The organism is Paenibacillus sp. BT-177 (assembly GCF_025846815.2).
Lineage (GTDB): Bacteria > Bacillota > Bacilli > Paenibacillales > Paenibacillaceae > Paenibacillus > Paenibacillus polymyxa_C.
The window spans coordinates 1-57,671 of record NZ_JAOYTP010000012.1 but is presented as its reverse complement, the minus strand read 5'-3'; the positions used below and the strand labels follow the sequence as shown (position 1 = coordinate 57,671).

The window sequence follows — 57,671 nt, the reverse complement described above, 5'->3', positions numbered from 1 at the left end:
TTCAGGTGCTCTCCGTTTATCTGTATGAATTTTCTCATTAATAGAAATAATCTTTTTGTTAATCCGATCCATGACTGTTGTTTGCTTTCACTAAGAACTGTGATTTCATTTTCAATACCTTCGATTTCACTAGCAAACTTTCTCATCTATAAAGAAAGCCCTCTGTCTTACACGTATTTTCCAAGCCTCGTACTGCACCTCTTGTAATAAAAAAGTAACTCCTAATGTGAGAGCTACGATTCAATAGTCGTTTTTTCTACGAAGCTTCCATTCTCTTTAATAATCATCTTTGCCAACCTTCGTCCCGCTCTCTTAAAGAAAAATTCATCTGCATAGTTATCTGAAACTATCGGAGCAATTTGATTTATGACCACATTTTTTTTGTCATATTCTATTTTCCCCATTATCTCTTCACTTGGTCCATAATTATATACAACTCTTTCTTCATCTTCATATTCTTTTAGCATGAATATATATACGGCCATTATTCTCACTCCTTCAAACCTCGATTCAAAAAGCTCATGATGTAGTAATTGTACATCAGAATCCACGTATTTTTGGCAATGGCTTCTACGTCTTGATTTCCTAAATTCCTAAAATTTTTCATATAACTCCTCTGCAATAGCTTCTTCTCTAAAAAATTGCTCTGAAGGAATATTACGAGCACCAGTTTCAGCATAATTAAAATCGTTTGATTTTATATTAGAAGAGCGCTGTTCGCTTTCTTTTAAAATATTGGCTTTACTAAGAGTTGATTCATACTTAACTGAACCCTCCAAAATATTCTTGGGCTTGATTAGCGCTTTGGTCGACGTAAAACCTATCATCAATCCTGCTGTACCAAACAAATTTGCCATATGTTCCTTTGACCATGCATTGGTAGGATTGAATGCACCCTGAATCATGCCCGTTACTCCAAATGTACCGAAATTGAGCATGTCATTCCATGAATCGTTTTGTTTGGCTGCTCGTTCCATGTACCCTTGATACATTCCTTTGGGTATACCGTACGTCATGTAATCCATGAAGCTCCAAAAAGAATCAAATTATAAGACCTAATCCCTATGACCTCTGACTTATATTTATAAATGCTTCTCTTATACTGTCCACTCCTAAAATACATCTTACTTAAGTTATATGATTCACCTTATAAAAATAAGCCGATACATTGAAAGCTCGATCTCCTAGTTTCGATAGTTTATCCCATCAATTATTTCAATTATCGTCAAAGCCCCTGCTTTTGTACCCTGAAATATAATCTGAGGCAGATAATATAGAAATCAGTACATCATTTAAATCGGATAGTTCTTCAATTAATTCGTAATCTTGTTCCGACAATCTTGCTTTTAATGCTTTTATAGAAGCGGATATTTTCTGATGGACTAGCTCAAGCTCAGGGTTTTTAGGCTTGGTCCGTTGGCTTGGGTACCATTTTCCATAGTATAAATCCTCCAAGATACTCATATATTCATCTTCTTCTCCCTTTTAAATAAGATTTTGTGTAAATTTCAGAATCGTAGATGCATTTTGTTCCCTGAAAATAGAATATCCCATTGTAATGTCACTAATGATTTTTTAGCGAATATTTCACTAAGAATCATTAAAAAACTAATAATCAATTAAGCACAGACTTTTTATTAAATAGAAAAAAACCAAAAAAAGCCCTATCCCGTAGGATAGAGCTCTACATTTCTAATGACAACTTTGAAAAGTTGCATTTTCTACTCTAATTTATCTGATCTAATTGTTCGCTGATTAGACTAATTTGGCATCGAAGTGTGTTTTGAAATTGAATCTATAATTAAATCCCAGTCGTCATAGTGAATCTCATGTCCGGCACCTTCCAATGCGAGTAAAAACGCACCCGGAATTTCGTTAGCAAGATGTATTCCATGTTCATAAGGGATAATCGGATCTTCAGTACCGTGTATAACCAGTGTAGGAACGTTTATTTCCCCTGTCCTGGCCAAATAGGATTCTCCACCTGACAGCATTGCGTGATTATTCATACTAGCCATATTATTGCTTCTTTTCCATTCTTCTTTTGCCAGTTGATATACCTTATTCTCATCGAAGGAATGCTTTGAACCTACTAGAATTCTTGATCTACCTACCACAAAATCAATCACCGATTGTTCGTTCGTCCAATCTATTGCTTCCATATTCGAGAAATAGTCCATAACCTTTTCCTCCATCGGTGGAAGATCGGGAGCAAAATTGGACGTGGCTAAAAGAGTCACCGTTAATACTCTGTCTGGATGTCGTAGAGCTATCATCTGAGTCAGCATTCCGCCCATAGACATCCCTACGATATGCGCTTGTTCAATCTTATAAGCATCCAAAACTCGAATCGCATCATCTGCCATGTCTTCAAAAGTATAATCTGGTTGACCCGGTTCATAAGTTGTAGAACGTCCGACATCTCGGTTATCATAACGAACGACAAAACGACCTGTATCAGCTAAACGCCGGCAAAATTCTTCCTCCCACCAGATCAGTGAGGATTGAGCGCCCATAATCAGTAATATTGCTGGGTGAACTCGCTCGCCGAAACTCTCACTACAGATTTCTATTCCATCGCTTTTTATAAGTAGTTCATTCATGTAGAATTCCTCCCTTCAAAGATATATAACAAAAAAACACCGAATATTACCTTCATCACTTATCCTCATTAAGTACTTCCAGTGCCTCTGCCTTGGACAGACAGGAATTACCGATCTACTCGGTCGCTAGTTTAAGATATTTTGTTGCAAGAAATTTAGAAAATCTCTTTGCATAGAGCCAAGAGTAAGAATTTTTCTGATTATCCTGAACCTACTGTGCTGGCCTTTGATTTTAAATGACCATACTGCAGAAGACAGGTGTCCAGAATGATATTTTTGTTCTTGTAAATCAGCTATTTCATATTCAACTTTTTGTACTACTTTTGTGGAAAATAGATTGAGGAAAAGGATAATAATCCGATCATTATTTAAGAGTAATATGGCTCGACTTGTATAAGCCGAAAAGCTCTGTGGAGTTGAATAGCAGATGAGCATGTCAGATTCTCTATGAGGTTCTGCTAGCTTGTCGATCAATTTTTTTGTAATGAATAGCATGATCAAATCCCTCTCTATCTGGATGTTTAAATGAATTGACAGTAAAGAATATCCGTCAAAAATATTATACTACACAAGTAAACTATTCCAAAAAGGATAGTCATCTGTAGCCTGTTTGAATAATTGGATGAATTGAAATTTGGATAAATTAAGCTCTTTACATAGTATTATTGCAGTTATTGTATCCTCCACCGTTAAAGATGTTATTAATCTTAACGACAATGAACACAACATGGATTATTGTGGTATTATTTCGGATTATTGTTAATACTACGAATCTGAGGAGGGTAACAATGAAGTTACATACCAAATTTTCAAGACAATTATGCCGGAATATCGAGCTCATTTGTGACTTCATGGGTAATAGTTCGGATTTTGTTGTTCGTGAAATCACAGCTGGTCATAAACACGCCGCTCTTTTTTATTTGGACGGAATGACTGACATGCAAAAGGTACAGGACAATGTGATCCGTCCGTTGCATGATCGTGTCTCCTCTGACGAGACCACTTTACCGTTATTGAAAAACGCAATTTTGGACATTGGTGAAGCAAGCTTCACTCAAAACTTTGAAGATGCCTTGGATCAGATTCTCTCAGGTGGTCTTCTCCTCCTACTGGACGATACGGATGAAGGATTGGTCATTTCTTTGCCTGGATGGGAAGAACGCAGCATTTCGGACTCGAAGACGCAGCCAGTGGTCAGAGGTCCGCAAGAAGCGTTTACAGAAACTTTACGTACGAATACGACTATGGTTCGCCGAAGGGTGAAGGATACAAGAGTACGTCTAACTAGCATGAAAGTTGGCGAAAAAACTAAGACCGATATATCCGTCATGTATTTACATGGGGTCGCTGACCCCAAAAAGGTGCAGGACATGATATCCAAGTTAAAGAACATGCATGTAGAAGGCGTGCTTGAAAGCGAATATTTGGAAGAATGTCTCCATGATAAACAACTCACGATATTTCCGCTCTTTTACAATTCAGATCGCCCAGACTCCATTGCAGCAGGAATTATGGAGGGGAAAATAGCGATATTTGTGGATGGATCTCCCTTCGCCATTCTTGCACCTGCGGTGTTTGCAGATTTCCTTCAATCCGCAGAAGATTATTATCAATCCTTTGTTTACAGTAGTATCATTCGAATATTAAGGTACATCTGCCTGGCAATCTGTATGTTGGCTCCGGCCATTTATGTCGCATTAACGACATTCCATCAGGATATGATTCCAACCGTTTTGTTATTAAGCTTATCCGCGCAACGTGAAGGAGTACCGTTTCCCGCATTTGTTGAGGCGATGATCATGGAAGTGGTTTTTGAAATTCTGAGGGAGGCAGGTCTTCGTATGCCACGGACGGTTGGTCAAGCCGTTTCTATTGTCGGGTCAATCGTGATCGGCCAGGCAGCTGTAGAAGCAAACATCGTTTCGGCTGTTATGGTCATTGTTGTTGCAATAACGGCCATTTCGAGCTTTGTCATTCCCTCGTACACCTTTGCTATTCCAATTCGGATATTACGTTTCGCTTTCATAGGCATAGCCGCTATGTTTGGTGTGTACGGATTGACTGTTGGTATTCTCATGCTCTTTGTGCATCTGAACGGGCTTCATTCATTCGGTGTACCGTATTTGAGCCCCTTTGCCAATTACAAATCGTCGGAGCAGAGGGACGCCATATTGCGTTTTCCATATAGAACTAAAAAACATCGCAAAAACTAAAGGAGTAGACCATCATGAACTCGTATCGATCCACCATTTTATTACTGTTTATGTGCATCTGGCTAATGGTGTTTCTTACGGGTTGCTGGAACAGTAAGGAATTGAGCGCAATTTCCGTCGTGATGGCTCTGGGCATTGATGCAGTTGATGACCAATATGAAGTCAGTTTACAAGTGGTTGACCCATCGAAAATGTCTCAGAATTCCCCCACGGAACGGACGCCAACGATCGTATTTTCCAAACGCGCCGATACCATATTTGAAGCTATTCGAAAATTAACAACGGAATCGTCCCGCAAAATGTATATGTCTCACTTAAAGTTTGTCATTTTTGATGAGAAAACGGCAAAAAAAGGAATCAAGGAGCCGCTGGACTTTCTATTCCGTGATCATGAAGTTCGGCCTGATTTCTATTTGGCCGTTGTCAGAGAAAACTCGGCAAAGGAGGCCGTTACTTTTGTAGCTCCAACCGAGGTTTTGCCTGCAATGGATATGTATAAAGCATTAAAGATTTCTGAAAAAGCATGGGCTCCAACTTCTGCGGTCAATGTAAAAGATCTTTTGCAGAAATTTACGGAGGATGGCATTGAACCAGTTCTCACCGGTATTCGACTGACAAACGTAGAAAAAGGTCTGACTATTGATAATGTGACAAAGTCGCCTCAACATGTTAAATATTTTTTCACTGGAATTGGTGTTTTCAAGGGCGATCGACTTATCGATTGGATGGATGATTCACAAAGTAAAGCATTTACCTATATATCCAACCGTGTTTCCAGTACCGTAGCTTCCATCGATTGTCCGAATTCCAAAGGAAAATTTGTTGTTGAAGTAATCCGTTCCAAAGTAAAAATACATCCAGAAATAATAGACCATGAGCCGCGCATTTCTCTTATTGTGGATACAGAATCCAATATCGGAACAATCTCGTGCAATGCCAACCCTAAGAATGAAGAGACATTTAGAGATCTTCAAGAATCAGCTAAAGAGCATCTGCAACAGTCTTTGAAGAAAGGCATTTCGCACGCACAACAAATCGGTTCCGATATATTCGGGTTTGGAGAAGCTTTTCACCGCAAATTCCCGCGTGAATGGCATAGATGGAAAGAGGATTGGCCACAAAAATTCCAAACACTTAAAGTGGATATTCAGCTCAATTATCGTTTAGTTCGGTTCGGAGACATCACTAGTCCAATTGATATGGGAATACACAATCAGGAGTGAATGCATATGCTTTATGTGATTCTCGTAACTTCCATTTTAACATCGTTGTATGAGTTTAAAAAATTTAAAGAGAAACAATATGTACGTGAAATTGTATTCAGCTCAATATTGTTGATTATAGGCGTTATATTGATTATCCTACGGATCGTCAGCATTAAACTGCCGACTCCACTAACGGGCATTCAAATCCTATTTCAACCGATAAGCCGTTTACTTACAGAAATGTTATCTTAAGGAGGTATTAGGGTGAATTCCAACTTGACCGTTCGGCAAGCTATTATGTGGTTTGCATTATATCAAATAGGAAGCGCATATCTGGTACTCCCAGCGGCAATTACAGCTGCCGCTAAACAAGATGCCTGGCTCTCCATCCCAGTCTCCTTGGGGTTTCATCTGTTATTGATACCTTTATATACCTCCATCGCTAGGCAAATACAGGGGAAATCTTTCGTAGAGCATCTCCGTTGCCTCTTCGGTCCCTTGGGCGGAACGATCAGTATCGTTTTCATTTTTTTCTTTCCCTTTCTTGTGTTCATCATGACGCTTCGAAATCTAGGCGACTTTATCACGATAGCTATTATGCCTGAAACTCCCCCCGACGCCATATATTTCATCATGCTTATAGTCATTTATTTCGCCGTTCGATCAGGCCCAGCTGTAATTGGCCGTTGTGCGGAAATCCTGTTTTTTTTCCTTCTTGTTCTGTATCTTTTAGTCAGGATTACCCTTCTTCCTGAGAGCAAAATAGATAATGTGCTCCCTATTTTTGAGTATGGTTTGAACCCTATCGTTCTCGCTTCGTTCAATTTGTTTGCCTTTCCCTATCTTGAGGCATTTCTGTATCTTTTTTTTGCACAGTACATCCCTGATCCAAAAAAGTGGAGAAAGACAGTGATAACATCTGCTTTGATTAGCGGCGGCATGTATTTTCTCATGGTTCTACAAATAATCGCCGTGATGAGTGAAGGTGTTGTATCTAATTTGACATTTCCTACTTTTTTTATTAACCGAACAATCAGTAGCGGAGAGTTTCTTCAACGGTTTGAAATTTTCGTTGCAGTGTTCTGGTTTGTCACTATTTTTTTCCGACTCGCACTGCTTTTATATGTTTCAGCACAAGGGCTTGCAGATGCTTTTCGCCTTCGAAACGCTAACTCTCTCTTAGTTCCTTTGATCCTAATCGCTATAGCAATGGTTCATTCTATTTGGCCAAACATGCAATTTATAAACAAGTTTTTTTCAGTATGGCCTTTTTACGCCATGATTTTCGGTATTGTGTTTCCTATTGTGCTATGGCTGGTGGGTAAATTAGGCGGCTCGTTGAAATTACGTAAAAAGTATCACTAAGTTGCGTTGGCTGTATGAACATATTGCCTTCAAATAAACTTTTGTTGTACTCATTATTGCAATTTAGCGAGAAGTAGCTCCAGTTCCTCCTTCTCAAGATGTCTCCATTGCCCACGCTCCAGATGATCCAATGTAATATTCATAATTCGAACACGCTCCAGCTTGAGCACCCTGTAGCCCAAAGCCTTGCACATTCTACGAATTTGCAGGTTTAGACCCTGTGTCAAAATAATACGGAACTCGTATTCGCTTATACGATCAACCTTGCACGGTTTGGTAATGACGTTCAATATTTCAACGCCACGAGACATGGTCTGTGTAAATTCATCTGTAACAGGTTTGTCTACAGTCACCGCATATTCCTTCTCATGACCATGCTCGGAACGCATCATTTGATTGACAATGCTTCCATCGTTCGTTAATAAAATGAGCCCTTCTGACGCCTTATCCAGCCTGCCAATGGCAAAAATACGTGAAGGATAATTGACATAACGAATAATGTTGCCCTCCACTTGCTCTGCTGCCGTACATACAATGCCGATAGGCTTATTTAATGCCAAATATACGGGTTCACTATGATTAATCGGAATAGGCTTCCCATCGATCAACACGATATCCAGTGGCTCTACTTCCGCGCCCGCTTCGCATACGCTGCCATTAATTGTAATTCGCCCTGCTGCAATCAGCCTGTTCGTTTCCCGACGTGAGCAGAATCCTGTCTCACTAATGTACTTGTTAATTCGCATGATTCACCTATTTTACGTTGTAGTATAAGAAATATGGATCAATACAGGCGGTACGTCTTTAATCCACTAAAAAAACATCTGATTATGCGTACGTAATCAGATGTTAGCCTTTTAAAAACAACCCTATACATGCTCGGCCTACTTACTCCTGCCGCCTCTGTTACCAATTGGCTTGGCAGCGCCGCCTTTTGCAGCTCCTGCCGCTGTATTTCCTGGTGAACCGGTAGCAGCGCTTTTTCTCTTTACAGGCTTTGCCGTTTTGTTCCAGCGTGTCCAGCCTTTACTTCCCGTACCTCTGCCGGTTCCGCCACCCTTACTTTTTCCACCCATATAATCACTCCATGACTAGTCGTTCAGATTTAACTAAGCTATCATACCATTACTTTGATCATAATGCCCATTTGTTTTAAAAATTGAACATGTTAAGCCGCAAATACTTTTGTAAAATGGATCTTATTGTATTTTTGTTTGTTTGCAGGTAAATAATGAAATGAGATTGTATAGTATGGAAAAATAATGATCCTTAAAGGAGTGAAACACATGTCAGTTGATGTTTATCTTAATTTTAATGGAAACTGTCGCGAGGCAGCAGAATTTTACGCAGAGGCATTTGGGACTGAGAAACCAAAGATCATGACGTTCGGTGAAGCACCGCCCAACCCCGATTATCCTCTACCAGAAGAAGCCAAAAATTTGGTCATGCATACGCGGCTTCAAATTGATGGTAGTAATGTGATGTTTTCAGACGCTTTTCCTGGTATGCCTTTTGTTGCGGGAAACAACATCAGCCTCGCCATCGTCAATAAGGACGAAGAGAAAATTCGATCGTACTTTCATAAGTTAAAAGAAGGCGGGACCGTAAACATGGAACTTCAAGAAACATTCTGGAGCAAATGTTACGGCAGCCTCAAGGATAGGTTCGGAATTGAATGGCAATTAAGTTATGACAACGGAATGACCGACAGTTAGCCTTTTATATTGTCTTACGGACAGTTAAGCCCTCACAAGCTATCTGATTGAATGCTTTATGAGGGCTTAATATCAGTCGCAGCCTTGGAATTCTTCTAAAACCTTGAATTTGTCTCCATGGATCTTATCCAGGTGATCCTCTCCCCAATAGCATAAATGATCTAGCGCGGGTTTTAATCCCCAGCCGTAGTGCGTTAACTCATACTCCACTTTAGGTGGGATTTCATTAAAAACCTTTCGTGTAACAATCCCATCCTTTTCCAGACTTCTGAGCTGAGTGGTCAGCATTTTTTGAGTAATACCGGGCATTAACCTACGAAACTCAGATGATCGTTTCCGTCCTGTCATCAGATGGTAGATAATTAAAGGCTTCCATTTTCCTCCCATTACCTCCAAAGCTGCTTCCACTCCAACTTGATACTTCTTTTGAACCCTATTTTTGGTCGGTTCATTCATTCCTTAATCCTCCTTTAGAAGGCTGCGTTTGCTCAGAACAACCCATCACTTCAATTCGTGACCCAGGTCAGTTTAGGTAATCTACCTAGGGCACTTCCATGTTCCTATGGCACCTGTATCATCCTATAGAACGTAAAAGTGCGTACTTCCAGATTATTTTCCTACTGTTTATAATAGCAGCAAGCATTGAGCATGCCTAGAAGTTAGCCTATTAAGAAAGGTAGTGAAAACATGAAAGTACTTGTCGTTGTTTCACATCCCAGAAAAGATTCCTTGACCTTTAAGGTTGCCGGTCGTTTCGTACAAGGTCTTGCCGATGTGGGCCACGATTATGAGATATTGGATTTGCATGGGATCGGTTTTGATCCTGTTTTAAAAGGAGTAGATGAACCAGACTGGTCCGTTGAGGAACAGTCCTTTTCCCCTGAAGTAGAAATGGAAATAAAGCGGATGAAGGAGCATGACGCGTTGGCATTTATTTTTCCACTTTGGTGGTGGCATTTGCCAGCTATGCTGAAGGGTTATATTGATCGTGTTTGGAACAATGGGTTTGCGTACGGTTCGAATAACCTTCATCATCAGCATATCTTATGGATTGGCTTGGCCGGCGTTTCGAAAGAACAGCTGAAAAAGCGCAACTATGATGAAATGATTACTCATTTGCTGAATGTGGGTATTGCAGATTATTGCGGTGTTTCCAATTCCAAGGTTGAATTCTTAGATGAGACACTGGATTCAAATTCCGGTCATTATGAAATACTGCTGGACCAAGCTTATCGCTTGGGTTTAAATTATGCCAAAGATTAGGTTTAATTACAAGACGCTAACCCAGCCATATTTTCCATGGACATGGGTTAGGGTCTTTCATTGATCTACATTTAATTGGCCTTTGACAACAAATAGAGGAAATAAGGGGTAACCAGGATAGTAATTATGATTCCGGTTGGAATATCAGCACCAAAACTGATTGTCCGTGTAAGTGTGTCAGCAATTAATATGACCAGTGCACCAACCAATGCAGTGGTAGGTAATAGTAGCTTATGATTGGGACCTACCAGCCTGCGAGCCAGATGGGGACTAACCATCCCCACAAAAAAGAAATTTCCACCAAGTGCCACGCTACCAGAAGCCAGAGCTACTGCTGCGATCGTCAAGCCGATAAATTCCCTTTTAATGGCTACGCCGAGCCCCGATGCTGTCTGATTTCCCAAATTCAGCGTATTGAGTGTGTTAGACCTGTAAAAAACGTAAAGGCTGATGATCAGCACCCAGGGGAGCAGCACCATAATATAGCTCCAATCATCTCCCCACAGGTCTCCAGCCTGCCAACGCAGAGCAAAATCATACTGTTGTTTGTCTAGTCGGAGCGTCAGTAGCAGCGACAATGCACTGTAGCCACTCCCCATAGCAACACCCGTTAAAATTAGGCCTGTAGGTGAAATGTCTCTTCCCCGCCTAAAAGCAAACATAAAAATCAAAAATGCTGCTGTGAGCCCGCCTGCAAAGGCCAGCCCCGGAAGAATAATAGGCGACAATAACCCCTCACTAGCGAACAGCGTAATATATAAAAGCACGAATAACCCCGAGCCCGAGCTGATGCCCAGTGTCCCCGGACTGGCCATGTCGTTTTTGAGCAAGCTTTGCATAATACAACCCGATATGCCCATGCCAATACCCACTAATACGGAAAGCACAATACGTGGCAGTCGAAATTCAAATACGATCAAGTTCTGCTTGTTTGTTCCTTCGCCGATGATGACCTTGAAAACTTCGAGTGGGGACAAGTTCATTTTCCCAACATTCATGCTGAGTACAGCAACCAGCAGTGTCAACATGGTTAACAGTAAAATAATGCTTATACCCCTGCTATTGCGGGACAGATTCAACTAAACTCCCTCCTTTGCTTGCGCACAAGGTAGAGAAAATAGGGTACGCCAACCAAAGCAAAAATAATGCCTAGCGGTGTTTCATGAGGGCGATTAATCATTCGACCCAGCAAATCTGCTGCCAATAGAAACACTGCTCCATACAACGCTGAGGAGGGAATAATATATCGATAATCTGTACCAACCAAATAGCGCATAATATGTGGCACGATCAAACCCACGAAGCCAACAGGACCGACAACAATAACCGATATCCCCGTTAAAATCAACACGATTAGGGTTGAAAATAGCTTAATTCTATTGGCTCGGATTCCCAAGCCTGATGCCACTTCCTCTCCAAAGCTCAAGATCGTAATGGAGGGAGAAAGAGCGATAGCACAGACCAAGCCCACTACAAATAGTGGTGAAATGAAAGCCAGTTCACTCCACTTGGCACTGGCTGTACCACCAGCAGACCAATAATCAAGGGCTTGCCCAATCTCATACTTAATAGCGAGAAAAGTACTAAACGCACCGAAAAGCATAGATATTGACATTCCTGCTAGCACTAAGCGCTGAGGCGTCATTCCCCGCTTGCCTATAGATGCAATATAGTACGTAATTCCTGTCGTGATTGCTGCACCCAAACAAGAATACAGCATAGTTTCGCCGTAGGTGCGCCCAGGTAAAAAGGCCATACATAGCGCAATAGCAAATGTCGAGCCAGAGCTTATACCGATGAGTCCCGAGTCGGCCAATGGATTGCGAGTGGTTCCCTGCATAATCGCCCCGCACACAGCTAAGCTACACCCAACAATGATGTCCGCCACAGTACGTGGAAAACGCAAAGTGTGAATAATTTGGTGTTCCGTAATATTGGGATCAAATTGAAATATGGCCCCCCATGCCAGCTTCAAGCTCATTTCCGCAGCACCAAAGGTGATGGATGCTGCGGAAACTACCAAGAGCAGGAACACGCCCACGATCATGTAGCTTACAAAATGAAATATTCCTTTTTTATTTCGTTCTTTGTGAGTAGACATCGATTACACCCTTAGTTGGTCAATTATGCATCGTTACTTCGTCTGTTCCAGTAATTTACCAATAATATAATCTAGCTGTCCTGTCATACTAGCAACGTCTGAATAATAGAAAAGTCCTGCATATTTCGCTGGAATTTCGATAATGTGCCCATTTTTGACGGCTGGAATACTGCTCCAGATTTTGGTCTTCGCATATTCGGATTCTTTGCCTTCCTGCTTAAACCACAGTACATAATCCCCAAAGTATTCAGCAGCTACCTCATAGGATAAAGAGCCTCGACTCTCTCCGGAATTTTTAATCAATGTATTGAGCTTTTCCGGTTTGTGAAGTCCTAGAAAATCGTAAAGCAACGTTCCTCCCCGTGAGCCTGTTTCATAATATATTCCGTAGGATCCACTGCCCCAGTCCTCGAAAATGCTAAATGTTTTGTCCTTGAATATATCGGAATTAAGTTTTTCTTTGGCCTCACTCAGCTTGCTTTCAAACTGAGAAATCACTTTATCCGCTTCTGCTTCATGTCCTGTGGCCTGACCAAGGAATTTCAACCGTTCCACAGATGTCATTTTACCCTCAGGTATTACAAGAACAGGCGCAATTTTGGACAACTTATCATAATCCTTTGTGTCATATGTAATGATGAGATCAGGATCGTATTTCATAATTTCCTCGGTCTCCCACTTTTCAATAACAGGAATCCCATTAAACTTATCGTAAAAAGGCATAGTTTCTTGTTTCCAACCAAATACCGCAGCCGGCTTGATTCCCAGCGTGAATACATCGCCAATATACCAGTTGACCACTACTCGTTGGGGATTAGCGGGCACCTTTACATCTCCTTTTATCGTAGAGACTGTACGTGTACCAGACTCACCGCCTGCCTCTTCTTTCGTGGAAGAGGCAGGTTGAGCAGATGAATCTGAGGAACTACCAGCATTTCCACATCCTGGAATAACGAAGATCATTACGAATAATGCACATAAAATCATGTAAGATTTCTTGCTCATCATATGATGCATGTTATAAATTCTCCTTTGAAATATAGTAATTGCAAAGCATACTTAAAATTAGTGATATTGATAATCATTATCACTAATATAAAATTGTAAATTTCTGCTTCATGATTGTCAACTGTTTCTTTAAGTTTTATTTACTTTAATGGGTTTTCCAACGTTGCCCTTCTATTCGCTTCATGCCATTCCTGATAGATTCCTCCAATTTCATAAAATGCGTTATTCATTGCTGTTGTCAGCTCCTTCATGATCTCCTTGGTATATTTTAGATGAGTATTTTGGTTATCTACTTTATATTTGCGAAGCAGATTTAGATGAGCAATGATGTGAATTGTATCTTCGATGATCCAATACATCACATCCTCTACATCTTGAGTAAGCTTATTCAGCATCTGTACGCCTCTTTCATACATCTGTAGCGTATACCCCTGTTTGCCAACTTTCACATACGGACTCAGATCATCATAAAAATCCGTACGAAAAGGTCGTCTTACATATTGCTCATACTGTTCTTCGTACATCGAAGTTTGTTCGAGCAGCTTAATGGTCATATCTATGATTTCTTGTTCTCTGTATATTTTTTTCATCAGATTTCCCCATCCTTTTCTCTACTAAAATTCAGGTCATAATCATATTAGGTCATAAGTGATGCAATAAAATACTAAACTATTTTTTTACCAACCATTAACAATTCTTTTGGCTGCAATCGATAAATAGAATAGAGGAGATTCTCCTCAATATTTCAAACTGGCCGTTTGGGAATTCACCTATAAGATTAAGAAACAATCATAAAACACTATAAATAGACCGTCACTCTCAGGAGCGGCGGTCTTCACATTTTACTACTCAGGTGAACGAGGTAGATACCATTTTGGTATAACCGTTTGAAAGTAATCATACCCCTCCAAAACCTCTTCAGCTCGTTGCACCATATCGTCTACCTCTTCTTTGCCAAATGGAATGGCCCAGTGAATCGATGAAATCTGATTACTTGCAATATACAGTGCCATTAACCTAAAAAATAAATCCGGCACATCGTTATTGAAATAACCGTGAATACGACCAGAAGCAAATAATGGGCTTAATCCCGCACACCAGGTGATACGATTGAATTCCTCCCAGGGATCGCCATAATCCAGTCTATTAAAATCAATGATACCCAGTTCACCAGATGAGGTAATCACCATATTGCCCACATGATAATCCCCGTGCTGAAATGTCTGGGGGCGATTTTCTAATAGATGACGGTTTTGCTCAATAAAACTTATCGTTTGATCTGCTCCTTTTAAAGCAATACCGCATGACTTATAGTTTCTGATATATCTGTTGATTTTGGCATTATAATGTTCAGCCCATGGGACGCGATCTTGCTCCGCGTAAATCTTATGCAACTTAGCCAATACCTTTCCAGCTTGAACTCCAAGTTGATACTGCTGTTCTGCATTTAATGTGGGTATAATTCCTTCAGCATCCTCCCCGTTGACCCAGGTAAATAAAGAGTATACCGACTGTCCGTTGTTGCACAACCCAAAACCAAGCGGACGAGACATTAGAACATTATCTATATGATCCAGCTTTTTTACGGATTCAAATTCTCGCTGTTTCTTGTCATATTGGGTGATATTCGAAATTCTCAGCAGCAAATCTCTACCGTCAGTGGTTTGAATAAAATATTTGCTGTCACTGGACCAGCCATTATGAATTTCTTGCACGTTCCTCCATGCGCTGGCACCTGGAATTTCACTCAAAAATTGACTCACGCTCGCATCCCCCCACGCTAATAATAGCCTTGTTATACCTTCCATAGTTTACCTTTAAAATGACAAAGGAATCAATCTTCTTGCCAGCATAAATCCAAATTAAAAAGGCTGAAAAGACAGACGTCTCTTCAACCTGAATATAAAGTGAGTTGTTGGTCATAAATACCTATCACCTATACCCTCAATTTAGTAAGAATAGGAGAACTCATTTTTAAATTCGTCTACCCGTTGAATGGTTTTCAGAATATTCCGACCTTCACGGGTGCCATCAATAATACGACGCGCTTGTTTGCTGTCTCCGATATTTACAACTTCTACCTGATGCTCTTTTCCATATTGAAGCAAGCTATCCATCAGTGGAGTGTATGAACGCATACCCAAACATACGAACCCTAGATCAAAAGGAATCTCAAACTCCTGTTCTCCATGCTTTACTTTGAAGCGGTCGCTGCACACTTCTGTCAAAGCCGTCTCTGTATGGACATTTACTCCCCTTTCCTCCACCATTTTCATCATTGAAATGCGGGTAATCATATCCAGATCCTTGCCCAATAAAGGCATCATCTCAATGATAGAAACTTTTTGAGCCCCGCGTTCCGCATAATATTCTACAACATCCAGTCCCACGGCTCCGCCACCCACTACAGCAATACGTTTGCCTTCAAACTCTTGAAAGTTCTCCATGTTGTTCAACAGGTCAAAGATGGAAAATACTTTTGTACCCGGTTCGCCTAGTTGATCGTGCAGACCTGCAATGGGTGGAAGCAGTGGCTTGGCCCCAGTTGCATTGACAATAATATCAGGATTCAGAGCACTAATCATCGACATATCTGCTCTTGTACCCGTGACAATGTTCAGATTGGTTAACTGCTTGGTGCGCTGAATCAGATAATCTGGGAAATCATTGATGCGCGTTTTGTCTGGTAAGCGAGCAATATCACGCGCGAGGCCACCCAGTTCTGGCTTTTCTTCGAAGAGAGTTACTTTGCAGCCTACCTCAGCCGCTGTACAGGCCGCTTCCATCCCCGCCGTGCCCCCACCGATCACAACGACTTGAACACTGTTTCTAACTCGTTGTTTCCTGTATTCAGCTTCCTTGAACAGATCCGGATTAACCGTACAGCAAATTGGTTTACTTTTGGAGATACGGTGATCGGCACAACCAATGTTGCAGGAGATGCATTTTCTAAGCAAATGCTCGTAGCCGTTTTGCACTTTAAGCACCCAGTTCGGTTCTGCGATCAAACCTCTGCCCATTGCCAGAAGATCAGCGTCACCTCTTGCCAAAATATCCTGAGCAGCCTGTGGGCTCCGTATATTACCCGAGGTCATCGTGATCTTTCCGAATTTTTCTTTTACCGCTTTGGCCATATATGAGCGCCAACCATCAGGCAGGTTCATCCCGTCAATCTGGAACTGGATGGAATCATTTAGAGCTGCGGAAACGTTCAAAATATCTACCTCATCATTGAGATACTCCAGTAACTCCAGTGTATCTTCCAAGGTGTTCCCACCTTCTGTGAACTCCTCCGCACTAAAACGTAAGCAAATGGGGAAAAATGGACCCACCACTGAACGAATTTCATCAATGACTAATCTGGCAAAACGGGTACGGTTTTCTGCATTGCCGCCAAATTCATCCGTACGTTTATTATACACCGGCGAAAGAAACTGGCTCAGCAAGTAGGAATGTCCTGCGTGAATTTCAACACAATCAAATCCTGCGCGTTGCGCTCTTCCCGCTGCTTCTCCGTATTTACGAACAATGGCATAAATTTCTTCTTTTTGTAGAGGTCTTGGGATCGCTCCACCCTTTTTAGAAGGAATATTCGAAGAAGATACGGGCTGAACTCCGTTCAGTCGTCCCGCATAAGCCGAAGCACCCGCATGGTTAATTTGTACAGAAACACATGCCCCATAAGAGTGCAGGGCTTCTGTTAATCTAAACAGTCCAGGAATAAACTGATCATTATCCATCCGTAGCTGAGTTGTACCGTTCGTTCCCATGGGGAAATCCAGACAAACATTTTCTACTGTGATCAGGCCAGTCCCCCCTTTAGCCCGTTGCACGTAATAGTCAATATGATCCTGAACAAAGCTTCCATCCATGGCAGCAAAGTTGGTTCCCATTGGGGGCATTACAATCCGATTCTTCAAGGCCATGCGTCGTATGGTCAAAGGTTCAAATATCGCAGGATAGTGGTTCATAGTTCTTCCTCCTTGCAGGTTCGCAAATTTCATTTTTCAAGTTTCATTAAATAACTCATACATGTGATTTTTTTCACTTTAAAGGATATCGAAGTTTTATTGAGTACGATCATTCCTTATGACTTGATTTTATATCATCCAATCTATAAATTCTAATGCTATTTTATGTACTGAGTCATAGTTTCAGTCTATAGGTAAAATATAGTCTTACACCAAAAAAAGGAACAATCCTTTGAGAAATGTTCCTTTTGACTCAAACCAAAATCATACTTTTATTCATTATTCACCTACGCATTCGTTCTTTTGAAGCCGAAGGGTCTACGCTCCAATTTCCCTTCCCTGACATATCTGTCCAGTAGTTCACACATTGTAGCATATCCATTGTTTCTGAATGAAGTTGCGTAGGCAGTGGCTTTAGGAGAAGTGTTCAAATATTGAAGGAAAAATCCTTCGTCTATCACCTGCGTATCATAAATATAAGCTTCAATCGATGTATGCCATTCTGGATGATGCTCCCCAATATTCACAAACAGACAATGATCACCATGTAAATCAGCTGACCATATTCCATCAATAATCAAGTCTGTTTCTCCTTGTTCCAGCCATTCAAACTGAGTTGGGAACGTCTCGTACTCAGAAGGTCTGATTTGACGGGTTACGGTAGCCATTCGTTCACATAAACGCTGCGCAGATAGCGTGTACTCGTCCCACAAGCCCAAAATAGCCATATCTCTTGCACGCGAGTCTCCCCACTCTTGATCTTCTTCGGCCGAAGTTTGTAAGTGTGTGAACGTTTGGTCTATCCGCTTATGCCTCATTGCTATTCTCCTTCCTCCTATTTATCACAAGATGTATTCCATTTAGAAACCAAAAATCCCTTGCTCGAAAAGCCGTGTGACTTCAGAAAAGAAACATCACGGCTCGACGGCAAGGGAAATATACCTATCTGTATACAGATTATACTTTTAGATCACCATCATAGGTAGCAATCATTTTGTATAGTTCGGGACGCCGGTCACGGAAAATGCCCCATTCGATCCGCCCTACTTCCAACTCGTCCAGATCAAATTCAGCAGTAAGCACTTCTTCATCAGTACGACTCGCTTCTGTGATTTTGTTCCCCTGAGGTCCGGCGATAAATGATGAACCGTAGAAATTGATACTGGATTCTTCATCTGTTTCCATTCCGATGCGGTTGGAAGCAATGACTGGAATCAGATTGGAAGCTGCATGACCTAGCATGCAGGTCTGCCAGTGGTCCTTGGAGTCAATGGAAGAATCCTGTGGCTCAGAACCAATCGCTGTCGGATAGAACAAAATCTCTGCGCCCATAAGCGCCATACAGCGGGCCGCCTCGGGATACCATTGATCCCAGCATACGCCTACCCCAATTTTGGCATAACGTGTATTCCACACTTTAAACCCAGTATCGCCCGGATTAAAATAAAACTTTTCCTCATACCCAGGACCATCCGGAATGTGGCTTTTACGGTATTTACCCAACACCTCACCGTCTGCATCAATGACAGCAAGACTGTTGTAACGAGCATAGTTCTTCTTCTCGTAAAAGCTGATTGGCAGCACAACCTGCAATTCTTTGGCAATCTTCTTGAAATGATTAACCGCTTTGTTGTGCTCCAGCTCAGTTGCATATACATAATAATCAGACTTTTCCTTCTGGCAGAAGTACGGAGTTTCGAACAATTCCTGCAGCAAAATAATTTGCGCGCCTTGGGCTGCCGCTTCACGTACCAGTTTCTCTGCTTTGCTGATATTTTCTTCAATATTGGTAGAACAGCTCATTTGAGTTGCTGCCACTTTTACTTTTCTCACCTTAGTCCTCCTTATGAATGTTGTATCGTTTAACGCTTTACAGCAGGCATCTGCTGGGTTGTACAGTGTACGTTACCGCCTTCACGGATAACTGCCATACCATCTACAGTGCGGATCTTGCGATTCGGAAATACTTTTGCTAGTACTTGCTGGGCTGCAAGATCGCTCTCAGCGGCAGTTCCGCCAAACACTGGCAAAATAATGCCGCCATTCACAAAGTAGAAGTTAATATAGCTCAGTGTCAGCCGGCTGTCTTCATAATCCACACGCGGAGGTTGGCCGATCTGAATCACTTCCAGCTTACGACCTTTGGCATCCGTCGCTTGCTCTAAAATGCGCAGATTTTCCTGCGTGATTTCGTAATTTTCATCCTCAGGATCATCACATACTTGCATAATGACCTTGCCCGGAGCAGCAAAGCAAGCAATATTGTCCACATGACCATCCGTTTCGTCGCCACTGAGTCCACGTTTTAGCCATATAATTTTCTCGGCACCTGTATATTCGCATACGTACCGTTCAATGTCTTCTCTGCTTAGTTCCGGATTGCGATTGGGATTAAGCAAGCACTCTTCGGTTGTAATTAGGGTGCCTTCGCCGTCTACGTGCAGTGAACCGCCTTCCATTACTAGCGGTGCATCTAACCGTGGAACTCCAAGTTGGTCCAGAATTTGCGGCGCAACCTGGTCATCCAGATCCCATGGGGCATATTTGCCGCCCCAGGCATTAAACTTCCAGTTTACACCTGCCAACTGACCATGTTCGTCTGTCAGAAAAGTTGGACCGTTATCACGTAGCCATGCATCGCTATGCTCTATCGGCAGCAGTTCTACCCGTTCCCCAAGTTCAAGCGCTTTAACGCTCTCCAGATCATCTGGATTTACGACTACGGTAACTGGTTCAAATTCCGCCATGGCACTTATAATTTCGGCATAACCCTTACATACCTCGGCATGCATCTCCGGGTAAACCATTGAAGATTGTACAGGCCAGGAAATATACGTACGTTCATGTGGCGCCCATTCAGGCGGCATCTTATAATGTGAATCCTTAATTTGCATGTATTAAAGCTCTCTTTCTTTTCAAAATGTAGACTCCGCTCCTATCATACAATAATATGATCTTTGTCTCAATCGAAGCGGAAAAGTTTTAATAATTCACATTGTAATTTAAAGAAAATTACTTTGAAAAGGTGATTGTTTTTACTGTACTGCCATCAAAATCCTTCACAGTAAATTGTGCTCCCTCCAGCACACCATAAGAGGATGGGTAGTTTTCTTTTGGCAATGCGATCGAACCAGGGTTCAGTACAAAGACCCCATTTTCCACATCTGCTACCGGAATATGAGTGTGTCCCTGGATGAACACATCCCCTGCTTCCAGTGGCGGCAAATTTCCGATACTAAAACCATGTCCGTGCGTGACAAAGATTCGCCGTCCTTCATGGTACAGCAAAGCATAATCACCCATCATTGGAAACTCCAGCAACATCTGATCCACTTCTGCATCGCAATTCCCGCGCACCGACACTGCAATGTGGGATTTGTATTGGTTCAGCATAGCAGCCACTTCCGCCGGGTTATATCCTTCCGGTAACGGATTACGCGGTCCATGGTACATATAATCTCCAAGCAAAACAATACGATCAGCTTTCTCCTCCTTGAATTTTTCTAGTGCTAATTGCAACCAGTACAGCGAACCGTGAATATCTGATATAAACATTAATTTCATAGTTTTTCCTTCCTTTCTGAATAGACCATTGTAATTTAGAAATGTTCCTCTTACGTTCATTATTACACTATTCCCTGAACAAATCTGTGCAAAAATGTTTCTTTACGTTTGGTAGTTCTATGTAAAGACGCAAAACTACAGTTCCAAATGAACTGTAGTTTTATGGTTAATTTCTTTTATACTTGTGCTTGTCATCTTCGGTAATTTTACGGATGACCTTGCAAGGGTTTCCTGCGGCAATCACACCAGAGGGAATATCTTTGGTAACAACGCTTCCTGCACCAATAATTGAATCATCCCCTATCGTGACGCCCGCCAGAACGCAAACATTACCACCTATCCAAACATTATTGCCCACAGTAATTGGAAATACAATTTCCAACCCTTCATTACGTTGTTCCACATCAAGAGGATGACCCGCAGTATAAAATCCGCAGTTAGGAGCAACAAATACATTATCACCGAACACTATTTTTGCCCCATCAAGCATGATCGTATTGTGGTTACTATAAAAGTTTTCACCGATTTCGATATTATACCCATAGTCACACACAAAAGGCTGCTCAATCAAGAATCTATCCGTTGTCTTTGTCTTTCCTAGTAAAGTTTTGATGAGTGTTTCTCGTTCTTCCATATTTCTAGGATGGAGCTGATTATATTCGTAGCAGAGACCTTTGGCGTATAGACGTTCCTCAATCAATTCTTCATCATAATTAGCATTATATAGGAGTCCTAGTTGTGATTTTTCTTTTTCTGTCATAGCCATTTTCGCTTCGCTTATTTAGATACAGAATTCAGATTTCTTTTAAAGCTTCATTGTAGGATTCCACATGCTCACTCTTCAGAACTGGAAAGCTACTCACATTGAAATTTCCACCAAATTACCTTCTGGATCTTTAATTACGCTTTCATAATATCCGTCACCTGTCAATCTTGGCTGACCCACAACTTCATATCCTGCATGCATGAGCTGCTCTGTCTTTTCATTCACCAGTGCTTTACTTCCAACGGAAAATGCCACATGAGCCCAGCCCGTAATATTTATCTGTGGTAAATGATCTACTCCCGTTTTACGCATAACCTCTAACCTTGCTCCATCCTCAAAGGTGATAAAATAGGACTCAAATCCTTTTGTAGCGTTATAATATTTATCGTTAGATTTTCCATCAAAATATTGCTCGTAAAAGCTTTTCATCTTTTCTAAGTCTCTCACCCAGATCGCTACATGCTCAATCTTCATTATTTCCTCCTTCTGCAGCCCTCATCATTAAAAAATCATTAATTTATACTGGACTCAATTTTTTAGCATAGTTATTATTAACCTTTTAATAAGTGTAAATATATCTCAGTAATTAATTTTTGTCCAATCTATTTATCATCAATAATAATAAATAACGCTTACGAATCATTCATGAAAGCTCTTTTGTCCTCAGCTTGTAATTCGGTTGCTAATACCCCTAAAAAATTAGCGACCGCTTCTTCTAAATGAGCAGAAGCGATCGCTACGTAAAACCTTCATTATAGAATTAAAACTTAATCACTTTTTAATAAATTAACGTTTCAAGCTTCCACCGTTTGTGGCAATAACCTCTTTGTACCAGTGGAACGATTTTTTCCGGTATCTTTCAAGTGTACCGCTGCCATCATCATGACGGTCAACATAAATGTAACCATAACGTTTTTTAAGCTGAGCAGTCGACGCGCTGACAAGGTCGATACAGCCCCAAGATGTATAGCCCAGAACCTCTACTCCATCTTCAATCGCTTCCCCAACTTGAACCAAATGATCATTCAGATAGTTGATCCGGTAGTCATCTTCAACCGTTTTTTCACCTTTTTCATTGGTGATAAGCTCGTCCACAGCGCCCAGACCATTTTCAACGATGAACAGTGGCTTTTGGAAGCGATCATAAAATGTATTCAGCACATAGCGCAGACCTTGCGGATCAATTTGCCAGCCCCACTCACTTGCCTCGAGATGCGGATTGCTAACCCCACCGAGGATGTTACCTTCACCTTTGACTTTTTTAGCTTCGTCAGCCGTCTCACAAGTACTCATATAATAACTGAACGAGATAAAATCAACCGTATGCTTCAGATCTTCAGCATCACCTGGCTCAAAATGAATAGAGATTCCGTTTTCTTTGAAGAAACGTTTCATGTAACCTGGATACTGACCTCTTGCATGAATATCGGCAAATGCCATGTTTCTGTGATCAAATTCCATTGCTGCAATCACATCGTCTGGATTAGGTGTCAGCGGATAAGTAGGCATACTCAGTACCATACAACCAATTTTGAAATCAGGGTTAATCTGATGACCGATTTTTACTGCTCTTGCACTCGCTACCAGCTCATGGTGAATAGCTTGATAAAGGTCTTGTTCACTAAGTTGATTCTTTGGTGTGCTAATCCCGCCACTCATGAATGGTGCTTCAAGAATGGAGTTGATTTCATTGAACGTCAACCAGTATTTAACTTTATCTTTGTAGCGATTAAATACAGTTGTTGCATAGCGCTCATAGAAATCAACAAGCTTACGGTTCACCCAACCATCGTATTCTCTGGACAAATGTAAAGGTGTTTCATAGTGAGATAATGTAACGAGTGGCTCAATACCATATTTATGAAGTTCATCAAACAAATCATCATAAAATTGCAGTCCTTTTTCATTAGGCTCCAATTCGTCACCTTTAGGGAAAATACGTGACCAAGCAATGGAAGTACGGAACACTTTAAAGCCCATTTCCGCAAAAAGTTTGATATCTTCTTTATAATGATGGTAAAAATCAATACCGATCAATTTCATATTATCTTCAGTTGGTACATCCGTAACCGGCCCCCAACCACCACGAGGAGTTACATCCTGAATGGACCAGCCTTTTCCGTCTTCTTGATAAGCACCTTCGAGCTGATTAGCAGCAACTGCTCCACCCCACAGGAAATCTTTTGGAAACTGTGTACTCATATTTTCTCCGCCTTTGCTGATGTTTTTTCATTAACTAGGACATAAACACGTTACCTCTACGCTAATGTTTATAAAGTACTTCTAATTGAATCTTAAGGTTTGTAACGCGTTTCATGTCAAGTATTATTTTAAAAACTTGCAGAGTCTATAATCGTATTATCTCCAATACTTACTTCCCTATTTATAACAACGTCCCCACCCATCCATACGTTAATTACCAATTGTAACTTGGGTGAGCCCTTCTTCTATAAAATGGTCTCTATTTTCTTTTTTCCACCAATTGCAAATTGTAGGTCAGGCTTTCAAGGGTAACTGAAATCAACCCATACATGTATTCATCGTGCGTATCGTTTTTTACAAAAATCTCAGGCATATGTTCTTTGGGTACATCTTTAAGACAGCCGTTATAAATATCATCCAGCAATGCTGGCTTAGATAACTCTCCTGTCAAAGCGATCGATACAGGGTCTATAATCGCAATAATGGATGTTATCGTTTTGATCGCCAAAAAAACAAATTCCTGTGTGCTATTTAACTGTTTAAGCTGTTCCTCTCTCGTTATGCCAAAGGGTAAAAAGGAAACTTCCCCGGCAAATTTGGTATTTCCTTTTAACAAATGTCCATCGACAATAAACCCCGCTCCCGGATAATTATCCTTGGGAAACGTAACAATAGCGAAGGTTTTGTCCTCATCATAATTTTGCATGTTATAAAATCCATAGACGGTCAGATGCATATCATTTTCAATGGTGACTTCTACCCCGTATTTATCTTGAAGGCGTGGTCCTACAGGGACTCCTATCAGCAGATCAAGATCGCAGACATCAATAACCCCTTGATGAACAACCCCCGGGATGCCAATACCAATCGCTTTAACGTTTTCGTAGTTGTTAATCAGCTCTTCAATTTGGTGATCTATTACTTCATAATCAATATGAGGCACAACGGATGTGTTCTCTGCAATAATATCTCCAAGCATATTGGCAACAGCATAAGTAAGAGAATCTACTCCGCCTTCCGTTTTCACAGTTAAACAAATAATATAGGAATAATCAGCGTTATATTTGTAACGTCTAGCCGGACGCCCACCGTTCGATTCTTCCAATTCCATCTCTAATACTTCTCCGGTTTGAAGAAGCTCATTTAGAATATTTCCGCAGGTTGCCACACTAAGTCCTGTAATACTGGCTATAGACGACTTGGTTGCATATTCCTTGGATTTCAGTGTGTTTTTAACTAGCTCTACATTAATGTGTTTGACCCGAATGGTATTATTGGAAACTGGTTGTATTTGAATACACTCCTTTTGAAGTGATTATAAAAAGCTTAATAATAAGCTGTAATATAACGCTCGGTCTGCAATAAGTCAATTTGCACTACCCGTACGCAAAGAATATGATTCTCAATTCGATTAGTCAATCATCATGATATACTATGTTTAAGAGACAAAAATTCAGTGATAAAACTAACAAGAAAAGGGAGATTCTATTGGGAACTAGTGAATATGTAGCAATCATTACATTGATCCTCTCCGTCATACTTTTGTTCAAGGTTTATCGCCTTCAATCTCGGCTTAATGACTTAAAATCCGATGTGGAGCGTCTTGAGAATCGTTCAGGACTAACGGGAACCTCGATGTCAAATACAATCGCTCCTCCTGCTCCATATATCCAACACGCAGAAGCTTCCGAAGAAATCAATGAAAGGCTGCTTCTACTACTCAGGGAAGGAAATAAGATTAAAGCCATAAAAGAGTTAAGAACCGCTAAGAATCTTTCACTTAAGGATGCAAAAGATTATGTAGATTACTTGGAAAAACGCTAAGAAAGGAAGAATTAAAATGAGTGTGGGTAAAACAAACGCTATGCGTATATTGGACGGGCAACACATCTACTACAATATTTTGAGTTATGACCACCAAGACGGAAAAATAGACGGTATGAACGTAGCCGAAAAGATTCAAAGAGCACCGGAATCTGTTTTTAAAACTTTGGTTGCACATAGCAAACAAAATCTGTTTGTTTTTGTCATTCCTGTACATAAAGAGCTCGATCTCAAAAAGGCTGCCAAATCTGCGGGAGAGAAGAAAATTGAAATGCTTCCAGTTAAGGATCTGCAAAAGCATACGGGATATATTCGCGGCGGCTGCTCTCCCATAGGGATGAAAAAGATCTATCCCACTTATATCGACCAGCCTGCAGTTGAGCTGGAAACGATCGTCGTAAGCGCTGGGAAAATTGGAACCCAAGTGGAGCTGAGTCCGCATGATTTAGCCCAAATCATTCAAGCACAGTTTACAGATCTAACGCACACGGCATAAAACTCATCACGTCCTCATAAAATCTTTATGCGTATTTTCTCTTAATCCTATGCTTCATCATGCTTCAACTTGGAGAGGAAGATCAAATAATGCATAATGATTGCTCGAAAAAAGTCGGAATCCCCCAGCCCATAAGAAGTGATGGCGCAGGGGGGATTGACAAGGGTCCACGTGATGTGATGAGGGATTTACAAAATCCAGATATGCTGGTTCCTCCCGTAACGGACAATGGTCTCATACCGAATATGAGGTTTTCTTTTTCAGACGCCCATATGCAGCTTAATCAGGGTGGATGGTCAAGAGAAGTTACAGTAAGGGAATTACCCATTGCCACAACTCTTGCCGGCGTGAATATGAGTTTGACACCGGGCGGTGTCCGCGAGCTTCACTGGCATCAGCAGGCAGAATGGTCTTATATGCTGTTAGGTAGTGCTCGCATTACGGCAGTTGACCAAGATGGACGTAATTTTATTGCTGATGTAGGCCCTGGCGATCTCTGGTATTTTCCACCTGGCATCCCGCATTCTATACAGGGCCTTGAAGAAGGCTGTGAATTTTTGCTGGTTTTCGACGATGGCAGTTTCTCCGATCTGAACACCTTATCCATCTCGGATTGGTTCGCACACACACCTAAAGAGGTGCTCTCTGCAAATTTCGGGATTCCAGAAGCCGATTTTGCAGCGATTCCTCAAGATCAAGTGTACATCTATCAGGACTCCGTTCCCGGTTTAATTCAAAGTCAAGCGGTTCCTTCTCCCTACGGGACGTTGCCCCAATCCTTTAAGCATGAGTTACTAGCTCAGCCCCCGATCAAAACACCAGGCGGAAGCGTACGGATCGTTGACTCCTCCAATTTTCCGATTTCCAAAACCATTGCAGCTGCCCTTGTTGAGATTGAGCCTGGAGCCATGCGAGAAATGCATTGGCACCCCAATAATGACGAATGGCAATACTATCTTGCAGGGCAAGGACGGATGACAGTCTTTGGCGGTAATGGTGCAGCTCGTACATTTGATTTCAGAGCCGGGGATGTTGGATATGTGCCCTTTGCTTACGGTCATTACATTCAAAATACAGGTTCTAGCACACTATGGTTTCTTGAGATGTTTAAAAGTGACCGTTTTGCAGATGTGTCCTTAAATCAATGGATGGCTCTTACGCCTAAAGAACTGATTCAAAGTAATTTACACGTTGGCGCTGATGTGATCTCTAATTTACGTAAGGTCAAATGGCCTGTCGTCAAGTATCCTGGTTACTCTTATGATCCTAAAAAGAAATAACGGGAATCACTTTATCATGATGACTTCCAGCTGTTTACATGACTCAGGACAAACTGCTCAAATGAGACCGGACAACGCCCAGTGACAAGCTTAACGGTATCGGTCACTTGGTCTTCACTTCCATTTTCACGTATCCTTCTATCCAATCCTGCCAGCATGTCTGCATATTCCTCAGGCATTCCAGCGTGAACCATGCCCGCTTTCAACTCTTCATCAGACAACGAGATATGCTGGATCGGTTGGACTGTTGATTTCCCGATCAGTTCAGCCACTTCGTCATATGTTAGTGATTGAGGTCCAGTGATGACATGAGCCGTGTTGTGTGGTTTATCGTCAATAAGAGCCCTCACTCCCACTTCTGCAATGTCATCTGCACTTACGAAGCCTATTCTCCCGTTTCGGGTTGCACTATAAATGGCCTTGTTGTTTTTAATCGTGCCCACATGCTGGCCTTCTGTGAAATTCTCCATAAAGTAGGATGGCTGCAGTACTGCCCACTCTGGAGCTAATCTACGAAGTACTTGATGCACAGGTCCAAATACTGATCCGTCCTCAGGCACAGATGCGCTCCCTAACAGCACAAATCTTTGCACTCCGGCACTCAAGGCTTTTTCAATAAAAGGAATCATCACTTTGGCGGGATTGACGTCCAGCACAGGTACTACCAAATAAATTTTACCTACATTCATCAGCGCCTGTGCATGTGTTGATTCATCATACCAATCAAAAAATACATAATCCGCCCCTTCCGAATTGCCAGGTTTAGTACGCCCTGCCAAACGTACCGGATACTGAAGTTGCATAAGTCTGGCAGCTACACGGCTGCCTGTTTTGCCGTTTGCTCCTGTAATCAACGCTATATTTCTGTCTTTCATGAAATTCAACTCCTATTTTTAATTTTTTATTTTCGCCTAGATCTCTATATCCCTATGAGAATTGACTTTTTCATTCACGATTCTAGAGCTTCTAGAGCTACCAAAGGGTTCCAATAATCTTTGTAGTGAGTAATTTTTCCGTTCTTCAGCTTAATAACAGAAATGTAGGTTTGATTATACGGTTTACCTGTGCTCACAGCCTGCGCCTCAGAGGCGAATTCGGCCACGAATAAACTCGGGTCCGTTGTCGTATGGATAGTTGGTGAAGAGAAATGCTGAATCCGAAGTATACTAGGAAACTCCTTAATATACTCGTAAATTGCTGCCTTACCCTGAAGCACTTGTACAAAATGTTTAGGTGCATAAGGGAACTCGAAAACAGCGTTATCATCAAATAATGAAATCCATTGCTCCATATTTTCTTCTAACAGGTTGCTCGTAAATTTATGCATGACTGCTTGTGCTTGCTGTTTTGCATCGTCAGTATTCGGATTGATATTCATGGTAGACACCTCGCATATTTATTTTAATTTCTGCTTAAAAAATGAATTCAAGACGAGAAAATAAACATAATCATTCTAGACTGAACAGTCTATAATACTCAAAAAAATTTGACTAATCGGTCTGGAATGTTCAAAAAATAAACGCTATTAAGCGTTCATAAAGATCAATCCAAAACCGACAGCGTCGTACGTACAATATCTCTAAGCACCTCAGTGCTGGCGCCTGTCTTGGCGGTAAATGTCAACGATAGTCGGGCATGATTTAGAAATCTGGCGATTGACAATAGCTCAGATTCCGTAGCATGAATCTCCCCCTCTTTTTGGGCGCGGACTAGGGCGTTGTAAAAGGCAAGTTCAAGCTTTTCAGTATTTTCAGAAATAAAAGCTTTGATCTCATGATGATGCGGAGCCTGTTCAATAGCACTGTTCATAATAAAGCATTCCTTCGACAGCCTCCTATCCATCAAGACTCTAACAGATTCATTAAAAATCATCGCTATTGCATCCTTAATACTCCCAGGTTGACTGAGCAGATGTACTACGGCTTCGGTTTTGTCACGTATATAAAGCTGAATAGCCGAAAAAAATAAATCATATTTCGTTCCGTAGGTATCATAAAGACTCTGCCGCGCTATACCCAGCTGATCCAGTAAAATTGTCAAAGAAGTTCCCTCATAGCCATGTTCTCCAAATACAGCCATAGCTTTTCGCAGAACACTTTCAGTATCAAATTCTTTAGCTCTTCCCAAACCTCATGTTCACCTCCTTGACTATGATTATAATTTTTACAGACTGATCAGTCAAGAAAATGAAATTGATTTTATATCATTATATTCACAAAAAAACCATCGTACCGAAATACGATGGTTTAGGGATGTTTATTTTATCCAAACGCTCAGATGTAAATGATGCAATCCGATTATTCCTCAGAGTCTACGTTGTGGTACACCTGCTGAACATCTTCCAAGTCCTCTAATGCATCAATCAATTTATCAAATTGAACCTGTGCATCTTCCGGAAGAGTAATATCATTTTGGGCAAGCATGGTGAGCTCAGCCACAGTAAACTCAGTTACTCCTGCCTGCTTGAAAGCTTCCTGAACAGCATGGAATTGATCAGGCTCTGCATATACGATGACGGCTTCATCTTCTTCAATGATGTCACGAACCTCGACATCTGCCTCCATCAGCAGCTCCAGCACTTCATCTGCGGTTTTACCCACCAGACCAATAACTGCCGTGGAATCAAACATGTAGGCTACAGATCCGCTCACGCCCAAGCTACCGCCATTTTTAGTAAAAGCAGAACGCACATCCGATGCTGTACGGTTTACGTTATTAGTCAGTGCATCTACAATGACCATGGAGCCGTTCGGTCCGAAACCTTCATAACGAAGCTCTACGTAGTTTTCATCGCCAGCACCTTTTGCTTTTTCAATAGCACGGTCAATGATCGCTTTCGGTACATTGTACGTTTTTGCACGTTCTAACACGACTCTTAGTACCCGATTGGATTCAGGATCTGGCTCGCCCTGTTTGGCTGCCACATAAATTTCCACGCCAAATTTAGCATATATACGACTCGTATTAGCATCCTTGGATGCCTTCTTTTCTTTAATGTTATTCCACTTACGTCCCATAATATCCCGCTCTCTTCCTGTATGAATATACACAACGAACTTCATTATATCCTTGTATATTATATCTCCTAAAGGACATACGAACAAGTTCAAACAACTCCGTTATGGAAAAACAAACAATTCTACCTAATTAGGGATGCTTCAAGAATGTGAACTTTCAATCCCCTCATCTATGGACAATAATCCTATGAATGTCTAAGATGAGGAGAAAGTCTGACTTGAAGGAGATTATTCACTTGGATGTCTTACATAAAAAGTTGAGCAATAACCATGAAATCACGGTATATGAAACCACGGAGCTGTATGGTGAAAAGGGATTATTTCGCGTGATGCAATTCTCCAATGCAGCCATCCAAGGTGCGATGGATTTGAATTATCCGCAACGTATTCTGTTCGAATATCCCAGAGCAATCATCCATCTCATGGAGCTGAACGACCCGTCATTTGAAGACGTGTTTGTTATCGGACATGGTGTAGGCACGATTGCGGGTCATTTTGCAGACAAACGCTTTAAGATTGCCGAGCTGGACGCACAAGTGGTAGAATTCAGCCGAACATTCTTTGGATACGACCAGGACAATGTAGTTATTGGTGATGGACGCCGCATTCTGGAGAAGGAGAGCCCGGATGCTTATGACTATATTATTTTGGACGCCTTCACGGAGCAGGGTACGCCTTTGCATTTAATATCTTGGGAATTTTTCAAAATGGCCAAAGAAAAGCTGGATGCAGAAGGCTCGCTAATTATGAATTTGATAGGCAAAAGCGAACACGATCATCTGATCCATGCCATTCACACAACGCTGCGTGAAGAATTCGCCTATGTTACCACGTTCTCCCTACCCTCGGAAGGCATTGCTGACATCCAAAATATCATTATGATGGGTCGAGACAAGCCCATTCGTTTTCAGGCACGTCAGATGGCCGACTTTCATGAGATTACCCTTGGAAAAGGTCATATTCTGCGGGATACAGATGCTTAGTGTTGAATGAGGTTCATTATCCGTCTCTCTACATCATGGATATGAATTGACTCTTTGTGGCTGCTTCTTCGCTCTACGAACTCTACTTTTCCGTGTTCAGCATCTTTACCAACGACGATACGCACGGGAATACCTACTAAATCCGAATCTTTAAATTTAACCCCTGGGCGTTCCTCACGATCATCTAGCAACACCTCCATACCGCGATCCTGCAGTTGGCTGTATAAGTCCTCAGCTATTTGCATCTGAAGCCTGTCTTTCACAGAAATCGGAATGATATGAACATGAAACGGGGCCAGCGCATGTGGCCATATCATTCCGTTCTGGTCATGATTTTGCTCTACAATGGCGGACAGGATTCGGGAAACACCAATACCATAACAGCCCATAATCATCGCTTGATCAGTTCCGGACACATCCAGAAAAGTCGCCCCCAGCTTTTCACTGTACTTGGTGCCCAGTTTAAATACGTGTCCAATCTCAATTCCTCGATGAAGTTCCAATTTCCCTTCGTCACACCGAGGACATCTATCCCCTTCTATAACATTGCGCAAGTCTGCCACATAGCGAAGATCTAGATCGCGTCTTGGATTCACATGCCGATAATGGTAGTCCTGCTCGTTCGCGCCTGCAAAACCGCTGGACATTTGGACAACGGCGTAATCCACCCACACAGGGATTGTCAAGCCGCATGGACCTATGAACCCGGGTGGGGTTCCAGTCGCCTTTGTGACGGCATCTGCATTTGCTATTTCGAATTTTTCACTACCTAAAATTTGTTTAACTTTTACTTCGTTGACCTCATGATCTCCTCTGACAACTACCGCAATCGGCTGATCGTCAGCCATATAAATCAGTGTTTTGATGATTTCCTTCAGCTCTATGTGAAGCGTTTCAACGAGTTGATTTATGGTTCGCAAACCTGGAGTGTACAGTTTTTCCATTTTATCTGTATCAATTGAAGGATGGCTGTCATGTTCATCTTCATTGGAGACAGAAGATATTCCTACGCTCCCCGTCGTCCGTGGCTCCGCCTTTTCAAGATTGGCAGCATAATCACAGCAGGTACATGCCACAATGGTATCCTCTCCAATCTCAGCCAGTGCCATAAATTCATGAGTTTCGCCCTCACCACCAATAGCGCCTGCATCTGCTTCGACTGCGCGAAAATTCAGACTGCAGCGGGTGAAAATACGTTGGTAGGCCTGGAACATCGTCCAATAAGTGTGATCTAGTCCTGCCCAATTGGCATCAAACGAATAGGCATCCTTCATCAAAAATTCTCTGCTGCGAAGCAGACCAAACCGAGGACGTCGTTCATCCCGAAACTTGATTTGAATTTGGTACAGTGTTACTGGCAATTTCCGATAGGAATTCACTTCATTTCGTATTAAAGACGTTATGACCTCTTCATGTGTAGGACCTAATGCGAACTCCCGATCATGCCGATCTTGCAGACGCATCAGCTCAGGACCGTACACATCGTATCTCCCCGATTCTTGCCACAGCTCCGTTGGCTGTAATACAGGCATTAACAACTCTCCAGCCCCTGCACGATCCATCTCATCTCGTACAATTTGTTCCACTTTTCTGAGCACCCGTCTGCCCAGTGGCATATAGGTATACATTCCAGCCGCCAATTGGCGGATAAATCCTGCCCGCAGCATCAGCTGATGGCTGATCACTTCGGCCTCTGCAGGTGCTTCACGTAAGGTTGTCAGTAATAATTGGCTTTGGCGTATGTGTGGCTTCCTCCTTGTAAGAACGTAAAATGTACGCAAAAAAGACACATCCGTCAGGGACGAATGTGTCGTGGTACCACCCTTCATTTGACCGTAACCATATACGGGACGGTCCTTCTTCAGATAACGGCATCTGGCCGGTAACGGTTTATCTTACGCACCGCTACAACTCGCAAGGCAGGGAAACGTTCATTCGCGGCGAGAAACCTTTCAGCCCATGGGTTTCTTCTCTGTACAGCGGGTAATCGAACCTTTGATCCTTGGTCTACACTATTCCTATATATTACAATTTTCACCACTTTACACGAAACGCAGGTTTGAGTCAAGGAGATAATTGTCTATCTGGGCTCATCCAGGGACATGAACGATATTTAGATTTTAGGATAATCAAATTCCGTTCATTACCATATTGCAAAATGAGCGGCCAGATTTTAGGACGGATACGCCTGCGAAAACCCAGAACAAAGCGGACAAACCGAGGTGAAATATCCCAAATACGAACGGCTTCCCGCTCTATTCCTGTGGGTAACTCCTTGGAAAATAAAAAACGGTTAAGCGAACGTGTGATAACACCTGATATCGCCTCAATCGTGCTGACATCCATCACGATGATTGTATCGGAACGCTGGAGTCGCTCGGTAAAATAACGCTCATGATAATTCCCTTCGATAATCCATTCTTCCCTTTGCAGGACTTCTCCCAGCTGTTTGTGAAATTGCTTGTCCGTACTCTGCTTCCACTCTGGCCCCCAATACAAATCATCCAACGAGGTATACGGCAAATGAGTCCACATCGATAGACGTTTGGCCAAAAAAGTCTTGCCGCTCCCCGGTGAGCCGATTACGATAATACGCTTAGCATGCTGCACAGCGAGAAGATCGTCACTTTGTCCTGCACGTAAGGTCGAAATGGAATAGATCAGTCGATATAGTAAACCTACTGCCAAAGCCCCTCCCTTTAAAAGCAAATAAAGTAGGAACAGCGGCAGAAAAACAATAGCGTATTTCACACTGTCCATCAGACAACCTGCTCCTTTTATAAATTCAATAATTGAGACCATTACGTCCGTGAAGCTCCAAATACACGCTGCTGTAGGTTAGTGTTCTCTTCTTTACTTATGTATTTTTCTTTTTAAAATACACACCCTTAAAAAAAACAAAATTTTGCGAATGTGTGCCATACAGCTCCTGGAATCTAGAATGAAGTTTATTCATAGAAATGGTGTCTGAGACTGTCCGATCCGTTTGTATGGTTAAATCGACACAACTGATCCCAAACTGGCACACTTGTTCCATAGGATAACCTTGGGTAATTCCATAAATCATCCCGGCAATAAAAGCGTCGTCTGCGCCTGTGACATCAATTACCTGTTGAAATGGGTGTATAGGGATTTGTCCATAAGTTCCATCTTGAGAAGCAAACAACACACGCTCAACACCGCAGATAATAATGACATTTTGAACCCCAAGTTTGTGAAAAACTCGGGCTGCGTCCAATATCTGCTGATCATCTTTAAGTTCAAGTCCCAAATAAGCTTCAGCCTCTTCCGGTTGGCATACCAGCCATTCCACCCCACGCAAATTTCGGGGAAGCTTTCTCATCTTGGAAGCTGACACCGAAGAAACGACAAGCGGAACCTGATGTTCCAGACAGACATGTATGGTGGCCGCTATTACGTTCATAGAAAAATTAGTGTCCAGCAGAACGAGTCGAGACGAGGCAATTAAAGGAATATTTTCAAAAATTACGGAAGGGCGAATCTGATCATAAATCTCCATTTCTGCTGTCGCTACAATCATTTCACCATCCTCGTTCAGCAAGGCAGTATAGACACCGGTTGACGATTCACCTTTGACTTGGAGAGGAATCACGTGCATGTAACGGCTGGACTGTTCGATGATAAATTCACCTTCAGCATCGTCCCCAACTGCGGTCAGCAGGCTGACCCGTCGACTCAACCTCCCTAAATTTTCAGCCACATTCCGTGCTACCCCACCGCAAGATTGCAGACTAGTGCTGCTCGGGTTGGAGGTGTGAAGCTGAAATGTACCTTTAATCATGATTTTACGATCCAGATTGGCCCCTCCGATACACAGAATTTGTTCACTAGAGGGCCAAGGCTCGTCCTGCTCATTTTTGTGAATTTTTTTTAATTTCATCATTTGACTCCTTTCTCGACTCTATTCGCTAGAATGATTTAAATTTGTGCAGAAATAGGCACTCTATAAACCTAACATGTTCCAAATGTCAAATTCCCAAGAATCATGTCGAGTCCGTTAAAAATATCATAAAGTTACACATACAAAAAAATCACCTTATCGTAAAAACATCCTCCACTTTACAATAAGGTGACTAGAGCTGAACGTACAGCTTAGATCCTTCCTAACATCCTGTTATTTTATAATGAATAGTGCAGCTCCATGAGGGGGTAAATCTGCAGACAGTTCCTGCACTATATCACCTAAATCCACATGGTTCCATAAGTCTCTGGCACTTGCCTGCCCTTCAATTCCAAGCTCCTGTAAGGACACACGGACTGTGGAAGCTTCATCTCCAGCATTAAATAAAGCCGCATATACGTGCCCTTCCTCGTTGTGAGAAGTCCAAACGATATGTTCATCCTTTCTGTAGACCTGTCGCGCATTCACACCGTTGTGATGAACATCGAGCACTTCTTTGTTCGTCAGCAATGAAAGTGTCCATTCGTCATTATCACGCAGTTCTCCCCCAAACATCAGTGGAGACCGGAAAATGCTCCATAAAGTCATCATTGTCAGCTGCTCATCCTTCGTAAAGCGTGTCCATCGATCATGACTGCCGGAATCTACTGAATCTACCGAACGAATACCCAGATGGCCCAGTGGCAACATGTCGCAATCCGGCCAGTGACCTGGACCTACATGTTCCGCCCATTTCTCGCAGCGCTCAAACATACCATACAGTAAAGGCCATACATCCCAGAAGTCATCAGTCATACGCCACATATTCGCGTTTGCGATTAAATCAGATGCATGCTCCAGCGGTGCGGGACCAGGCGAAAGACTCAACACCATCGGACGTCCGCATTGGGCGATAGCCCGCTTAATCAATTCAATTTCCGCCAAATGAATACCATAGAGACGTGATGCAGCAATGTCATCTACTTTGACAAAATCCACACCCCATTCCGCATACAGGTCAAATAACGAATTATAATACTCCTGTGCGCCTTCCTTGGAAGCATCTACCCCATACATATCTGTGTTCCAAGGACAAATAGAGTTAGGATGTGCAATTTGTCTGGCTGTAGCTGTAGTTCCTAAAATCGGAGTATCCTGATGAACCGCCTGGCGGGAGATGCCTCTCATAATATGTATCCCAAATTTTAATCCCAGACCGTGTACATATTCCGCAAGAGCTTGGAAGCCGCGTCCATCTGCTGCCGAAGGAAAACGATTCACCGCTGGAATCAGACGTGAATATGAATCCATTTCCAATGGGACAAACGGGCGATACTGTGAAGATACTGCTCCTGACTCATACCACTGAATATCCACTACAACATATTCCCAACCATATTCCTTCAGGTGCTCCGCCATATATTGAGCATTTCCTCGCACTTCCTCTTCCCGTACTGCTGCACCGTAGCAATCCCAGCTATTCCACCCCATAGGTGGTGTATGCGCTGTCAAATGATGTTTCATTGAATTCATCCTTTCATCTGCTAGACCTCAACCTGTTACTGCAAATCTCATCAACCCCACAATACCATTATAATGTAACCCCTTACTTTTGTCGCTCGTCATCTTTTCCGTTTCCACTTTTTATACATTTATGTTGACTAACTTAAAGAATGTGGTACATTTAAACTTGCTTGTTAAAAAACTTTGACTTGAATCAGAGGGTGATTTTACATGTGTGAACATGCTTATCGAATTTTGTTGTTTTACAAATATGTCAATATTGAAGATCCTGCCACCTTTACGGCAGAGCATCTGGCTTACTGCAAAGAGCTGGGCGTCAAGGGAAGAATCTTGATTGCTGAGGAAGGAATCAACGGAACACTGTCCGGTACAGTAGAGCAAACGGAGCAGTATATCCGTGATTTGCGCGCCAATCCGAAATTCCACGATATCGTTATTAAAATAGATGAATCTGACGGTCATGCGTTCAAGAAAATATTTGTACGCCATCGTCAGGAGCTGGTTACGCTACGTCATGAGGACGAGCTGGATCCTAATATTATTAGCGGCAAGCGTCTATCACCAAAGGAGTTTTATGAACAGCTCCAAGATGAAGATGTCGTGATTCTGGACGGGCGTAACGACTACGAATATGACATCGGTCATTTCCGCGGAGCTATTCGCCCCGAAGTTGAATCGTTCCGTGAATTTCCACAATGGATTCGCGATAATATGACTGGGTTCAAGGATAAAAAAATCCTGACATACTGTACCGGGGGTATTCGTTGCGAAAAGCTGTCTGGTCTGCTGATTAAAGAAGGCTTAAACGATGTAGCTCAGTTGGATGGCGGCATTGTGACTTACAGCAAGGACCCAGAAGTACAAGGACGTTTGTTTGACGGTAAGTGCTATGTATTTGACGAACGAATTTCGGTTCGAATCAACCATACAGATGAAGACGTTGTTGTTGGTAATTGCTACCATTGCGAAACAACAAACGATCATTATATTAACTGCCCCGTGTGCAATCTCCAACATATCGTGTGTCCAGATTGCGAAGAACAGCATCAACACTATTGCTCTGACGATTGCCGAACTAAAGCAGAAACTATGGCTTCTGCATAAACCTTCAGAATACTCGGTTTCATATAAAAGGGATGTTCCTATTAGCCGTTTAACATGGCTGTGGACATCCCTTTTGTTATTTTCAGAATAAGTGATCTAAGCTTCATAGCATATACCTATAACCTTAATTGTTTATCCATCTTGGACGGGTTCGAAAGTAGCGCCTTATAATGGAAACTGTCATTACAGAAAGGATGAGTGGAATTCATGGTTCAAATCGTACTTTCAACTCTTTTATCCGTTATCGTTCCGCTGTCCATTCCGGTGATTGCCGGATTTTTACTCGGCAAATTCATGAAGCTGGAAACAAAACCGCTCTCGACTTTGTACTTATATTTTTTAAGTCCTGCCATGATTCTGGACACACTGCTCAAGGCACAGCTTTCCTGGCATGATGTGGCACAGACAGCCGCTTTTTCATTACTGAACCTGCTGCTTTTGTGGGGAATTGCACAATTGGCGGGGAAAATATTCAGGCTGAGCACCCCGGAAACAGCGGGACTCACCTTAATCTCCACACTGACTAATAGTGCAAATTATGGGTTGCCGCTTATTTTACTTGCTTTTGGACAGCTTGGCCTGGATAAAGCCTCCGTATATGTCGTCATCCAGATGATTATGGTCAATACCATTGGTGTATACTTTGCAGCCCGCTCTGAATTTTCTGTTCAAAGTGCCGTGAAGTCGGTATTTTCTCTCCCTGCGATTTATGCGGCTCTTCTCGCACTGGGACTTCGAGCACTGGATTGGCATCTACCCTCTGGCATTCAATCAGGTGTCTCGATGATTGCAGCCGCCTATTCTCCGGTCGTGCTGGCGATTCTCGGTACCCAGATGGCTTATGTAAAAATATTCAGGCTGGAGCCATCTATTAAAAAAGCCAGCTACGCAGGACTGATAATTCGACTTCTGCTCTCCCCGCTTGCGGCTTGTCTTGCCATGCTGATACTGGGAATTTCAGGACTTTTGTTTTCCGTTCTCTTCATTCTGGCCTCGATGCCAGTGGCTGTGAATGCAGTCATTTTAGCCGAAAAATTTAATGCATCCCCAAAACTGGTTTCTACCTGCATCTTGTGGAGCACGCTTGCCTCATTCCTGATTTTGCCCATTCTGATTATGCTGGTAGCAGGTTAGACAGACAAAAGGCTCTCTATACCATAGAGAGCCATGCACGATCCTGTCTCCAGTCTACTTGCACAGGTGTTTCAAAAAAAGCACTGAGCGTTTCACTGCTCAGGATATCTGTCGTTTTACCTTTGGCAAACACCGTACCCCGGCGAATCAGAATTGTATGTGTGTACATGGGTAGAATTTCTTCGATATGATGTGTAACATACAATAAATTTGGAGCACCCGGCGTCTCGGACAGCTGACGAACGCTATCCAGTAATGCTTCTCTAGAAAAAAAATCCAACCCATTACACGCCTCGTCCAAAATCAGCAGCTTGGGCGAGGCCATTAACGCGCGAGCAATAAGCACTTTTTGCTTTTCTCCCTGTGAGCATCCCTGATACAACCGATCCACGAGATGAGCACAGCCCAGTTGGGTCATAAGCTGAATGGCCTGTTTATCATCTGTATCCGTCGTCTGATCATACAGTCCAATAGAAGCAAATTTGCCGCTGATGACAACATCCTGCGTGCGCTGGCTTCCATTAATTCTTTCCTGTAAAGAGGAACTGACCCAACCAATAGATTTGCGTAATTCCCTCAAATCTACATCCCCAAAAGTATGACCCAATACACCGACACTACCTGTGGTTGGCCATATGTAACCATTAATCATATTGAGCATCGTTGTTTTGCCTGATCCATTCAAGCCGAGTACAGCCCAGTGCTCTCCCTCAGCTACCTGCCAATTGATTTGATCCAGTATGGTACGGTTATCTCTCTTCCAGCTTACATTGTTAAGTTCAATGACAGAATTCATGGCTGCACATCCCCTCTATTCATCGTATCATCAGATGTTTATAAGCATAATAAAATATAACTTTTACTACATTAATCTTCACTTTCGTATAAGAATAGCACAGGGTTGCAGGTTGTTCAATTTTAAATTCACTCTATTACTTTCTACAAAAGTAATAGAAACAGAATCAAGTTTAATAGCCCGCTTAGGCTAACTGGAATAAGGTAGCCTAAGCGGGCATTTTAGTTGCTTTATGATTTAAGAGTTAAGATTTTGGGGCGATGAAGACTGATTTATGAGGCAGTTTATGCGCTATTTCCCGAGGCAGGCTCAGATTTGTTGCCAATACATCAACAGGGTTGCCAGCCATCCACTCACTCAAATCAATGGCCTCGTAATGACCACTCCGTCCAAATAATATTGCCATTCATCCGCATTGGGATGCCAGTGCATTTCTCGCAATCCGCCTGGCTCTAATTCAATCACAGATCCTGCCATCGTCGAAGAAATAGGGAAATCTTCTACTGTAACGGTCCGCTGAGTCCCTCCACCCGGTGCCAATCTGGGCTGTTTGGCCATTAAAGGATAGCGGTGTTTAGTAATTAGATCGGAAGAAGCGCGCGGATATGCATCATGAGATGCGATAGATGGGACAGGTCCTTTTGCAAAATAAGCTTCCTTCTTTGGTAAAAGAGCCAGCTCGTCGGCTGCAAGTCCGAGATTTTGCATGACAACATCCGCGGGAGTCTGAGCGAATAAAATCAGTAATGCTGAACGTATGGTCTCCGAAAAATCACCATTATCAAAAATCAGGATAAAATGACACTCTCCAGGACCAAGACCTTGAATGGAGTGACCATAACCACGGGGGAAATACCATACATCACCGGGGTTAAAAATATCGACATAGGAAGTACCGTGAATGTCCGAGTCGCCACCTCGCGGTTAGGATTAGGATAAACAGACAAGAAAAAAAGGATGAATCATAAACAATTCATCCTTTTTTTGATTTAGGTTCTTTATTTGTATGATCAACTTTATTTGTAACTTTATTCGCATTTTTATCTTTATTCTTGTTGTTATTCTTCTTATCCTTGCTTGGGACTGTAACCTTCTTTTTTTCATTAGCCAGTCGCCAATAGCTTATTACTTTTCGGTACATAGACTTATCTGTCAATTGGTTAAAAATATATGGATCTGGCTTCGTGTTCACCTCAATGATCCACGGGATAAAGCGATGATCCAATCCAATGTCCACACCAATTTGCCGGAATTTCGGATATGTTTTTTGTAGTTGTGTGGCGATCGTAATCCCTAGTTCATTGAGCTTCTTGACCAGCTCAGCCTGCTTACTTTGCGATAAATGGGATTTCAGTAGTTGTTCTAAGGCCATCGGTTTACCACCACTATGATAATTGGTCACGATTTTACGGGGATGACCCAAGCGTCCAATAATTCCGGTAGATTCCCATGACCCTTTTGCATTACGCTGCACCATGATCCGGATATCAAAATAACGATTTTGATGGCGCAGTAAATGGATTCCCTTTTGAATGAGATAACTTTTTTCCCCCGTGTGTTTCGATAAGCTGGTGATTAGTGCATCCAAATGTTTGAATCCCAGACGCTTTTCCTCATATTGGTAGGCAAAACGCTGACCTGCCTCTTGTTCGACTTTCATCACACCTTTGCCAAAGGTACCTCGCTCAGGCTTTACATAGACCATACCATATTTTTCGAGCATTGATTTCACATTTGCTTTGCTGTATTTACGAGTTTCAGGTACAAAAGGCTTGATACTGCCATGCTGGAGCAGCAATTGGGTTTTATGCCATTTGCTGCGCAACGCCTGCGCTTGTGAAGAATTCACTTGCCCCTCTCCTCTCTACTCTCAGGGTAGAACGCTCCTGTTAAAAAAGATCAATCTATCGTATGCGCCAAATCCCCATTCGAAGCTCCATTCGCCCTCTTCTACATAGAATTAGACAGTTGGCCTTGCCCGGTCGAAAGAGCCTGTCCAGGCATACAATAATATAAGGTACCGGTAGCGTATATTTACACGTATAGGGAGTGAATAACATGTCTGCGCAATCCGATGAGCCACAAAAGGGTTCCCTCTCAATCGATGTTCTGATCCCCGCAATTGAAAAAGATCTGGCGACACTACCACTAGTAATTGACAGTCTCCGCCGTCACGTGCAGCACCGAATTGCAACCATTTATATCGTTTCACCGCAAAGCACCAAACTTCGCCGTCTATGTGCCAACAAGAAGTGTACATTTATAGACGAAAAAACAGTGTTGCCCATCACTAAAAACCATATTCGTTACGGAACAACGCGCTGGGATCGATCAGGCTGGCTGTATCAGCAATTGCTCAAAATGAATGGCGACAAAATCAGTAAAACGTCTTTTTTTCTCGTCATAGACGCGGACACCATTTTGATTCGTCCACATACGTTCCGTAAAGACGGGAAAACAATTTTTTACTATCGCAGCTGGAGTCAACCTGAGTACTTTCGCACTTACCGTAAGCTGATGGGTGTTAAAGCTCCCTCACCAAAGTCCTTTGTCACTCACTATATGCTTTTTGAAAAAACACGGCTCGCCCAGCTCAAGCAAGTTATTGAGACCAGACATGGGGAACCTTGGTACAACGCCATTATTCAAAGTATAGACCGGACAAAACAGTTTGGATTTTCCGAATATGAAACGTATGCCAACTATCTATACAGCAATCAGCCCTCTCGGATGATTTTGCGCAATTCATTGAATAAAGCGCTTCATAGTCGTGCTTCTTCGCTGTCACCAAAACAATTGGATGTCTACGCCCAAAGCTACCGCTCCTTATCTTTTCATCAACGCAAAGTATACCAGCTAGCTCCAAAAACAAAGATTCAATCTGCATTGAAATAGTTCCTAAAATAGAAAATCCCGCAATTGTTGATGCAATCCAAATGGATCTGCATTGAAGGAGGAAACGTCCGTGCGCATCGTATTGTTATGCGGTGGTGCCGGAAAACGGCTGTGGCCATTGTCCAACGATATTCGGTCAAAGCTGTTTCTCCGGTTGTTACCCGCTCCTGATGGGCAGCAGGAATCTATGCTTGGCCGGGTGTATCGTCAGCTTACCTTAGCCGGGCTAGATTCCTCTGCCCTGCTTCTGGCTCATCGGAGTCAGGTAAATCTAGCATTTCGCCATACTGAAGGTCGTCTGCCCGTTCTTGGCGAGCCTGCCAAACGGGGAACCCTCACAGCTGCCGCACTCGCTGCTGCTTATTTTCACACAAGAGGCATGGGGCTGGATGAAGTTCTCTGTATTGCTCCAGCAGATATGTTCGCAGGCGACGACTTCTTCCACAGCATAGCAGCGCTCTCCGGTCTATTGCTCGAGAGCGGAGCCGATCTGGCTATGCTTGGGACAAGGCCTACCCATGCCTCCGACCAATATGGATATATTGTTCCAGGTCTGCAAATGAGGCAGGAAGGGAAATCGGCTTATGCACAAGTTGCTCGCTTCACTGAAAAGCCGCCTCTCTCTAGGGCGCAGCAGCTTATTAACCAAGGCGCGCTGTGGAACTGCGGTATTTACGCTTTTACGTTACGGTATATGCTGTCCTGCATGGAGCAAATTCAATTGCCGCTGAACGATGAAGAACTGTACACAATATATGATAGTCTCCCGGTTCGCAGTTTCGATGAGGAGATTGCGGAGCGTACTGAACGGGCCGTTGTCCTGCCTTACGAGGGCGAATGGCACGACATCGGCAACTGGCAGGCCTTAACAGAGCAGCTAGGAAGCCGAGTGATCGGGCGTGGACAAATCAGTGGCCAGACTCACGGCACACACATCGTGAATGAGCTGCCCTATCCACTTCATGTCATTGGCGTGGAGGATATTATTGCTGCTGCAAGCCCTGACGGTATTCTCATTGCGTCCAAAAGCCATGCTCACGCGATCAAGGAGCAGCTAGGCAACCTCCAACTTCATCCCATGCATGGTGAAACCTCTTGGGGCAATTACCGGGTGCTGGACGAGTTTGATCACCGGAGTCCGAACGACATCTTAGCCATACGACTGACGGTGTTGCCAGATCATCGCTTGAATGGACGTATTCACGGCAGCGGACTTAAAGTATGGACGATCGTGTCCGGCCGGGGAGAGGTTATGCTGAACGGAGAACGCTTTGCTGCGGCAAGCGGCTCTGTATTTAGCATTCCAGTGGATACGTATCACACGATCCGCGCAGATCTGGATACCGCACTGGAACTGATCGAGGTGCGCCTGGGTCACAGTTTGGTGAGCGCCTTCTATAAATCCGATTCCTGACAACACAGAGTTATAGAATCTAAACAGATAGGATTTCTGCACGAAAATCACACATCAAAAAAATCGCTCTTGAGCAAGGTGAGTAAAATCCTATGCTCATGAAGCGATTTTTTTGTAATATTACATCTCATAAAGTAACCGTTTTAACCTTGCCAGATAAATAAACCTTGTTGGCCTTAACTATCCCGGCCTCCATTAAAAAGTGCTGCATAATCTTCATCTGATAGTGTATGCGTACTTTCTGGGACAGGCTCCACCCCGTTTCCACGGTTACTGCACGTGCCCCTAAAATACGGGCTGCAGCGGTACGAGAGGAACCTGGGAGCTCATGCAGCCGCATGTTGAAATGGTGGTCTTTCACCTTGATCGAGCGATTCATTCGCTTAATAATCCGGCGCGTCGTGGGAATTACCGGGTTGCCTTTATTGGAGATCAGCGTTTGACCAAGCACCTTGGCATCCTTTTGTGATAATCCATTCGCCTCATGTAAGTCGAGATACCATTCAGGGTGATGCTTTTGTGTTAGTTTAAATAGAGCAGCGGAAAGTGGATGTGTTGCCGCCTGCTTTTTCTGGCGCGGAAAGGTTCGATTCAGATCAGGTTTTCCTCTGATCTGCTTGCGGTAAGCCTCTTGATTCACAATTGGCACAATAATAAGTTTGCCATGGCTGAATCTTAGTTTTTGCTCATTCAAAAGCTTTACCAGTTTCTCAGCCGCACGTATACTTGCTATTTCATTACCATGTATGCCTGCAACCACCATCGCACACGGGCCTTTCTGTCCCTCTATGGCTACATAATAAGGAGTCGCCCAAGAAGAGCCCTTTCCAAGCATATATCGTTTGACCTGCATCCTCTTCACCTCCGTATAGGCTTTCAGTGTCCTCTCTTCTGTTCTCGCCGACGGATGATTTCACGGTATAGTCTCAAATAGTTGCTGGTCATCTGTTTGTTGGTAAATCTTTGGTTAACATACAATCGAAGCTGCGCGGGTGACGGGTAATTTTTTTGCTGTGCCTTACGTGCCATTTGGCCAACTGATTTGCAAATCAACTGTGGAAAGCCTGATAGCACCTCGGGAACGGAGCCATTTTTTAGTGCCAGCACAGGTGTTCCACAAGCCATGGCCTCTACCATTACGAGTCCGAACGGCTCTTCCCACAGTGATGGAAACAACAGACACTCTGCATGTTTCAGCAGCTTCTGTTTCCGATCACCCCCAACTGGTCCTACATAGCGTATATTCGGATTGCGCTGAATTCGCTTCTGAATCTCTCGGCGAAAAAATACAGGGGCTTTGATAGGACCCGCAATAAGCAGTCTTTTTCCTGTTCGCTCTGCAACCTGAATGGCCTGCAGTACACCTTTATCCGGTATGATTCTGCCCATAAACAGCAAGTAGCCTCGCTTCTCACTGCTGAACTCGTATTCATGGGTGTTGATGCCGTTATAGATATAAAATCCTTTGCCCCCGCCCATCAGTTGGCGTGCTCTTTTACTGACATATACGGGGTTTTTACCGTGCCTCTTCACTGGTAGATGAACGGTACACAATGATGAGCAAGGCAGCTTCCTACGCGCCACCGCAGAACGAAAGGTATGGTCATGAATGATATGTGTACCGGAAGGCATATGCCGAAGTACATATTGGGGGATCTGACTATGTTTCAAACCCTTCGGATAAGTAATCAATCGCGCGCTGCTCCTGCTCCCACGGGCGGCAAAAAGAGATACATGATGCCCTCGTCTCACTAATTCCTCTGTTAATTCATGCACAACCTTTTCCGTTCCGCCCTTGATGGAGGGTACAGGCTGTGCATCGGGATAGTTGGATATGACCTGCACAATGGTTAAAGGTCGGTTTTTGAATGCTTTACTCTGCCTTGAAGCCATACGAATTCCCCTTCCTGACCGGAAATACGGTGTGATCTTTACGATGTCAACGGGAATCTAAGCATACTCCCGTGCAGGTTATAAATTGTAGTATATAGGTATGTATGTTTTGCATGATTGCTTGTGCCAATCGTCTGCAAGTCGCTTTTTGTCATACGAGACTAGTCATAAGGGAGAGCTATTTAATTTGTCAAGCTAAAGTTAAGGAGAAAATTCTCATCGTTTTCTAATAAAGCAGGGCAAAACGTTGGGGTAACAGGGTTGTAACCATGAGTGGTAAATTGCGGATATTTTATTTGTGTTATTGTCATTTCAGGACATCAACACAATACGAATAACGGAGGAAATTATATATGAAACGTACTTCTAAAAAATTGTGGATGGGTATTTGCTTTACGATGACTTTGGCACTGAGCGCTGGGAGCTTCGTCGTTGGACCAGACACCACTCATGCCGCTTCGACAAGTAAAGCTGATCGGATTATTTCAAAAGGATCCCAGTATATGGGCGTCCGTTATGAACATGGAGCTCCTGCAGGCAGTACAAGCTCTTTTGATTGCTCTTCGTTCACTCAGTATGTTTTTGCACAAAATGGAATCAAGCTTCCACGTTCGTCCAAACAGCAGTCAACTGTAGGCACTTATGTACCGCGTAGTCAGCTTAAAAAAGGCGATTTGGTCTTTTTCTATGCCCCAATTCATCATGTAGCCATTTACATGGGAGACGGGAAAATACTGCACACGTATGGTAAAGGTGGCGTAACGGTTACAAAACTGAATTCGGGATGGTGGAACTCCCATTACACAACAGCACGTCGTGTCCTTTAGGATCATTTTGGATGATTCCCATCCACCGAATGCTTAACTTACAATTAACATTAAAAAGGCTGTTCCTCTGAGTAGAGATGTCTACTGGAGGGACAGCCTTTTCTGTTGTTTTTGAGGCAGCGTAACGATGACCTCCGTCCCTTCTCCTTCTACGCTTTCCATGCGTATCGTACCCTGGTGAGCATCTGTTATTGTCCTGGCAATCGGCAACCCCAGTCCGGTTCCTCCGGTTTTACGATGTCTGGAGCTGTCTACCCGATAAAATCGTTCAAAGACACGCTTGATCTCGCCCTCAGGAATGCCAATTCCGTAATCCTTAACCCGAAGGTGGACATCTTTTTCATCTGTAGATATCCATATTTCGATTTCATCCGAGCTATACTTTAAGGCATTATCCAGTAGGATGACTAGTAACTGCTTGATTTTTGCAAGATTAGCATCCAGCCAAATTTCCTTTTCTTCTGTAAAAATAGAAATTTGACGTTCATGTACAGGCTTGAGATGTGCTACTACCTGTTGACAACAACCAACCAGCTCTACCGGCTCATACGGTTCGGGGGCTTGCTGCTGTGAGGAGGCCAATGTCAGTAATTGCTGCGTCATCGTACGCATTCGCTGAGTTTCTTCATAGATCGATTCAATCGATTCCTTACGTATGTCCTCGTCACGCGTACCCCACCGCCGCAACATGTTGGCATAGCCCTCAATAATCATCAATGTCGTATTCAGCTCATGTGAGGCATCGGAAACAAACTGCTGCTGGCTCTGAAAGCTTTCTTCCAATCTCTCCACCATTCGGTTAAAAGTTGCGGTCATTTGGGACAATTCATCTTGATTGTGGCTGCCGACAGGAATTTTTTTGAATTTCAAGCTTCTTTCGATTTCCTGCATTGTTTGAATACTACTGGCGATTGGCAGCAATATCGCATTCGCCAAAATCGTGCTACCCACCAGACTGAGCAACATAGCTCCTACAGTCGACGTGATAAGAATTGTATTTAAGATATCGAGATTGTTTTCGAGCGCATCCCATTTTTCTACAATCTCCAGTGTCCCCTTTTGACTACCTTCTGGGGAAAGCACCGGAAGGTGAATGATCAGAATTTTATGATTCTGTAGATCCGTCAGTTGAGAGCTCTGAGAAAGGTTAAAACGTATATCGTCTAGCTTAAAGCGCGACTGACGGCTTACTTCATACAGAAGGCGAGATTGCTGATCAAATACCCTCAGAATGGTATCCCCCGAAAGTTCATCTTTCAGCTTGGGCCCCCATGCATTTTTCAGAATCATCGTAGGTCCTGTTTCGGAAATAATTTCAGTCCACTTATTTTGTAACACTTCTCTTTCATTACGAGTAGCGATTTTGACAAATAATAGATGAACCGTGACATCCACAAACAGGAGAATCGTCATCACTAAAATAGAACTAAGCAGGGTAATTTGGGTCCGCAGCTTCAATGGTCTTCCTCCCGGATACAGTACCCAACGCCGCGCACGGTTTTAATCAGTTTCTTTTTGTATCCATGATCAATTTTTTTGCGAACATATCGGATATAAACATCTACTACATTCGTATCACCAACAAAATCAAACCCCCACACGTCCTGAATCATTTGCTCCCGATGCAATACCTGATTTTTGTGCTCCATCAGATAAAGAAGCAAATCAAATTCTTTGGGCGTAAGTTCGATACGTTTTCCTTCCCTCACCACAGATCGCGTCTTGGGTTCCAACACCAGGCTATCGACCTGAAGTTTGGATTGCTGCTTGTCCTCTTTTGGTGGAGCGGTAGCTGCCGGCTCCAATTGATTCCTCATACTAGCCCGCATCCGCGCTAATAACTCCTCAATTTCAAAAGGCTTTGTAATGTAATCATTAGCTCCTTCATCCAGACCTGAGACCTTGTCAGGAGTCGTGTTACGTGCAGTGACCATAATTATCGGGGTATGATTGTCCACTTTTCGAATCTGCTTCAGCACCTCAACTCCGTTTATCTCCGGCAGCATCACATCCAGGATAATAATATCCCATGTATGGGCTAATGCTTTTTCCAACCCTTCTCTTCCCGTTTGTGCGATTTCAACCACATATCCTTCATGGGATAACTCCAACTGAAGCAATCTGGATATCTTCTCTTCATCATCAATGACCAGCACCGACTTATCCATCGCAAAACCACCTATTTTCTATAGAAAAAACTAATAAGCAATGCACATAACATTCATTTTTTATTTGATTTTAAGCTTTTATCCGTATAGTCGCTCTATAATATAACTTTGTAATTCAATTTTTTGAGGTTAAGGAGTAATTTATTCATGTTAATTAATGTAGACTTTGCTTTGTTTCACTGGATCAATGAACTGGCTGATCACCTCGCCTTTTTGAATGGAACCATGCGCTTCTTGGCGCAATATGCACCGTATTTATTCGGAGTGGCCTTACTGATATACTGGTTCACCTTTAAAATGCCGCATCGGATGATGATTTTAGAAGCCGTTATAACGGTTTGTATCGGTTTTATAATCAGTTGGGGGCTTGGACATTTGTTTTACAGAGACCGGCCTTTTGTTGGACATTCTGTCATTCAGCTTATTCACCATGATCCAAATGCTTCATTTCCGAGTAATCATGCACTTGGAGCTTTTGCTCTGGCTGCAATTCTATGGCTTCATCATCAAAAATATCGTGTTCTGTGGGTTATCTTGGCTATGCTTATTGCAATATCCCGCGTATGGACCGGGGTGCATTATCCTTCAGATATTTTGGCAGGCGCCCTTATTGGGGCAGGTTGCGCAGTTGGTGTTCATAAATTCATTTGCAGTCGGAAGCTTCCAGGCATCTTTATGCAGGCGGCTATTATTTTGTATGAAAAATGGGAGCAGAAGCTGGGACTTAAGCCTTTAAAACAGACGAGAACTAAGATGACCAAATCCACTTCCTCTGTCCAAATCAAAAGCAGACGCTAATGCGTCTGCTTTTTTAACTTCTTCATCTATGCCACTCATTATGCAGTCGATTTGGTACGAAGAGATAGCATTCGTTCTTCATAACGTTGGTAGAACCAAATGCAAGCTGCCATCCAGCACCCACTCATGAAATAGCCACCCACAACATCACTTGGATAATGTACGCCCAAATAAATACGGCTTGCCCCGATCGTTAGGATTAGCAGGCTACTGAGCACAACAAGAAGGATACGCCCCCTTCTGGAAGGAACGTGCTTCCACAATAAAAACGTTAGCGCCGCATACATACTAAAAGCAGTCATAGAATGTCCGCTGGGAAAGCTGTATCCATTCGCTTCAATAATACGGTTAATTTCAGGTCTCGCACGCTGAAATAGCATTTTTAACACCATATTCAGCAGCACCGATCCCAGCACAGCAACCGCTAAAAAAAACAATTCTCGGCGGTGTCCTAATACGCTATATAGCACGAACATGGCAATTAAAATGATAATCACTACTGGAATCCCGCTGCCGATCATAGTGAAACATTTCATAAGACGTGTCATGGCAGGCGACTCCAGTTGTCCAATAGCTGTAATGATCCTGTGGTCAAAATGCCGTACTTGATGGTCGCTGACCCATAGTGCAATTAAGCCAAAACCGATGGCACATACTATACATGTGAGCAGAGCCACGGAAATTGGCAGCTTTGTAGGTAGTTGCTTCATTTTTTAAAGGTCCTCCATAATCTTCATCCCCTGATCAAGCAAAATGTAGCATTCGTATTGTCTATGTATTTACTTTACCCACTTTTCTTGTATCATTTCATGAAAAGATTAGCTTTTAGAATAAAGCATGGTTAGCTTTTTGGCAAAAGAACGAGGAGTCATCCTGTGATATGAAATCAATTCTCCATTACAGATCACATGAAATACGCCATACGGGGTCGGGGACAGTTCCATCAATTGTGAACGATCTCGTATATCAATGATTTCAGGTTGTATCCCCACAGTCTCAGCTGCTTCAATCACATTGTGCGTGGCTATTTCCAGATAAGGGCATTGATGAGTTCGTAAAATGGTTAAGCCCTCACTAAAACGATCCAGACGTAAAACCCAATTATCAGGAAAATAAGGGTCTGAATGCTCTTGATTAAGCTTGTAAACATACAACTGAAAAGAATATGGAGCATCCTCCACATGCCGAAATCCGTTTTTCAGAAAATCTCGGGACCTGGTGCCCAGGAGGTATCTATGTTGGTAACAACTGCCACTCCCTTCTTCCCCAACGTAATAGCATCTTGAATGCAGCGTTGAATAAGCTGTGAGCCTAGCCCCAAACCAGTTACAGCGATCCAGATGCAATGAATTACTAGATATCCATCCGCATGAACAGCTCTCCATGCTTGTTCACCCAATGCATACTCAATGAATCCTACTGGTTTATTGTCTTTTCTTAATTGTATGTAAGTCAAACCTTGAGTGAATTCTTTTTCTGTCCAATTCAGCTTTTGTACATATCCCGGTGCTTTTTGCATGCTTCTCATGCAAAAACAGCCGTCTTCTCTTATTTGATTTTCATACCATTCAATGGTTGTTGTTGAATTTTCCATATAGTCTCTCCTAACTTTTAAGAATATTTATGATATAAGGATTTCATAATGATTACAAAACCGCAAGCGAAATAATAGTGAAAAAAGCTACAAAAAAAGGACACTATTTAAGCCTTATAGGCTCGAATAGTATCCTGTCATTACACATGAAACACTGCAAACGCAATTCTATGTCAAACAAATAGCATCTTCTTATTAAGTTGGCGTGACTTCACCAAGCTTAATCTTGTTCTCTGCTTCCTCGATTGGATAGCGTTTGCGGAACCACAACGATTGAAGCAGCAAAAAGGTGCCGCTTACGGTCCAATATAAAGGCATGGCCGCAGGAGCATTGAAGGAAAAGACCGCCATCATAATCGGTGAAAGATAACCCATGATAGCAAATTGCTTGCGCTGGTCAGCCGTCATCTGTAGTTGAGAAAGCTTGGCCTGTGCCAAGTATACAACTGCGACGACAATTGCCAGAATCCAGTCCGGCTGTCCAAGCCGGAACCATAAGAAGGAGTGAGACGCCAGCTCCGGCGTGAGTCGGATGGCAGTATACATCCCGCTTAAAATCGGTAGCTGAATGAGAATAGGCAGACAACCGATATTGAGTGGATTGAATTGATGTTCTTTGTATAGTGACATCATTTCCTGCTGCATACTTTGCTGACTGGTGGCGTCTTTCTTATTCTCATACTTCTTCTTAATTCGGTCCAAGTCGGGTTGCATAGCGCTCATCTTGCGCTTCATCCCCTGCTGGGCACGCGTTTGACGCATCATTAGCGGTAGTAAGGCCAGACGGACAATGAATGTCAAAGTCATGATCGCCAGCCCAAAGCTTCCACCAAACCATTGCGCCAAATGCTGAATGAGCCAAGAAAGTGGGAACACCACGTAATGATTAAAAAAACCAGGTGTCTGTGCATTAATCTCCGCAGCATTCGCACCACAACCAGACAGCAGCATGACCACCGCCAACGCTACGATTAAACCCAATATCCGTTCTTGTTTACCCCAAAAAGTGAATCCCTTGAATCGTTTCATATGTTCCTCCTCGTTGATTGACTGTGCCATCACTCAACAAGGGGGAACAATCGGATGCATCTTCATCTGGCGCTTCTTTCCGCCGAATGTGACGTGCTAGCCGTACAGGCATGTCCTGTCCGCGGGCAGATATCGGCATCAGCGGAGAAGCATGCGAGCGAACGGGCCCGCCTTCGACCCAGCATTCAGCTACACTGCCATGTAAATGAGCAAGATACGTATAAGTCACAGTGCACAGCAAGCCGATCGTAAGCAAATAGGGGAGTAGGTCCTGAAGCTCAAACAAGGGATTCACCTCCTTCGGTATGTTGCTACAATTATAGCACGAAACCGAACAATCGACTAATCTTTAATTAGAGATAGAGGTTGGATCACAAACAAGAAAGTACGCTCTACGTAACGGTAAAAACTTAACGTATAGCAAGCATACGATTCAGTGCCTGTACAGCGTCCTGTCTGATCTGAGCATCCACACGAATGACCCCCACAGGCTCTCCCCGATCAATCTGTTCCATTGCCCACAGCAAATGCGGAAGATCGATCCGGTTCATGGTCAGACAAGGACACATATCGGGATTGAGCGATTCAATCTGCTGTTCAGGGTACTGCTGTCTAATCCGTTGCACGAGATTCATCTCTGTGCCAACGGCCCATTGGGTCCCCGGCTCTGCCGCACGGATCGTATCGATGATGAATTTGGTGGAGCCAGCACAATCTGCGAGCTGTACAACCTCATAAGAGCATTCGGGGTGAACGATGACCCGGATATTCTTATCGCGTTCACGGACGTTGCGAATGTGATCTACCGTAAATTTTTCATGAACTGAACAGTGCCCTTTCCATAAAATGATTTTCACGGTTTCGGGTTTTCGTTCAGTCTCCAACTGATCGGTCATAGGATTCCATACAGCCATTTCATCCAGCGGAATTCCAAGATCATGGGCTGTATTGCGTCCCAAATGCTGATCCGGCAAAAATAAAATACGTTCCTTTTGTTTCAGCGCCCAGGCCAGCACCTGCTTGGCATTCGAAGAAGTCACGGTAGCCCCGCCATGCCGCCCTACAAAGGCTTTGATCTCTGCTGTGGAATTTACATACGTTAACGGAATGATCGTATCACCTATCAACTCCTGCAAATGCTTCCACGCTCGTTCCGTCTGCTCCATATTCGCCATATCTGCCATCGAGCAGCCTGCGCGCATATCCGGCAGAACGACGGTTTGCTGGTCGGTAGTCAGCATATCCGCTGTCTCCGCCATAAAATGAACCCCGCAAAACACAATAAACTCCGCTTCCTGATTTTGTGCCGCCATTTGAGCGAGCTGTAGCGAATCTCCTGTGATATCAGCAAATTGGATAACCTCGTCTTTCTGATAGTGATGGCCCGGAATGAGCAGCTTTGAGCCCCATTTTTGTTTCAGCTCAGCTACACGTTGCTCCATGTCAGCAACCGTCAGTGTTTTATAATGCTCTGGCATAAGTCCACGATTTCCTTGTAAAACGTCTAGCATAGACATTAGATTCCCTCCATATCGTTGCGGCTGACTGTCCCTCGCTCACGAATAGATAACCGCTATGTGTACAAACATATTTACATGTGTCTTGACACTTATATTTACACATGCCTACAATAATCTCAAGGGTTTTTGGAATGGAATTATTTTTAAGTGGGGAGGATTTGCTATGATTTACCTGGACTTTGCCGCTTCCACACCCATGTGTGACGAAGCTTTGCATATATATACCGTAATGAATAAGGAAATGTTCGGAAATGCCAGCAGTCTCCATGATGCAGGCGGTCAAGCAGCCTACACACTAGATTACAGCAGGCAACGAATGGCAAATATGATTGGCGGGTATAAGGAAGGCATCTATTTTACAACAGGGGGCACAGAATCCAATATGTTGGTCGTGCAATCGATCCTGAACGGGTTGCCGTCCCACAAAAAGCATTGGATTATGAGCGCTTTGGAACATCACTCGATGTATAATCTTGCTACTTTTCTAGAACATCAGGGCTATGAGCTGACCATTGTACAACCCGATCGGGAAGGAAGAATAACCCGTGAAGTTCTTATCCCCCACCTTAGAGACAATACCGGGCTTGTATCTGTACAACACGCCAATTCGGAAACAGGGCTGATTCAGGATCTTGCTGCCTTGTCTCCCCTGCTCCACGAACGCGGTATTATGCTGCATAGTGATGCGGTACAAACATTTGGGAATGTTCACATAGATGTAGAAGCCATGGGAGTGGATGCACTCTCTATATCAAGCCATAAAGTGTATGGCCCCAAAGGTGTCGGTGCTGCATATCTCAAACCCGGAACCCCATGGCGTCCGGTATATCCTGATACACTGCATGAAAAGGGATTTCGTCCTGGAACGATTAATGTTCCAGGGATTGCAGCCTTTGTCGCAGCGGCAGAAATGATGACCGAACAGATGGAGATGCATCAGGAGCGGTATGCTACCCTGCGAAGATACTTTATTACGAAAATTCAGGAAAGATCGATTCCATTACGTTGGGTCGTAGAGGAAAGCGAAAAAAAAGCGGTGCTGCATCATATTGTAGGATGTTTTTTTCACGGTTACGAGGGACAATATGTTATGCTGGAATGTAATCGCAGCGGTGTCTGTATATCTACCGGAAGCGCATGTGCCGCCGGACATCACGATCCTTCCCCTGCCATACAAGCCCTTGGAGCATCCGGCCGTGAAGCCTTACAATTTATCCGTATTTCTTTCGGCAGGACAACCACCATCGAGGAATTGGATGTACTGGTAGATATTTTGACAGACCTGACGCATCGACAAGAAAGGAGCTTATCCCGTTGACTGAATCTTCAAAACGGTCGGGTACGGATCGCCGCGAACAGCTGCTATTGTGGCTCAAAAGCGAATCACCGCTGACCGGGAGCGAACTGGCACGCAGGTCCTCCGTTTCCAGACAAATAATTGTACAGGATATTTCCCTGTTAAAAGCAAGCCAAGAGCCTATCCTTGCAACGAGTCAAGGATACATTTATATGGAGCCTACGGCTCAAGTCGCTCCCTTAGCCTCTCGTATTATTGTGTGTAATCACCGCCCTGAACAAACAGAAGAAGAATTAAAACTGATTGTGGACTACGGTGTCAGTGTGCAGGATGTTATAGTTGAACATCCAGTATATGGAGATCTGACTGCTCCAATACGGGTCGGAACTCGCAAAGAAGTGGACGATTTTATACGTAAGATCAGCTCCACTCAAGCCAATTATTTGTCCCAGCTGACCGGAGGCATTCACCTGCATACATTGCATGCCTCGGATGAAAATAAAATTAATGATGCCTGTGCTGCACTGGAGCAAGCCGGCTTCCTGATGACAGATTAATCTTAATACGATACAAAGCAATGAAAATCCTGTCCAGTTTGTGGAGTGCAAATGCACTCCGCAGGGATGGTATGTAAATAGCAAGAATGAAAAATCCCGGCCCCCTTATAAAGGGAATCGGGAATGGACTAAGTGAGCTTAATTTCTAGCAGCTCATATTTGATTACAGCCATGGGTGCATCGACATGAATGATACTGCCCACTTCTTTCCCCAAAAGTGCCTTACCTAAAGGACTCTCATAGGAAATTTTGTTGTCCAGAACATCTGCCTCCGCAGGACTTACAACTTTGTATTCCACCTTCTCCGAAAATTCGATGTCATTCAGAATAACAGTAGATCCGATACTGACCGTTTTAAGGTCCAGATTACTTTCATCCACTATCCGAGCTTTGGTCAACATTTTTTCCAAGACCATGATCCGTGTTTCCATAAACGCCTGATCGTCCTTGGCTGAGTGATATTCACTATTTTCCTTCAGATCTCCATAGCTGATGGCCAACTTGAGGCGTTCGGCTAGCTCCTTGCGTTTTACCGTCTTCAGTTCCTTAAGCTCTTCCTCCAGCTTGGCTAATCCCTCTTTAGTTAACAATACTTCTTCGTTCGACATGGTCTTATTTCAACTCCTATTTCAGCACTTTGCATAATTCAAGTTCAATACTCGAAGGTACAATATATACGAGCTAAACCGTTAGGGTCCATCTATTGCTGATTGGATAAAGCTCCTGGAATTGATGCAAAATGCTCATTTAGCTTTCTTTATTGTAGTTTACTCTAAATTGGACCAACATGCGAAAAGAAATTCAGGAATTTAGCAGTCAGCTACCTTCGGCCACAGTGATTCATATGGTAACCAAAGCTTTCTTGCTCGCATATCGTATGATCATAACGTATTTTAATGAGCACGTGCAGTGCCACTGCCCTTGTCCCAAATTTCATGAAAACCAGGCAGGAGCAGTGTATGGCGGGAGGAAGATTCAATGGCTTCCTTAGGAAAGAATGGCAACGGGAACGGGAATCGCAAATCCAAATCCCCCCCTAACGGTCAAAAGAAAAATGGATTAAACAGTAATTCGGCTATCTTTTCAGCACTTCAAGGAAAAAATGTGGAGGTCCTAGTCGCAGCCCTCCTACTAACAGGAAAACTAAACGTCGATTCCGTGACTTTATACAGACAAGCAACTTTATTTTTAGGACTCACAGGAAAATACAAAACATTAGCATCTGCCCCTACTAATGTAGATAATATGGTGAAATTTTTAAATGATAACGGCAATATGACGTTGGATCAGGTAATACAAGCCTTTTCACAGAAAATAAATAAATAAATAAATAAATAAATACTTAAGAGGTGGCGAAAGGAGATATTTATAGTGAGTGAGTTTGATGGAGAATATTTTGCAGAGGTTATCATCATTGTGATTCTAGTTGCCATGATCTTCTATGGCTCCTCAGATATAGAGGGACTTTCCGCTTCGCCAACCCAATCCTAAAATGATAATTCCCGCAAAAAAAGCATCTATAGACTGGGACTGACCCCCGTTTGTGAGACAGGGATCAAAACACCTTCCAAGTTTAAGCAGCCAGTTGTCGGAAATGAACCGGCGACTGGTTGTTTAGTTTTGTTTGAATGCGAATTGAGTTAT

60 protein-coding genes and 3 pseudogenes are annotated in these 57,671 nt (G+C 42.9%); 19 read left to right on the top strand and 44 right to left on the bottom strand.

The genetic code is table 11. The features are described 5' to 3' along the window. Positions 1–233 precede the first annotated feature (233 nt). The 4 genes and pseudogenes from OIU26_RS23330 to OIU26_RS23315 all read right to left on the bottom strand — a co-directional run bounded on the left by OIU26_RS23330 (position 234) and on the right by OIU26_RS23315 (position 2,603). Entirely contained in the window at positions 234–485 is a 252-nt protein-coding gene (locus tag OIU26_RS23330) for a hypothetical protein (protein ID WP_264218180.1), read from the bottom strand. A 272-nt stretch (positions 486–757) separates the two neighbouring features. Continuing rightward, positions 758–1,046 (bottom strand): annotated as a pseudogene (locus tag OIU26_RS23325) (hypothetical protein); the annotation flags it as partial. Positions 1,047–1,215: 169 nt separating this feature from the next. After that, entirely contained in the window at positions 1,216–1,464 is a 249-nt protein-coding gene (locus tag OIU26_RS23320; RefSeq protein ID WP_264218178.1) for a DUF6809 family protein, read from the bottom strand. 296 nt (positions 1,465–1,760) lie between these two features. Continuing rightward, positions 1,761–2,603, bottom strand: a complete 843-nt coding sequence (locus OIU26_RS23315) for an alpha/beta fold hydrolase (RefSeq protein ID WP_264218177.1) — start codon at positions 2,601–2,603, stop codon at positions 1,761–1,763. A gap of 788 nt (positions 2,604–3,391) precedes the next feature. Here OIU26_RS23315 and OIU26_RS23310 point away from each other — a divergent pair. From OIU26_RS23310 to OIU26_RS23295, 4 genes are read left to right on the top strand one after another with little or no spacing between them, the layout of a single operon-like run. Beyond that, positions 3,392–4,816 (top strand): spore germination protein, encoded by a 1,425-nt coding sequence (locus OIU26_RS23310; RefSeq protein WP_264218176.1) that lies wholly within the window; start codon positions 3,392–3,394, stop codon positions 4,814–4,816. 14 nt (positions 4,817–4,830) lie between these two features. Beyond that, positions 4,831–6,039: a Ger(x)C family spore germination protein gene (locus OIU26_RS23305; protein WP_013371061.1), complete on the top strand. Its 1,209-nt coding sequence runs from the start codon at positions 4,831–4,833 to the stop codon at positions 6,037–6,039. Between the two features lie 6 nt (positions 6,040–6,045). After that, on the top strand, positions 6,046–6,273 hold the full coding sequence (locus tag OIU26_RS23300) for a hypothetical protein (RefSeq protein WP_013371060.1): 228 nt from the start codon (positions 6,046–6,048) through the stop codon (positions 6,271–6,273). A gap of 12 nt (positions 6,274–6,285) precedes the next feature. Continuing rightward, positions 6,286–7,386, top strand: a complete 1,101-nt coding sequence (locus OIU26_RS23295; protein ID WP_165083608.1) for a GerAB/ArcD/ProY family transporter — start codon at positions 6,286–6,288, stop codon at positions 7,384–7,386. A 53-nt stretch (positions 7,387–7,439) separates the two neighbouring features. Here the strand turns inward: OIU26_RS23295 and OIU26_RS23290 are convergent, their stop codons facing one another. Continuing rightward, the gene (locus OIU26_RS23290; RefSeq protein ID WP_129549234.1) at positions 7,440–8,132 is read right to left on the bottom strand and encodes a pseudouridine synthase; all 693 of its coding nucleotides are present in this window, start codon (positions 8,130–8,132) and stop codon (positions 7,440–7,442) included. A 138-nt stretch (positions 8,133–8,270) separates the two neighbouring features. Beyond that, positions 8,271–8,462 (bottom strand): DUF3934 family protein, encoded by a 192-nt coding sequence (locus OIU26_RS23285; protein WP_264218175.1) that lies wholly within the window; start codon positions 8,460–8,462, stop codon positions 8,271–8,273. 210 nt (positions 8,463–8,672) lie between these two features. On the opposite strand from OIU26_RS23285, the gene OIU26_RS23280 reads away from it, so the two are divergent. After that, positions 8,673–9,101 carry a VOC family protein gene (locus OIU26_RS23280; protein WP_264218174.1) on the top strand — a complete coding sequence of 143 codons (429 nt, stop codon included), beginning with the start codon at positions 8,673–8,675 and terminating at the stop codon, positions 9,099–9,101. Positions 9,102–9,173: 72 nt separating this feature from the next. Here the strand turns inward: OIU26_RS23280 and OIU26_RS23275 are convergent, their stop codons facing one another. Further along, positions 9,174–9,557: a winged helix-turn-helix transcriptional regulator gene (locus OIU26_RS23275; RefSeq protein WP_013371054.1), complete on the bottom strand. Its 384-nt coding sequence runs from the start codon at positions 9,555–9,557 to the stop codon at positions 9,174–9,176. Between the two features lie 231 nt (positions 9,558–9,788). Here OIU26_RS23275 and OIU26_RS23270 point away from each other — a divergent pair, with 231 nt between their 5' ends. Further along, positions 9,789–10,364 (top strand): NAD(P)H oxidoreductase, encoded by a 576-nt coding sequence (locus tag OIU26_RS23270; protein WP_264218173.1) that lies wholly within the window; start codon positions 9,789–9,791, stop codon positions 10,362–10,364. Positions 10,365–10,435: 71 nt separating this feature from the next. On the opposite strand, the gene OIU26_RS23265 is transcribed toward OIU26_RS23270, so the two are convergent. From OIU26_RS23265 to OIU26_RS23195, 15 genes are all read right to left on the bottom strand, one after another. Then, positions 10,436–11,443, bottom strand: coding sequence for an iron ABC transporter permease (locus OIU26_RS23265; protein ID WP_264218172.1), 1,008 nt, complete (start codon positions 11,441–11,443; stop codon positions 10,436–10,438). Beyond that, on the bottom strand, positions 11,440–12,465 hold the full coding sequence (locus OIU26_RS23260; protein WP_264218171.1) for an iron ABC transporter permease: 1,026 nt from the start codon (positions 12,463–12,465) through the stop codon (positions 11,440–11,442). Before OIU26_RS23260 ends, OIU26_RS23265 begins: the two co-directional genes overlap by 4 nt. Before the next feature lie 33 nt (positions 12,466–12,498). After that, on the bottom strand, positions 12,499–13,482 hold the full coding sequence (locus tag OIU26_RS23255; RefSeq protein ID WP_436449197.1) for an ABC transporter substrate-binding protein: 984 nt from the start codon (positions 13,480–13,482) through the stop codon (positions 12,499–12,501). A 131-nt stretch (positions 13,483–13,613) separates the two neighbouring features. Then, positions 13,614–14,063, bottom strand: coding sequence for an immunity 63 family protein (locus OIU26_RS23250; RefSeq protein ID WP_013371050.1), 450 nt, complete (start codon positions 14,061–14,063; stop codon positions 13,614–13,616). 255 nt (positions 14,064–14,318) lie between these two features. Continuing rightward, the gene (locus OIU26_RS23245; protein ID WP_264218169.1) at positions 14,319–15,236 is read right to left on the bottom strand and encodes a phosphotransferase family protein; all 918 of its coding nucleotides are present in this window, start codon (positions 15,234–15,236) and stop codon (positions 14,319–14,321) included. Next, entirely contained in the window at positions 15,217–15,396 is a 180-nt protein-coding gene (locus OIU26_RS23240; protein WP_165083618.1) for a hypothetical protein, read from the bottom strand. Before OIU26_RS23240 ends, OIU26_RS23245 begins: the two co-directional genes overlap by 20 nt. 26 nt (positions 15,397–15,422) lie before the next feature. Beyond that, positions 15,423–17,444: an NAD(P)/FAD-dependent oxidoreductase gene (locus OIU26_RS23235; RefSeq protein WP_264218168.1), complete on the bottom strand. Its 2,022-nt coding sequence runs from the start codon at positions 17,442–17,444 to the stop codon at positions 15,423–15,425. A gap of 287 nt (positions 17,445–17,731) precedes the next feature. Beyond that, complete coding sequence (locus OIU26_RS23230) at positions 17,732–18,262, bottom strand: hypothetical protein (RefSeq protein ID WP_264218167.1); 531 nt, start codon at positions 18,260–18,262, stop codon at positions 17,732–17,734. 139 nt (positions 18,263–18,401) lie between these two features. Further along, positions 18,402–19,277, bottom strand: a complete 876-nt coding sequence (gene aguB / locus OIU26_RS23225) for an N-carbamoylputrescine amidase (protein ID WP_013371044.1) — start codon at positions 19,275–19,277, stop codon at positions 18,402–18,404. Between the two features lie 29 nt (positions 19,278–19,306). Next, complete coding sequence (locus OIU26_RS23220; protein ID WP_025677842.1) at positions 19,307–20,338, bottom strand: agmatine deiminase family protein; 1,032 nt, start codon at positions 20,336–20,338, stop codon at positions 19,307–19,309. 118 nt (positions 20,339–20,456) lie between these two features. Continuing rightward, positions 20,457–21,008 carry a phosphodiesterase gene (yfcE, locus tag OIU26_RS23215; RefSeq protein WP_264218166.1) on the bottom strand — a complete coding sequence of 184 codons (552 nt, stop codon included), beginning with the start codon at positions 21,006–21,008 and terminating at the stop codon, positions 20,457–20,459. Positions 21,009–21,174: 166 nt separating this feature from the next. Continuing rightward, positions 21,175–21,768 carry a sugar O-acetyltransferase gene (locus OIU26_RS23210; protein WP_264218214.1) on the bottom strand — a complete coding sequence of 198 codons (594 nt, stop codon included), beginning with the start codon at positions 21,766–21,768 and terminating at the stop codon, positions 21,175–21,177. Between the two features lie 99 nt (positions 21,769–21,867). Then, positions 21,868–22,248 (bottom strand): VOC family protein, encoded by a 381-nt coding sequence (locus OIU26_RS23205; RefSeq protein WP_264218165.1) that lies wholly within the window; start codon positions 22,246–22,248, stop codon positions 21,868–21,870. Positions 22,249–22,560: 312 nt separating this feature from the next. Further along, on the bottom strand, positions 22,561–23,976 hold the full coding sequence (locus OIU26_RS23200) for a glycoside hydrolase family 1 protein (RefSeq protein WP_264218164.1): 1,416 nt from the start codon (positions 23,974–23,976) through the stop codon (positions 22,561–22,563). A gap of 259 nt (positions 23,977–24,235) precedes the next feature. Continuing rightward, a complete protein-coding gene (locus OIU26_RS23195; RefSeq protein WP_264218163.1) occupies positions 24,236–25,144 on the bottom strand; it encodes an ROK family protein in 909 nt (302 codons plus the stop codon). Between the two features lie 320 nt (positions 25,145–25,464). Here OIU26_RS23195 and OIU26_RS23190 point away from each other — a divergent pair, with 320 nt between their 5' ends. The 3 genes from OIU26_RS23190 to OIU26_RS23180 all read left to right on the top strand — a co-directional run bounded on the left by OIU26_RS23190 (position 25,465) and on the right by OIU26_RS23180 (position 27,576). Next, on the top strand, positions 25,465–25,800 hold the full coding sequence (locus tag OIU26_RS23190; protein ID WP_264218162.1) for a ribosomal protein L7/L12: 336 nt from the start codon (positions 25,465–25,467) through the stop codon (positions 25,798–25,800). Between the two features lie 16 nt (positions 25,801–25,816). Then, on the top strand, positions 25,817–26,296 hold the full coding sequence (gene ybaK, locus OIU26_RS23185; RefSeq protein WP_264218161.1) for a Cys-tRNA(Pro) deacylase: 480 nt from the start codon (positions 25,817–25,819) through the stop codon (positions 26,294–26,296). Between the two features lie 89 nt (positions 26,297–26,385). Continuing rightward, the gene (locus tag OIU26_RS23180) at positions 26,386–27,576 is read left to right on the top strand and encodes an oxalate decarboxylase family bicupin (protein WP_264218160.1); all 1,191 of its coding nucleotides are present in this window, start codon (positions 26,386–26,388) and stop codon (positions 27,574–27,576) included. Between the two features lie 14 nt (positions 27,577–27,590). On the opposite strand, the gene OIU26_RS23175 is transcribed toward OIU26_RS23180, so the two are convergent. The 4 genes from OIU26_RS23175 to OIU26_RS23160 all read right to left on the bottom strand — a co-directional run bounded on the left by OIU26_RS23175 (position 27,591) and on the right by OIU26_RS23160 (position 30,593). Next, positions 27,591–28,451 (bottom strand): NmrA family NAD(P)-binding protein, encoded by an 861-nt coding sequence (locus OIU26_RS23175; protein ID WP_264218159.1) that lies wholly within the window; start codon positions 28,449–28,451, stop codon positions 27,591–27,593. A gap of 74 nt (positions 28,452–28,525) precedes the next feature. Next, positions 28,526–28,954, bottom strand: coding sequence for a nuclear transport factor 2 family protein (locus tag OIU26_RS23170; RefSeq protein WP_264218158.1), 429 nt, complete (start codon positions 28,952–28,954; stop codon positions 28,526–28,528). 164 nt (positions 28,955–29,118) lie between these two features. Next, positions 29,119–29,703: a TetR/AcrR family transcriptional regulator gene (locus OIU26_RS23165; protein ID WP_264218157.1), complete on the bottom strand. Its 585-nt coding sequence runs from the start codon at positions 29,701–29,703 to the stop codon at positions 29,119–29,121. Between the two features lie 170 nt (positions 29,704–29,873). Next, the gene (locus OIU26_RS23160) at positions 29,874–30,593 is read right to left on the bottom strand and encodes a YebC/PmpR family DNA-binding transcriptional regulator (protein ID WP_014599726.1); all 720 of its coding nucleotides are present in this window, start codon (positions 30,591–30,593) and stop codon (positions 29,874–29,876) included. 218 nt (positions 30,594–30,811) lie between these two features. On the opposite strand from OIU26_RS23160, the gene OIU26_RS23155 reads away from it, so the two are divergent. Further along, the gene (locus OIU26_RS23155) at positions 30,812–31,576 is read left to right on the top strand and encodes a fused MFS/spermidine synthase (RefSeq protein ID WP_264218156.1); all 765 of its coding nucleotides are present in this window, start codon (positions 30,812–30,814) and stop codon (positions 31,574–31,576) included. Here OIU26_RS23155 and OIU26_RS23150 read toward each other — a convergent pair. The 4 genes from OIU26_RS23150 to OIU26_RS23135 all read right to left on the bottom strand — a co-directional run bounded on the left by OIU26_RS23150 (position 31,573) and on the right by OIU26_RS23135 (position 37,001). Next, positions 31,573–33,318, bottom strand: coding sequence for a proline--tRNA ligase (locus OIU26_RS23150; RefSeq protein WP_264218213.1), 1,746 nt, complete (start codon positions 33,316–33,318; stop codon positions 31,573–31,575). The two genes, OIU26_RS23155 and OIU26_RS23150, sit on opposite strands and share 4 nt — an antisense overlap. A 322-nt stretch (positions 33,319–33,640) precedes the next feature. Then, positions 33,641–34,336 (bottom strand): adenylate kinase, encoded by a 696-nt coding sequence (locus OIU26_RS23145; protein ID WP_040101404.1) that lies wholly within the window; start codon positions 34,334–34,336, stop codon positions 33,641–33,643. A gap of 97 nt (positions 34,337–34,433) precedes the next feature. Further along, positions 34,434–35,477 carry a carbohydrate kinase family protein gene (locus OIU26_RS23140; RefSeq protein ID WP_436449198.1) on the bottom strand — a complete coding sequence of 348 codons (1,044 nt, stop codon included), beginning with the start codon at positions 35,475–35,477 and terminating at the stop codon, positions 34,434–34,436. A gap of 234 nt (positions 35,478–35,711) precedes the next feature. Next, positions 35,712–37,001, bottom strand: coding sequence for a glycoside hydrolase family 27 protein (locus OIU26_RS23135; RefSeq protein ID WP_165083660.1), 1,290 nt, complete (start codon positions 36,999–37,001; stop codon positions 35,712–35,714). Between the two features lie 210 nt (positions 37,002–37,211). Here OIU26_RS23135 and trhO point away from each other — a divergent pair, with 210 nt between their 5' ends. Both trhO and OIU26_RS23125 read left to right on the top strand, forming a co-directional pair. Next, the gene (trhO, locus tag OIU26_RS23130; RefSeq protein WP_264218154.1) at positions 37,212–38,105 is read left to right on the top strand and encodes an oxygen-dependent tRNA uridine(34) hydroxylase TrhO; all 894 of its coding nucleotides are present in this window, start codon (positions 37,212–37,214) and stop codon (positions 38,103–38,105) included. A gap of 207 nt (positions 38,106–38,312) precedes the next feature. Next, positions 38,313–39,239, top strand: a complete 927-nt coding sequence (locus OIU26_RS23125) for an AEC family transporter (protein ID WP_264218153.1) — start codon at positions 38,313–38,315, stop codon at positions 39,237–39,239. 16 nt (positions 39,240–39,255) lie between these two features. Here OIU26_RS23125 and OIU26_RS23120 read toward each other — a convergent pair whose 3' ends face one another. From OIU26_RS23120 to OIU26_RS23105, 4 genes and pseudogenes are all read right to left on the bottom strand, one after another. Beyond that, positions 39,256–40,035 (bottom strand): ABC transporter ATP-binding protein, encoded by a 780-nt coding sequence (locus OIU26_RS23120; protein ID WP_264218152.1) that lies wholly within the window; start codon positions 40,033–40,035, stop codon positions 39,256–39,258. 357 nt (positions 40,036–40,392) lie between these two features. Then, positions 40,393–40,743, bottom strand: coding sequence for a cupin domain-containing protein (locus OIU26_RS23115; protein ID WP_254207937.1), 351 nt, complete (start codon positions 40,741–40,743; stop codon positions 40,393–40,395). A gap of 33 nt (positions 40,744–40,776) precedes the next feature. Further along, positions 40,777–40,914, bottom strand: a pseudogene (locus OIU26_RS23110) (cupin domain-containing protein); the annotation flags it as partial. A gap of 94 nt (positions 40,915–41,008) precedes the next feature. Then, a complete protein-coding gene (locus OIU26_RS23105) occupies positions 41,009–41,884 on the bottom strand; it encodes a YheC/YheD family protein (RefSeq protein WP_264218151.1) in 876 nt (291 codons plus the stop codon). Between the two features lie 209 nt (positions 41,885–42,093). Between OIU26_RS23105 and OIU26_RS23100 the strand changes: the two genes are divergently transcribed. Both OIU26_RS23100 and OIU26_RS23095 read left to right on the top strand, forming a co-directional pair. After that, on the top strand, positions 42,094–42,930 hold the full coding sequence (locus OIU26_RS23100) for a DUF6492 family protein (RefSeq protein ID WP_264218150.1): 837 nt from the start codon (positions 42,094–42,096) through the stop codon (positions 42,928–42,930). 70 nt (positions 42,931–43,000) lie between these two features. Next, positions 43,001–44,344, top strand: a complete 1,344-nt coding sequence (locus OIU26_RS23095; RefSeq protein WP_264218149.1) for a sugar phosphate nucleotidyltransferase — start codon at positions 43,001–43,003, stop codon at positions 44,342–44,344. 127 nt (positions 44,345–44,471) lie between these two features. Here OIU26_RS23095 and OIU26_RS23090 read toward each other — a convergent pair whose 3' ends face one another. Further along, positions 44,472–45,197, bottom strand: a complete 726-nt coding sequence (locus OIU26_RS23090; RefSeq protein WP_264218148.1) for a succinylglutamate desuccinylase/aspartoacylase domain-containing protein — start codon at positions 45,195–45,197, stop codon at positions 44,472–44,474. 23 nt (positions 45,198–45,220) lie between these two features. After that, positions 45,221–46,237 carry a glycosyltransferase family 4 protein gene (locus OIU26_RS23085; RefSeq protein ID WP_264218147.1) on the bottom strand — a complete coding sequence of 339 codons (1,017 nt, stop codon included), beginning with the start codon at positions 46,235–46,237 and terminating at the stop codon, positions 45,221–45,223. A gap of 353 nt (positions 46,238–46,590) precedes the next feature. On the opposite strand from OIU26_RS23085, the gene OIU26_RS23080 reads away from it, so the two are divergent. Beyond that, a complete protein-coding gene (locus OIU26_RS23080; protein ID WP_058711074.1) occupies positions 46,591–47,064 on the top strand; it encodes a C40 family peptidase in 474 nt (157 codons plus the stop codon). An 81-nt stretch (positions 47,065–47,145) separates the two neighbouring features. Here OIU26_RS23080 and OIU26_RS23075 read toward each other — a convergent pair whose 3' ends face one another. Both OIU26_RS23075 and OIU26_RS23070 read right to left on the bottom strand, forming a co-directional pair. Then, positions 47,146–48,522, bottom strand: coding sequence for a HAMP domain-containing histidine kinase (locus tag OIU26_RS23075; protein WP_264218146.1), 1,377 nt, complete (start codon positions 48,520–48,522; stop codon positions 47,146–47,148). After that, a complete protein-coding gene (locus OIU26_RS23070; protein WP_264218145.1) occupies positions 48,519–49,232 on the bottom strand; it encodes a response regulator transcription factor in 714 nt (237 codons plus the stop codon). Before OIU26_RS23070 ends, OIU26_RS23075 begins: the two co-directional genes overlap by 4 nt. Before the next feature lie 147 nt (positions 49,233–49,379). On the opposite strand from OIU26_RS23070, the gene OIU26_RS23065 reads away from it, so the two are divergent. Beyond that, positions 49,380–50,030 carry an undecaprenyl-diphosphatase gene (locus tag OIU26_RS23065; RefSeq protein WP_264218144.1) on the top strand — a complete coding sequence of 217 codons (651 nt, stop codon included), beginning with the start codon at positions 49,380–49,382 and terminating at the stop codon, positions 50,028–50,030. A 38-nt stretch (positions 50,031–50,068) separates the two neighbouring features. On the opposite strand, the gene OIU26_RS23060 is transcribed toward OIU26_RS23065, so the two are convergent. The 5 genes and pseudogenes from OIU26_RS23060 to nadA form a co-directional block, all read right to left on the bottom strand. Next, positions 50,069–50,740 (bottom strand): phosphatase PAP2 family protein, encoded by a 672-nt coding sequence (locus tag OIU26_RS23060; RefSeq protein ID WP_264218143.1) that lies wholly within the window; start codon positions 50,738–50,740, stop codon positions 50,069–50,071. Positions 50,741–50,848: 108 nt separating this feature from the next. Then, positions 50,849–51,624 (bottom strand): annotated as a pseudogene (locus tag OIU26_RS23055) (GNAT family N-acetyltransferase). A gap of 195 nt (positions 51,625–51,819) precedes the next feature. Then, entirely contained in the window at positions 51,820–52,653 is an 834-nt protein-coding gene (gene yidC, locus OIU26_RS23050) for a membrane protein insertase YidC (RefSeq protein WP_058712336.1), read from the bottom strand. Continuing rightward, positions 52,619–52,948 carry a hypothetical protein gene (locus OIU26_RS23045; protein ID WP_228392906.1) on the bottom strand — a complete coding sequence of 110 codons (330 nt, stop codon included), beginning with the start codon at positions 52,946–52,948 and terminating at the stop codon, positions 52,619–52,621. The genes yidC and OIU26_RS23045 overlap by 35 nt, the downstream gene beginning before the upstream one ends. A 115-nt stretch (positions 52,949–53,063) precedes the next feature. Beyond that, positions 53,064–54,170, bottom strand: coding sequence for a quinolinate synthase NadA (gene nadA / locus OIU26_RS23040; RefSeq protein WP_264218142.1), 1,107 nt, complete (start codon positions 54,168–54,170; stop codon positions 53,064–53,066). Positions 54,171–54,336: 166 nt separating this feature from the next. On the opposite strand from nadA, the gene OIU26_RS23035 reads away from it, so the two are divergent. Together OIU26_RS23035 and OIU26_RS23030 are read left to right on the top strand one after the other, a co-directional pair. After that, a complete protein-coding gene (locus tag OIU26_RS23035; protein WP_264218141.1) occupies positions 54,337–55,491 on the top strand; it encodes an IscS subfamily cysteine desulfurase in 1,155 nt (384 codons plus the stop codon). Continuing rightward, the gene (locus OIU26_RS23030; RefSeq protein WP_264218140.1) at positions 55,488–56,027 is read left to right on the top strand and encodes a transcription repressor NadR; all 540 of its coding nucleotides are present in this window, start codon (positions 55,488–55,490) and stop codon (positions 56,025–56,027) included. Before OIU26_RS23035 ends, OIU26_RS23030 begins: the two co-directional genes overlap by 4 nt. A gap of 128 nt (positions 56,028–56,155) precedes the next feature. On the opposite strand, the gene greA is transcribed toward OIU26_RS23030, so the two are convergent. Beyond that, on the bottom strand, positions 56,156–56,635 hold the full coding sequence (greA, locus tag OIU26_RS23025) for a transcription elongation factor GreA (protein WP_013371005.1): 480 nt from the start codon (positions 56,633–56,635) through the stop codon (positions 56,156–56,158). A gap of 370 nt (positions 56,636–57,005) precedes the next feature. Between greA and OIU26_RS23020 the strand changes: the two genes are divergently transcribed. After that, positions 57,006–57,353 carry a hypothetical protein gene (locus OIU26_RS23020; RefSeq protein WP_013371003.1) on the top strand — a complete coding sequence of 116 codons (348 nt, stop codon included), beginning with the start codon at positions 57,006–57,008 and terminating at the stop codon, positions 57,351–57,353. Positions 57,354–57,671 lie beyond the last annotated feature (318 nt).

Coding starts and splice junctions, on each gene's coding strand:
- OIU26_RS23200 (WP_264218164.1), bottom strand. CDS start 23,976: ATGAGTACACAGTTTCCAAAAGATTTCCTGTGGGGTGGAGCAGTTGCT.
- OIU26_RS23060 (WP_264218143.1), bottom strand. CDS start 50,740: ATGAAGCAACTACCTACAAAGCTGCCAATTTCCGTGGCTCTGCTCACA.
- OIU26_RS23300 (WP_013371060.1), top strand. CDS start 6,046: ATGCTTTATGTGATTCTCGTAACTTCCATTTTAACATCGTTGTATGAG.
- greA (WP_013371005.1), bottom strand. CDS start 56,635: ATGTCGAACGAAGAAGTATTGTTAACTAAAGAGGGATTAGCCAAGCTG.
- OIU26_RS23220 (WP_025677842.1), bottom strand. CDS start 20,338: ATGCAAATTAAGGATTCACATTATAAGATGCCGCCTGAATGGGCGCCA.
- OIU26_RS23280 (WP_264218174.1), top strand. CDS start 8,673: ATGTCAGTTGATGTTTATCTTAATTTTAATGGAAACTGTCGCGAGGCA.
- yfcE (WP_264218166.1), bottom strand. CDS start 21,008: ATGAAATTAATGTTTATATCAGATATTCACGGTTCGCTGTACTGGTTG.
- OIU26_RS23315 (WP_264218177.1), bottom strand. CDS start 2,603: ATGAATGAACTACTTATAAAAAGCGATGGAATAGAAATCTGTAGTGAG.
- nadA (WP_264218142.1), bottom strand. CDS start 54,170: ATGTCTATGCTAGACGTTTTACAAGGAAATCGTGGACTTATGCCAGAG.
- OIU26_RS23275 (WP_013371054.1), bottom strand. CDS start 9,557: ATGAATGAACCGACCAAAAATAGGGTTCAAAAGAAGTATCAAGTTGGA.
- trhO (WP_264218154.1), top strand. CDS start 37,212: ATGTGTGAACATGCTTATCGAATTTTGTTGTTTTACAAATATGTCAAT.
- OIU26_RS23070 (WP_264218145.1), bottom strand. CDS start 49,232: ATGGATAAGTCGGTGCTGGTCATTGATGATGAAGAGAAGATATCCAGA.
- OIU26_RS23065 (WP_264218144.1), top strand. CDS start 49,380: ATGTTAATTAATGTAGACTTTGCTTTGTTTCACTGGATCAATGAACTG.
- OIU26_RS23020 (WP_013371003.1), top strand. CDS start 57,006: ATGGCTTCCTTAGGAAAGAATGGCAACGGGAACGGGAATCGCAAATCC.
- OIU26_RS23250 (WP_013371050.1), bottom strand. CDS start 14,063: ATGAAAAAAATATACAGAGAACAAGAAATCATAGATATGACCATTAAG.
- ybaK (WP_264218161.1), top strand. CDS start 25,817: ATGAGTGTGGGTAAAACAAACGCTATGCGTATATTGGACGGGCAACAC.
- OIU26_RS23240 (WP_165083618.1), bottom strand. CDS start 15,396: ATGACCAACAACTCACTTTATATTCAGGTTGAAGAGACGTCTGTCTTT.
- OIU26_RS23175 (WP_264218159.1), bottom strand. CDS start 28,451: ATGAAAGACAGAAATATAGCGTTGATTACAGGAGCAAACGGCAAAACA.
- OIU26_RS23170 (WP_264218158.1), bottom strand. CDS start 28,954: ATGAATATCAATCCGAATACTGACGATGCAAAACAGCAAGCACAAGCA.
- OIU26_RS23235 (WP_264218168.1), bottom strand. CDS start 17,444: ATGAACCACTATCCTGCGATATTTGAACCTTTGACCATACGACGCATG.
- OIU26_RS23310 (WP_264218176.1), top strand. CDS start 3,392: ATGAAGTTACATACCAAATTTTCAAGACAATTATGCCGGAATATCGAG.
- OIU26_RS23330 (WP_264218180.1), bottom strand. CDS start 485: ATGGCCGTATATATATTCATGCTAAAAGAATATGAAGATGAAGAAAGA.
- OIU26_RS23255 (WP_436449197.1), bottom strand. CDS start 13,482: ATGCATCATATGATGAGCAAGAAATCTTACATGATTTTATGTGCATTA.
- OIU26_RS23205 (WP_264218165.1), bottom strand. CDS start 22,248: ATGAAGATTGAGCATGTAGCGATCTGGGTGAGAGACTTAGAAAAGATG.
- OIU26_RS23305 (WP_013371061.1), top strand. CDS start 4,831: ATGAACTCGTATCGATCCACCATTTTATTACTGTTTATGTGCATCTGG.
- OIU26_RS23160 (WP_014599726.1), bottom strand. CDS start 30,593: ATGGGACGTAAGTGGAATAACATTAAAGAAAAGAAGGCATCCAAGGAT.
- OIU26_RS23035 (WP_264218141.1), top strand. CDS start 54,337: ATGATTTACCTGGACTTTGCCGCTTCCACACCCATGTGTGACGAAGCT.
- OIU26_RS23260 (WP_264218171.1), bottom strand. CDS start 12,465: ATGTCTACTCACAAAGAACGAAATAAAAAAGGAATATTTCATTTTGTA.
- OIU26_RS23125 (WP_264218153.1), top strand. CDS start 38,313: ATGGTTCAAATCGTACTTTCAACTCTTTTATCCGTTATCGTTCCGCTG.
- OIU26_RS23270 (WP_264218173.1), top strand. CDS start 9,789: ATGAAAGTACTTGTCGTTGTTTCACATCCCAGAAAAGATTCCTTGACC.
- OIU26_RS23100 (WP_264218150.1), top strand. CDS start 42,094: ATGTCTGCGCAATCCGATGAGCCACAAAAGGGTTCCCTCTCAATCGAT.
- OIU26_RS23080 (WP_058711074.1), top strand. CDS start 46,591: ATGAAACGTACTTCTAAAAAATTGTGGATGGGTATTTGCTTTACGATG.
- OIU26_RS23180 (WP_264218160.1), top strand. CDS start 26,386: ATGCATAATGATTGCTCGAAAAAAGTCGGAATCCCCCAGCCCATAAGA.
- OIU26_RS23290 (WP_129549234.1), bottom strand. CDS start 8,132: ATGCGAATTAACAAGTACATTAGTGAGACAGGATTCTGCTCACGTCGG.
- OIU26_RS23090 (WP_264218148.1), bottom strand. CDS start 45,197: ATGCAGGTCAAACGATATATGCTTGGAAAGGGCTCTTCTTGGGCGACT.
- OIU26_RS23210 (WP_264218214.1), bottom strand. CDS start 21,768: ATGACAGAAAAAGAAAAATCACAACTAGGACTCCTATATAATGCTAAT.
- OIU26_RS23135 (WP_165083660.1), bottom strand. CDS start 37,001: ATGAAACATCATTTGACAGCGCATACACCACCTATGGGGTGGAATAGC.
- OIU26_RS23120 (WP_264218152.1), bottom strand. CDS start 40,035: ATGAATTCTGTCATTGAACTTAACAATGTAAGCTGGAAGAGAGATAAC.
- OIU26_RS23320 (WP_264218178.1), bottom strand. CDS start 1,464: ATGAGTATCTTGGAGGATTTATACTATGGAAAATGGTACCCAAGCCAA.
- OIU26_RS23140 (WP_436449198.1), bottom strand. CDS start 35,477: ATGAAATTAAAAAAAATTCACAAAAATGAGCAGGACGAGCCTTGGCCC.
- OIU26_RS23115 (WP_254207937.1), bottom strand. CDS start 40,743: ATGCAAAATCTCGGACTTGCAGCCGACGAGCTGGCTCTTTTACCAAAG.
- OIU26_RS23085 (WP_264218147.1), bottom strand. CDS start 46,237: ATGGCTTCAAGGCAGAGTAAAGCATTCAAAAACCGACCTTTAACCATT.
- OIU26_RS23145 (WP_040101404.1), bottom strand. CDS start 34,336: ATGGACAGTGTGAAATACGCTATTGTTTTTCTGCCGCTGTTCCTACTT.
- OIU26_RS23230 (WP_264218167.1), bottom strand. CDS start 18,262: ATGAGGCATAAGCGGATAGACCAAACGTTCACACACTTACAAACTTCG.
- OIU26_RS23285 (WP_264218175.1), bottom strand. CDS start 8,462: ATGGGTGGAAAAAGTAAGGGTGGCGGAACCGGCAGAGGTACGGGAAGT.
- yidC (WP_058712336.1), bottom strand. CDS start 52,653: ATGAAACGATTCAAGGGATTCACTTTTTGGGGTAAACAAGAACGGATA.